General features: G+C 58.5%; 40 protein-coding genes and 2 pseudogenes (1 of these 42 only partly in view). 26 read left to right on the forward strand and 16 right to left on the reverse strand.

All coding sequences use genetic code 11. The annotated features are described in order from the left end of the window. Positions 1 to 763 precede the first annotated feature (763 nt). Positions 764 to 2,299 carry a DDE-type integrase/transposase/recombinase gene (locus ACVW16_RS24985; RefSeq protein ID WP_456701696.1) on the reverse strand — a complete coding sequence of 512 codons (1,536 nt, stop codon included), beginning with the start codon at positions 2,297 to 2,299 and terminating at the stop codon, positions 764 to 766. Between the two features lie 136 nt (positions 2,300 to 2,435). Here ACVW16_RS24985 and istA (ACVW16_RS24990) point away from each other — a divergent pair. The 3 genes and pseudogenes from istA (ACVW16_RS24990) to ACVW16_RS25000 form a co-directional block, all read left to right on the forward strand. After that, a pseudogene (gene istA / locus ACVW16_RS24990) lies at positions 2,436 to 3,742 on the forward strand (IS21 family transposase). Further along, positions 3,742 to 4,602 (forward strand): IS21-like element helper ATPase IstB, encoded by an 861-nt coding sequence (gene istB / locus ACVW16_RS24995; RefSeq protein WP_456701697.1) that lies wholly within the window; start codon positions 3,742 to 3,744, stop codon positions 4,600 to 4,602. The pseudogene istA (ACVW16_RS24990) and the gene istB (ACVW16_RS24995) overlap by 1 nt, the downstream one beginning before the upstream one ends. A 383-nt stretch (positions 4,603 to 4,985) precedes the next feature. Next, positions 4,986 to 5,159: pseudogene (locus ACVW16_RS25000) on the forward strand (IS3 family transposase); the annotation flags it as partial. A 243-nt stretch (positions 5,160 to 5,402) separates the two neighbouring features. Here ACVW16_RS25000 and ACVW16_RS25005 read toward each other — a convergent pair. Both ACVW16_RS25005 and ACVW16_RS25010 read right to left on the reverse strand, forming a co-directional pair. Further along, positions 5,403 to 6,332: a hypothetical protein gene (locus ACVW16_RS25005; protein WP_456701698.1), complete on the reverse strand. Its 930-nt coding sequence runs from the start codon at positions 6,330 to 6,332 to the stop codon at positions 5,403 to 5,405. Beyond that, positions 6,316 to 7,782 carry an Eco57I restriction-modification methylase domain-containing protein gene (locus tag ACVW16_RS25010; RefSeq protein ID WP_456701699.1) on the reverse strand — a complete coding sequence of 489 codons (1,467 nt, stop codon included), beginning with the start codon at positions 7,780 to 7,782 and terminating at the stop codon, positions 6,316 to 6,318. Before ACVW16_RS25010 ends, ACVW16_RS25005 begins: the two co-directional genes overlap by 17 nt. A 582-nt stretch (positions 7,783 to 8,364) precedes the next feature. On the opposite strand from ACVW16_RS25010, the gene ACVW16_RS25015 reads away from it, so the two are divergent. From ACVW16_RS25015 to ACVW16_RS25025, 3 genes are all read left to right on the forward strand, one after another. Then, positions 8,365 to 8,832 carry a hypothetical protein gene (locus ACVW16_RS25015; protein ID WP_456701700.1) on the forward strand — a complete coding sequence of 156 codons (468 nt, stop codon included), beginning with the start codon at positions 8,365 to 8,367 and terminating at the stop codon, positions 8,830 to 8,832. 272 nt (positions 8,833 to 9,104) lie between these two features. Beyond that, the gene (locus ACVW16_RS25020) at positions 9,105 to 9,551 is read left to right on the forward strand and encodes a bifunctional DNA primase/polymerase (protein WP_456701701.1); all 447 of its coding nucleotides are present in this window, start codon (positions 9,105 to 9,107) and stop codon (positions 9,549 to 9,551) included. Positions 9,552 to 10,485: 934 nt separating this feature from the next. Continuing rightward, positions 10,486 to 10,653, forward strand: a complete 168-nt coding sequence (locus tag ACVW16_RS25025) for a hypothetical protein (protein ID WP_456701702.1) — start codon at positions 10,486 to 10,488, stop codon at positions 10,651 to 10,653. A gap of 397 nt (positions 10,654 to 11,050) precedes the next feature. Here the strand turns inward: ACVW16_RS25025 and ACVW16_RS25030 are convergent, their stop codons facing one another. Continuing rightward, entirely contained in the window at positions 11,051 to 12,877 is a 1,827-nt protein-coding gene (locus tag ACVW16_RS25030) for an NEL-type E3 ubiquitin ligase domain-containing protein (RefSeq protein WP_456701703.1), read from the reverse strand. Between the two features lie 662 nt (positions 12,878 to 13,539). On the opposite strand from ACVW16_RS25030, the gene nopM reads away from it, so the two are divergent. The 4 genes from nopM to istB (ACVW16_RS25050) all read left to right on the forward strand — a co-directional run bounded on the left by nopM (position 13,540) and on the right by istB (ACVW16_RS25050) (position 21,840). After that, the gene (nopM, locus tag ACVW16_RS25035; RefSeq protein ID WP_456701704.1) at positions 13,540 to 15,285 is read left to right on the forward strand and encodes a T3SS effector NEL-type E3 ubiquitin ligase NopM; all 1,746 of its coding nucleotides are present in this window, start codon (positions 13,540 to 13,542) and stop codon (positions 15,283 to 15,285) included. A 1,558-nt stretch (positions 15,286 to 16,843) separates the two neighbouring features. Continuing rightward, on the forward strand, positions 16,844 to 18,757 hold the full coding sequence (locus ACVW16_RS25040; protein WP_456701705.1) for a hypothetical protein: 1,914 nt from the start codon (positions 16,844 to 16,846) through the stop codon (positions 18,755 to 18,757). A gap of 795 nt (positions 18,758 to 19,552) precedes the next feature. Next, positions 19,553 to 21,085 (forward strand): IS21 family transposase, encoded by a 1,533-nt coding sequence (gene istA / locus ACVW16_RS25045; protein WP_456705175.1) that lies wholly within the window; start codon positions 19,553 to 19,555, stop codon positions 21,083 to 21,085. A gap of 11 nt (positions 21,086 to 21,096) precedes the next feature. Next, the gene (istB, locus tag ACVW16_RS25050) at positions 21,097 to 21,840 is read left to right on the forward strand and encodes an IS21-like element helper ATPase IstB (RefSeq protein WP_456763500.1); all 744 of its coding nucleotides are present in this window, start codon (positions 21,097 to 21,099) and stop codon (positions 21,838 to 21,840) included. A 297-nt stretch (positions 21,841 to 22,137) separates the two neighbouring features. On the opposite strand, the gene ACVW16_RS25055 is transcribed toward istB (ACVW16_RS25050), so the two are convergent. From ACVW16_RS25055 to ACVW16_RS25065, 3 genes are all read right to left on the reverse strand, one after another. Continuing rightward, a complete protein-coding gene (locus ACVW16_RS25055) occupies positions 22,138 to 23,922 on the reverse strand; it encodes a hypothetical protein (protein ID WP_456701706.1) in 1,785 nt (594 codons plus the stop codon). A 313-nt stretch (positions 23,923 to 24,235) separates the two neighbouring features. Then, positions 24,236 to 25,627 (reverse strand): carbohydrate porin, encoded by a 1,392-nt coding sequence (locus ACVW16_RS25060; RefSeq protein ID WP_456701707.1) that lies wholly within the window; start codon positions 25,625 to 25,627, stop codon positions 24,236 to 24,238. Positions 25,628 to 26,331: 704 nt separating this feature from the next. Beyond that, positions 26,332 to 26,652 carry a hypothetical protein gene (locus ACVW16_RS25065; RefSeq protein ID WP_456701708.1) on the reverse strand — a complete coding sequence of 107 codons (321 nt, stop codon included), beginning with the start codon at positions 26,650 to 26,652 and terminating at the stop codon, positions 26,332 to 26,334. A 73-nt stretch (positions 26,653 to 26,725) separates the two neighbouring features. Between ACVW16_RS25065 and ACVW16_RS25070 the strand changes: the two genes are divergently transcribed. Then, a complete protein-coding gene (locus tag ACVW16_RS25070) occupies positions 26,726 to 27,337 on the forward strand; it encodes a hypothetical protein (RefSeq protein ID WP_456701709.1) in 612 nt (203 codons plus the stop codon). A 363-nt stretch (positions 27,338 to 27,700) separates the two neighbouring features. On the opposite strand, the gene hemN is transcribed toward ACVW16_RS25070, so the two are convergent. Next, on the reverse strand, positions 27,701 to 29,038 hold the full coding sequence (gene hemN, locus ACVW16_RS25075; protein WP_456701710.1) for an oxygen-independent coproporphyrinogen III oxidase: 1,338 nt from the start codon (positions 29,036 to 29,038) through the stop codon (positions 27,701 to 27,703). A gap of 1,600 nt (positions 29,039 to 30,638) precedes the next feature. Further along, on the reverse strand, positions 30,639 to 31,355 hold the full coding sequence (locus ACVW16_RS25080; protein ID WP_456701711.1) for a sulfite exporter TauE/SafE family protein: 717 nt from the start codon (positions 31,353 to 31,355) through the stop codon (positions 30,639 to 30,641). Between the two features lie 1,482 nt (positions 31,356 to 32,837). Here ACVW16_RS25080 and ACVW16_RS25085 point away from each other — a divergent pair. Together ACVW16_RS25085 and ACVW16_RS25090 are read left to right on the forward strand one after the other, a co-directional pair. Then, entirely contained in the window at positions 32,838 to 33,023 is a 186-nt protein-coding gene (locus ACVW16_RS25085) for an autoinducer binding domain-containing protein (RefSeq protein WP_456701712.1), read from the forward strand. Continuing rightward, positions 32,992 to 33,315 carry a LuxR family transcriptional regulator gene (locus ACVW16_RS25090; RefSeq protein WP_456701713.1) on the forward strand — a complete coding sequence of 108 codons (324 nt, stop codon included), beginning with the start codon at positions 32,992 to 32,994 and terminating at the stop codon, positions 33,313 to 33,315. Before ACVW16_RS25085 ends, ACVW16_RS25090 begins: the two co-directional genes overlap by 32 nt. Positions 33,316 to 33,653: 338 nt before the next feature. On the opposite strand, the gene ACVW16_RS25095 is transcribed toward ACVW16_RS25090, so the two are convergent. Together ACVW16_RS25095 and ACVW16_RS25100 are read right to left on the reverse strand one after the other, a co-directional pair. Next, on the reverse strand, positions 33,654 to 34,376 hold the full coding sequence (locus ACVW16_RS25095; RefSeq protein ID WP_456701714.1) for an outer membrane protein: 723 nt from the start codon (positions 34,374 to 34,376) through the stop codon (positions 33,654 to 33,656). A 733-nt stretch (positions 34,377 to 35,109) separates the two neighbouring features. Further along, positions 35,110 to 35,355 (reverse strand): hypothetical protein, encoded by a 246-nt coding sequence (locus tag ACVW16_RS25100; RefSeq protein ID WP_456701715.1) that lies wholly within the window; start codon positions 35,353 to 35,355, stop codon positions 35,110 to 35,112. 126 nt (positions 35,356 to 35,481) lie between these two features. Here ACVW16_RS25100 and ACVW16_RS25105 point away from each other — a divergent pair, with 126 nt between their 5' ends. After that, a complete protein-coding gene (locus ACVW16_RS25105; RefSeq protein WP_456701716.1) occupies positions 35,482 to 35,676 on the forward strand; it encodes a hypothetical protein in 195 nt (64 codons plus the stop codon). Positions 35,677 to 36,037: 361 nt separating this feature from the next. On the opposite strand, the gene ACVW16_RS25110 is transcribed toward ACVW16_RS25105, so the two are convergent. The 5 genes from ACVW16_RS25110 to nodD1 form a co-directional block, all read right to left on the reverse strand. Further along, positions 36,038 to 36,400, reverse strand: coding sequence for a NolY (locus ACVW16_RS25110; protein ID WP_456701717.1), 363 nt, complete (start codon positions 36,398 to 36,400; stop codon positions 36,038 to 36,040). 1,436 nt (positions 36,401 to 37,836) lie between these two features. After that, on the reverse strand, positions 37,837 to 38,955 hold the full coding sequence (locus ACVW16_RS25115) for a branched-chain amino acid ABC transporter substrate-binding protein (RefSeq protein WP_456701718.1): 1,119 nt from the start codon (positions 38,953 to 38,955) through the stop codon (positions 37,837 to 37,839). A gap of 323 nt (positions 38,956 to 39,278) precedes the next feature. Further along, positions 39,279 to 39,992 (reverse strand): MerR family transcriptional regulator, encoded by a 714-nt coding sequence (locus ACVW16_RS25120; RefSeq protein WP_456705176.1) that lies wholly within the window; start codon positions 39,990 to 39,992, stop codon positions 39,279 to 39,281. An 874-nt stretch (positions 39,993 to 40,866) separates the two neighbouring features. Then, a complete protein-coding gene (locus tag ACVW16_RS25125; RefSeq protein ID WP_456701719.1) occupies positions 40,867 to 41,853 on the reverse strand; it encodes a LysR family transcriptional regulator in 987 nt (328 codons plus the stop codon). 548 nt (positions 41,854 to 42,401) lie between these two features. Next, complete coding sequence (gene nodD1 / locus ACVW16_RS25130) at positions 42,402 to 43,346, reverse strand: transcriptional regulator NodD1 (protein WP_456701720.1); 945 nt, start codon at positions 43,344 to 43,346, stop codon at positions 42,402 to 42,404. A gap of 813 nt (positions 43,347 to 44,159) precedes the next feature. Between nodD1 and ACVW16_RS25135 the strand changes: the two genes are divergently transcribed. The 12 genes from ACVW16_RS25135 to ACVW16_RS25190 all read left to right on the forward strand — a co-directional run. Continuing rightward, positions 44,160 to 44,792, forward strand: a complete 633-nt coding sequence (locus tag ACVW16_RS25135) for a NodA family N-acyltransferase (RefSeq protein ID WP_456701721.1) — start codon at positions 44,160 to 44,162, stop codon at positions 44,790 to 44,792. Next, the gene (gene nodB / locus ACVW16_RS25140; RefSeq protein WP_456701722.1) at positions 44,789 to 45,448 is read left to right on the forward strand and encodes a chitooligosaccharide deacetylase NodB; all 660 of its coding nucleotides are present in this window, start codon (positions 44,789 to 44,791) and stop codon (positions 45,446 to 45,448) included. The genes ACVW16_RS25135 and nodB overlap by 4 nt, the downstream gene beginning before the upstream one ends. Positions 45,449 to 45,462: 14 nt before the next feature. Continuing rightward, the gene (gene nodC / locus ACVW16_RS25145) at positions 45,463 to 46,836 is read left to right on the forward strand and encodes a chitooligosaccharide synthase NodC (protein WP_456701723.1); all 1,374 of its coding nucleotides are present in this window, start codon (positions 45,463 to 45,465) and stop codon (positions 46,834 to 46,836) included. Positions 46,837 to 46,847: 11 nt separating this feature from the next. Then, positions 46,848 to 47,480, forward strand: coding sequence for a nodulation methyltransferase NodS (gene nodS / locus ACVW16_RS25150; protein WP_456701724.1), 633 nt, complete (start codon positions 46,848 to 46,850; stop codon positions 47,478 to 47,480). A 13-nt stretch (positions 47,481 to 47,493) separates the two neighbouring features. Beyond that, a complete protein-coding gene (gene nodU / locus ACVW16_RS25155; protein WP_456701725.1) occupies positions 47,494 to 49,203 on the forward strand; it encodes a nodulation protein NodU in 1,710 nt (569 codons plus the stop codon). Position 49,204: 1 nt separating this feature from the next. Next, positions 49,205 to 50,125 carry a nodulation factor ABC transporter ATP-binding protein NodI gene (gene nodI, locus ACVW16_RS25160; RefSeq protein ID WP_456701726.1) on the forward strand — a complete coding sequence of 307 codons (921 nt, stop codon included), beginning with the start codon at positions 49,205 to 49,207 and terminating at the stop codon, positions 50,123 to 50,125. A gap of 3 nt (positions 50,126 to 50,128) precedes the next feature. Further along, positions 50,129 to 50,917: an ABC transporter permease gene (locus ACVW16_RS25165; RefSeq protein WP_456701727.1), complete on the forward strand. Its 789-nt coding sequence runs from the start codon at positions 50,129 to 50,131 to the stop codon at positions 50,915 to 50,917. Positions 50,918 to 51,118: 201 nt separating this feature from the next. Beyond that, positions 51,119 to 52,231 carry a nodulation protein NodZ gene (locus tag ACVW16_RS25170; protein ID WP_456701728.1) on the forward strand — a complete coding sequence of 371 codons (1,113 nt, stop codon included), beginning with the start codon at positions 51,119 to 51,121 and terminating at the stop codon, positions 52,229 to 52,231. A gap of 759 nt (positions 52,232 to 52,990) precedes the next feature. Then, positions 52,991 to 53,770 carry an SDR family NAD(P)-dependent oxidoreductase gene (locus ACVW16_RS25175; protein ID WP_456705177.1) on the forward strand — a complete coding sequence of 260 codons (780 nt, stop codon included), beginning with the start codon at positions 52,991 to 52,993 and terminating at the stop codon, positions 53,768 to 53,770. Positions 53,771 to 54,012: 242 nt separating this feature from the next. After that, positions 54,013 to 55,758 carry a nif-specific transcriptional activator NifA gene (gene nifA / locus ACVW16_RS25180; protein ID WP_456705178.1) on the forward strand — a complete coding sequence of 582 codons (1,746 nt, stop codon included), beginning with the start codon at positions 54,013 to 54,015 and terminating at the stop codon, positions 55,756 to 55,758. Between the two features lie 341 nt (positions 55,759 to 56,099). After that, positions 56,100 to 56,960 carry an electron transfer flavoprotein subunit beta/FixA family protein gene (locus ACVW16_RS25185; RefSeq protein WP_456763742.1) on the forward strand — a complete coding sequence of 287 codons (861 nt, stop codon included), beginning with the start codon at positions 56,100 to 56,102 and terminating at the stop codon, positions 56,958 to 56,960. Between the two features lie 433 nt (positions 56,961 to 57,393). Further along, positions 57,394 to 57,671 carry the 5' portion of a GFA family protein gene (locus tag ACVW16_RS25190; RefSeq protein ID WP_456701729.1) on the forward strand. It continues 946 nt past the right edge of the window, so only the first 278 of its 1,224 coding nucleotides appear in the window; it begins with the start codon at positions 57,394 to 57,396; the stop codon falls past the right edge of the window.

Genomic DNA, 57,671 nt, shown 5'->3' on the forward strand with positions numbered 1-57,671 from the left:
AGCGGATGTCGTGAGGCGACGGTGCGCGCTTTGTTCTTCAGCGACGCCCGTTGAACTGTTGGACGATCCGATCCACTTTGTTTTCCGTCGAGTTTCGCTTGCACTGCACGATACCCAGTCCGTCGAGTGGACGGCAAAACCGTCCACGCCAAAATCATTCGATTTCGGTGTGGCCCACCCTTCGAGCCCGGCCGGTTGAAAAAAGCGCATGCAGCGTCGTTCGAATTTGAATTTGTCCCTAACAAGCAAATGCTGCCGTAACGCGATCTCCTCCTTCGGCATTACGAAACGGGTGGGTTCATCGGCTGCTCTCTCAGTGCTGCTGCCCCTGAACTCGGAGGATTGCAAAAGACAGCCGAGGGCTCGGTACGATTAAGGCGGGTTCGAAATATCGAATTGGCAACCCCGCCAAGGTCAACTTCAGGTACAGGCTTCAGTCTCACGCGGTCGGGGGTGATGAGGATGGGGACGAGAGCGTTCTGGCTGACGATTTGCCCGCCGTAGACCTGGCTGTAGATGATACGGAAGAGGCCGAAGTGCCGCCGTCGACCGATGTTCCGGCCGACAAGCTCCCGGCGATGTCGCGCGCCATGGAAAACTGCCCCCTCATATTGCCTCAGATGACAATGTTACCGAAGCGCACCCTGGTGTTTTTCTGGATCGGCTGCCGCGAGTCGGAGCAAGCTGCTCGCGAAGCGCGCCCTACAGAGCGCCGTAGCGAGCGAGCGGCTTGCGGTGCTTCGGCGAAAGAACCTGTCAGGATTTAAATACTAAGGCACGAAGCTTGGCCCGATAGTGTGATCTCTGTGCTGCTGATGAGCTGTCGAGCGGCCTTTGATCGCCAATTCTTGACCAATCGCTGCACCGTGCGCCGCTGATGGCCGCTGAACCGACCGGGCGCATGCGCTTCCAGCCGGGAGAGAAGATCGACCGCGGACAAGTGCGGAGCCGCGGCGAGCCATTCCTCGATGATGGGAATGTAGGGGTCGAGCATCGATGGCCGACGTGGCACAGGCTTGCGCCGCACATAGCGACGACGATGAATGCCCCGCTGCTCACCCTGTTTCCAACCGTCGCCGAGCTCTCGGGCAAAGGCCGCTAAGTCGCTATGCCCCTGCGCGACAGTCATCGCTGGCTTTCCAGCCCGTTGATCGACGCGCTTACCCAGCTCATTCTGAGCGTCCCGCATTTGTGCCAGCAATGCCACCGGATCAAGCGTCCGGTAAATCTCCCGCAGCCGACCTTTGAATGCCTCATTGAGCCTCGGGTGGACCAATGCTCTTTCGTACGGCGTAGCGGGAGGAAGATAGCGCTTGATCATCTTGGCACCTTCGCGGTGCTTCTCCTTCAGCTTAAACGAGGGCTGGAAGAAATTGATGTGCAGCCGTGCCGCAGCAAACAGGCGAGCTAATGAGCGAGCGGCATCAATGCCTTCAAACCGCCCGTAGCCCACCAGGCGGCGAACGATAGCTCCGTTCTTTTGTTCAACGAATGCCTGATCGTTCTTCTTGTAGGCCCTGGAACGAGTGACTTCGACATCGTGAGAACGGCACCACGACACGACCGTGTCGTTCATGAAGGCGCTGTCGTTATCAAAATCTAGCCCCCGAATGGGCCAGGGAAATAGGTTCTGCGCCCGCTCGAGAGCTTCGATCACAAGAGCTGCTTCACGCACGACGAGCGGAAAGCATTCGGTCCACCCCGTTGCGATATCCACCATTGTTAGCGTCTGAATGAACGCGCCAGATACGGACATGCCGCCGTGCGCAACCAGATCCGCTTCGCAGTACCCCGGCGGAGGTGATCCCCAGTCATTGAATGTACGCACCGGGACTTGCCGCCGTACGGCACTAGAAAAGCCCGCCCGCCGTCGGCGCCCTCCGGCTGCTGCGATCTTTACGTCGCTCAGCAGGCGATCGATCGTCGCCGCGCTCACCTTCAAAACCTTCGACCTCTCATCGGCAGAAAGCTTCAATCTGCCGTGCCGTTCAAGTGCCGGAAGCAAAAACGGGATCATCGCGACGAGCCGCTTACTGCAGAGCCGGTCAGAGGCGTCCCAGAGCACAATCAGTGCAACGCGAATGGAAGCTCCGTAACTGCGGCCCCGTCGCCGCGGCACGGCCGATCCCGATGCCCCGTCCACCGACAGTGCTCGGATCGCGTGCTTACGATGCCATCCCGTAAGGGCACACAGCTCGTCCAGGATCCGTGCCTTCTCGAGCCGTCCGCTCGCCCGATAACGCTCCACCAGCGCTGATGTGATCTCGCGCTTTGCGCGCATGCTGATCTTCCCTGCCATACCCGCCACCGAACTGATTCGGCAGCTCCGCCCCAGACACGACAGGAAAGTTGTCCGGTAACATTTTTAGTGAGGCAATGCGCCCCTCGGCGTCATGAGGAATTGCCCCCTCCTTGGATAGCCGAGGAGAGAGTGAATGAAAGAGGAACGAATCGCGGAAAGCTCGTCGTGGATTGATCCACGGGGGCAGGTGATGAAGACGCCGGATGACGTGGCGGAGATGTTGCGCCTGGGGGCGTGCGGGTGGGGTCTGAAGCGGATTGCGCGGCAGCTGGGCTGCAGTCATCACACGGTGAAGGACTACGTGGCGGCGGGCGGGGTGAAGCCGTTCAAGTCGCCTGAGCGGCCGAAGCGTCTCGACGGCCTTGAGGGTTGGCTGCGCGAGAGGCTCATTCGGCATCGCGGCAATGCCGACGTGGTGCGCCAGGACTTGTTGGCCGAGCAAGGCGTGGCAGTCAGCCGGCGGACGCTGCAACGCGCCGTGCAGCCCTATCGTCAGGCGCTGAAGGCGGAGGCGTTGGCGACGACGCGGTTCGAGACGCCGCCAGGCCGGCAGCTGCAGATCGACTTCGGCGAGCGTCTGGTCGAGATCGGAGGGGCGAGAGTCAAGGCATTCGTGTTCGTGGCAACGCTTGGGCATTCGCGGCGGCTGCATGTGCGTGCGTTCCGGGCCGAGAGGCAAGAGCATTGGTTCGCCGGCTCGAGAGCACATTCACGACCTTCAGCGGTGTGCCGGAGGAAGTGCTGATGGATAATCCCCGGGCGCTTGTCGTGCGCCACGACGCCGTGAGCCGGTCGGTCCAATTTAACGACAAGCTCATCGCGTTCGCGAAGCATTGGGGCTTCCGTCCTCGCGCCTGCGCGCCGTATCGGGCGCGGACGAAGGGCAAGACGGAGAATGGCGTCGGTTACGTGAAGAAGAACGCGATCGCGGGGCATTCCTTCGCGAGCTGGGAGGCATTCGAGGCGCATCTGGCCGGATGGGAGCGTGAGGTGGCGAACGTGCGTATCCACGGCACGACCGGGGAGGCGCCGATTGCTCGCTTTGCGCGTGACGAGGCACATCGGTTGAAGCCGCTTAGCGGGCAACCGTCGTTCGGATCGTTGCGTGAACTGACCCGCGTCGTCGGGCACGATTGCGCCGTCGAGATCGACACGAACAGCTACTCAGTGCCGTGGCGCCTGATTGGCGAGCCCGTGGCGGTAACGATCGCGGCCGGGGAAGTGCGGATCCGCCATGGATTGCACCAAGTTGCGATCCACAAGCAATCGGATGGACGCCGGCTGCGGATCATCGACACCGCTCATCTCGATGGTGTTGCTGGTCGCAATGGCGCGGTCCGCCGGGCTGAGATCGCGGCGGCGGTGCTGGCGCCGTCCTCACCCCCCTCGTTGTTGCGCCCTCTTGCCGAATACGAAGCCGTGGTCGGAGGAAGCTTCTGATGGCACGGGCAAAGAAGATAATGGAAGCAACGGCCGATCCGCTCGATGCCATGCTGGCGCGACTGCAGCTCTCCGGTATCCGCGATCAGCTCGACACCCTGCTCGACGAGGCGGCGCGCGCGAACCTGTCGGCGCGTGAGACGCTGATCCTGCTGTGCGAGCGCGAGATCGCACGCAAGGACCATCGCCGCATAGAGATGGCGCTGAAGCTCGCACACTTCCCGGCGGTGAAGGAGCTTGCTGGCTTCGACTTCGAGGCGCAGCCGTCAATCGATCCAAAGCAGATCCGTGATCTTGCCGCATCACGTTGGATAGCCAACGGAGAAAACGTGCTGCTGCTCGGGCCGCCAGGCGTAGGTAAGACGCACTTGTCGATCGCGCTCGGGCGAGAGGCGATCCTGGCCGGATACACGGTGCAGTTCACCACGGCGACGACGCTGGTCGCTGGCCTTGCCAAGGCGCACGGCGAGCGACGCCTGGACGAGAAACTTCTCGCGCTGTCGAAGCCAAAGCTGCTCATCGTCGACGAACTCGGCTACTTGCCTCTTGAACCTGACGCGGCCCATCTGTTCTTCCAACTGGTCAGCCGGCGATACGAAACTGGCGCGATGCTGATCACGTCGAACCGCAGCGTTGCCGAATGGGGTACGGTGTTCGCCGATCCCGTGGTCGCCACCGCGATCCTTGACCGGCTCCTGCATCACAGCCACGTGCTGACGATCCGCGGCGACAGCTACCGACTTCGCGCCAAGCGCAAAAGCGGCCTCATCAAGACGCCGACCGCCGGTGACGGCCCTCCGGTCGGCTCCGCCTCCCTCCGGCCCGTCACCGGCGGAAACAACCTTCAACCGAGATCATAATCCGATGGTGGGGGCAGTTCTTCGTGACGCAAAGGGGGCAGTTCCGGAAGGCGTTTGACAGGCGACGTTGCGCGGTATTCACGGAGCGTGCTGAAGCCATTGCGTCTGATACGGGCGAGAAGGCCGGGGAGATCAGTTTGTTAAAAAAACGATGGTGCTCGACACGCTGAATGTAGATCGCAAGCGTCGGGTGCAGGCGTGATTAAAGACCTCACGGTCGCCGCGCGGCTGTTAGCTAAGCTGGTCGAAGCGGGTGAGGTCGCTAAGCCGGGAGACAACAGGCTGACAGAATATCGCCTGGCGAGGTGACAGACAGAGCCATGCCCGCATCCTCAGGAACAGTCGGACCAATCGACATCAAGCTCATCATCGTAGCGCATGCCGACAATGCCCCGATGGAGAGCTTCTTCCACACTCTCAGGACCGAGCGCGTCCATCATCGCCAGTACCAGACCCGCACAGAGGCCCAGCATGATATCCTCGCCTTCATCGAGGGTTTCTACAATCGAACCAGGCTCCATTCCGCCATCGGATATATCCCTCCGATCCAGATGGAGCTAAAGCTGCTTAATCCCGTCCACTTTTTCGGGGGAAGATCATTCCCTGGGTCGCTGCCATCATTCCGATGCTACTCTGGGCTCCACGCTCTCCGAGTAGACCCTAAACAAAATACTTAGCTAGTTCCGAAGCGGACCATGATAGCCATCCTGTATGGCACCGAGTATTCAGTTTGCATTGTGCTGCTCAGTGACGTTACTGCCGCTGAGTCCTGCACTCGCATTGGCAGATCATGAGAGCTTTCATGTATCACCTGCAACACGGGTCTCAAAGCCGATCTCGGCCTCACCACGGGATTGCAGCGCGGGCGACGAAGCGGACCACTCCAATCGGCTTGTTATGTCCTTAAGGGCTGGCGCGCTGTAAACAAAGCGCTCGTCATACCGCAGATACAAGGTCTTAAAGAACTCTTCAATCCGGAGGGAGCTGCCTGTTGGCGGAAACTCCGGCAGAAGACCGCCGACGTTTCCATGCAGCATGTCAATCATCGCGAGTGAAACAGCTTCGTATCGGCTTACATCGTCACGAATGCCGCGACGGCCGGTCAGTTCGCGCAGAGCGGCGTGAAAGCGGATTATGCCCTCAACTGGTTCTCCACCTACCCGAATTGCGATGTCATTCGCAGCAAGTTGACGCGCGGCCGGAAGACCTTCCAGAAGGGTCTTCGCAATTGCTTCCTCTTCCAATCTGTTCGCGCGGATTACGAAAAGATAGCCAAAGACAAGGGCTGGGTAAGTGATGTGGAGGTTGGTGCATTCACCAATGGTTTCCTCCATGCGGTTCGTGAGATTGCGAAAGGCGCCGGTCATGCCCTTGCAGGAGACGGCCAGCACTGGCCCGATCCCACTCTTTTCAACGACCACATCGACATTTTTGGTTTTCAAGCCGCCCAGGATTGTCGCTTCGCCGCCTTGAGCTGCGCTCGCATCGTACTCCAAAAGGAATTCGTCACGTTTTTTACGTACAACGAACGGAGGACGTGGGGTTATTTCCTCTGGACGGAAGCCTCCTTCAAGTACAAGGCGGCATGCCACGTACCAATGCAGCGGCTTTATGTGCTGTTGGCTTTGTGTTGGTCCAGAATACGTCGCGAAGTGGGTCAGCGCCTCGGCTTCGTTCTTCCACTGACACACTCGAACATCAGCATCAGTCATCTCACTGGACGGCGTCATAGTGCCTCCAGCGCTGCATCCTCTCAACCGCTTCGGCAATTACTGCGGAGGATAATAACTTTGCCTGATTGGGAGCTGACACCACAATCTGGGCTGCTTCACGCGGCTCCAACTTTAGCATTCCTCCGCCGAGAGGGTGACCTTCGAATTCGCAACTCAACTGGGTAAACGGCGTATTCCAAGTTTCGACAATGGTGGCCATGGCCGCTTTGTCTCGAACCCGGACGGCGTGCAGAGAATTGGTGCAGGTGCAGCCGGCGGCATTGCGAACGAGGCTGGCCGCACGACCCGACATGTAGCTGAGAAAGAAATCTGGGATCTGGACATCCGGTACCGCGAACCACGGGTCGCGGACACGGCATTTGTATGCTTCCCGCGCTTCGTGGCCCGCATCTGTGTCCAAGTAGCGCCGAACCGATGTCGGGAGCTTCTGGTCCTTTGAAAGCCGGAGCAGCAGCATCGGCTCATCTTGCTGCTCCCACTTTCGCACAACGGCTCGCGTCAAAGTGCCTTCAGGCAAAGCGCGGCCGTTCCGCACCGACGGATGTAGGAGGTCAGATGGAATTTGATGCCGCTCAGCCTCTGATGGTCTCAGGTGAAAGAAATCGTTTGCACCGCTCACATAGCCAATACCAACCGAAGCGACATCACCCATACGGCGCGAGCGAGGATCAAACGCAATTTCCTCATAAAGTGATCTTGCGTCAGCGTGGGCAAGGAACGGCCGCAACCGCCGGTTCCACTTGGTGCGCCATTCGGAAACAGATACACGGATCGCATTTCGAGGCGGTCTGCTGTTTGGCCTGAACTGCTCGACTGCCGAGAACAGAATTGAGGCTGTGCTCCCACCGAAGCCGTCTGCATAGAGCAGCCAACAATCCTCCGACAAATCCGGAAAGAGCTTGCCCTTTACCGCGACCACGTGAACGTGACGGAAGTTGCCGATTAGATATTCCAGCAAGGGCGCGGCGTATGGAGCATGTCCGATCTCGGCGGGGACGACGAAAGCCATTTTCCCATTCTCTTTGAGAAGGCTCGCCGTTGCGACTAAGAAGGGCGCCCAGGAGGAGGTGAGCCCCGAGAAGTTGGCGCCTAGACGCTTGCAGAGTTCAAGCGCTCGTTCGCGAGCGGCGCCTTTAAACGTCTGGTACCGAATGAAAGGCGGATTACCGGCCGCGCACTCAAATCGCTCACTGGTGTTAGCAGCCCAGGCGAATAGGTCACCCTCGTGCACCAGCGCCCACGGCGCGCGCGAGATCGCGGTGCCAATGGCAGCAGGGTCCTGCTCGATGCCCACTGAGTTGCGGTGACCCGCAATAAATCGGCCGTCACCACAAGAGGGGTCAAGAAGCCGATCCGACTGGTCGCGAACGGCCCAATTGAGCAAAGTCGCGACGACTGCCTCGGGAGTGTAGTATGCTCCCGAGATCTTTCTATGCTGCGCGTTCACCTGCTACGCCTCCGGCACCCACGAAACCGACTTTAGGTGATTCGCGAATGCGACCGAACAGGGAGGAGGCCGGGTAGGGCGTGCAATCTGCCGCGTGGCTGCCCCTGGCGAGGGGCGACTAGACCACTTTTGGGTGGCCAAGTGACATCGGCTTGCAGAAATCTGTGGATAACAGGATTGACTTGATGGATTTCCAGGATCTTTAATCGCGCCTAACGCAGGGGACATTGTGTCCGCAAAAAGCCGCCCTTAGCGGGCGGCTTTTTGTTTGGCAGTCACGTAGCCGTGCGGCATCGGCATCGCCCGCTGGGCCCCCCCCCCACCACCTAATCCGGCCACCACGAACTCGCCGCTGTTAGCGGCGGGTCGCGACACCGTTTTGGCACGTAGGACACAACTCAATGTAGCGCCTGACGCTAGCCCAAATTCAGCTCGTCACCGACATCGGCGAGGAGGCCCTCAAATCGATGCGCGTCCCGGCCGGATCGCACTTGCCTTCGGCCGCCGTGACGCATTTGCGTCCTCTTGGTATCTGCCGGTCGATGCCCTCGCTATGACGCTCAGCACCACGCTGGCGAGCGCGTGTTCAGCGACACTCTGCTCACGGTGGTAGGCGCGGCCGAAGGGGAGCTCTCGACCGACGCGCTGTTCGCGATCGTTCACCTCATTCGCGAGACTGATGACACGCGTGCTCACCTCGCATGGGGCGCCCGCGAAGCGACACCGGAAGCGATCGCAGCAACTGCTGCGCGGTCGCGAGCAAACCAGGGTTACGTTGCGGACGAGATCAATATCGTGAACGTCTCGCATTTGATCCGCACCGTCCGCATCAAGGCCGCGCGGAATAGGATCGATCTCTTTCTGCCGGCGCCAGACAGCATCGAGTTCGCCGAGATGATGCAGCCCTATGCGACGTTGGAGGGTGGCATCGTGACGCAGGAAGTGATGATGAGGCGCGACCGCGCCGCGCAGCACATCGGCGCCCAGGTGCGGGCTCTCGCAGTCGGGCGGGGTGCTGTTGGCCGTGAGGCGCGGCCGGCGGCAGCTTAAGCATTCGAAATGCAGCGGCCAGGATCGACTGTGCCTCTAACTCACTGCATCAGCCCAGACAAAACCCCCGCAGCGGCTGGCACTAATGCGGGGCGAAATGTTGCGCGTAAACAACCACAGGCCCTTTAGAAAGCAATGATTGCTAAGTCTTCTCTAGGCGAAGTCGCGACTGATCGCAACGCTCGTCGCCAATATCTCGCCGAATGGCTCGCCCAGCACGTTAGGCGACTACCAATGAGCGCGTGCGCGACCGCTGCTCTCAAATATGCGCGATGGGCTTCGAGGTTTTTCCCGCACCACCTGGGACGAAACAGTCTTACAAATCGGCTGAGCACAGCAACGGTAGGCAATGGAGCAAGACATCCGACCCCGAGGAAATCGGCCGCGATTTCCGCAGATGGCCCGAGGCCGATGTCGCTGTCGTCACTGGCACAGTGTCCGGCATCTTCGTCGTTGAAGCCGACGCCGTCCAAGGTCACGGCGTTGATGGTCTCGCCTCGATGGCTGCGCTCGAAGCCCAGCATGGACCGTGGCCCGAGACATTGATAGCGGTCAGCCCCAGCGGTTCGATCCATCGTTACTTCGCCCGCCCCGGCGCCGACTTCAAGGTCTGGAGCCGTAGCGGCAAGCTCGCGCCGGATGTGGATATCAAGCGCGACGGCGGCATGGTGACCGCGCCGCCCAGCGTCAAGCCGGCGTTGGTGAGTATCGCTAGCTGAAGATAAGCCCATCGCAAATGCGCCGGCTCGGCTGATCGAAACCGCCACCACGACAAGGCGTCGCAGAAATACGGACAAGGAATTCGTCATCGAGCGCGCCGTCTGGTGAGCAGGCGCATACAGAAGCGAACGATCCATTCGCAGCATACAGCGAGCAGGCCGTGGCGTGTGCCAGCGCCGATCTGGACCTCGATTAGGTCTAGGCGGCGTTGATGGTGATCCCGAACGACGCCAGCGTCCCTCTATGCCGCGACCAGCGGCTCTGCTGCTGGGTTCGCGATGTTCGGCAGGTGGTCGCAGAAATATCCCGACTATGATGCCGACGACACCAAACCAAATGGGAAGCTCTGAAAAAACGCCCGCCGACTGGCATCGGCGTGGGCTCCATCTTCTATCGTGCAATCAGGCGTCGCCGAGCTGGCGAGATGACTACCGCTCATCGCCTATCGGACGCTTTTCGACCGGCCACCGAGGATGCGAATGAGGCCTGCAACGTCGTTGCAGTCGCCGACCCAATCGACATCTTATGCAGCACAGCCGTTGCGCGGCTCGCTCGCCAGCGTGCGTAGGCCATGCGGGCCAACATGGTGAGCGCATGAGCATCGGCAAGAAATTGCAGGCTGCGTTGATGCGGATGCCTGATGGTCGCGTGACGCGGCAGCCCTGATCGATGCGGGCGATCTGAACATCAGCTACTCCGATGCGACCAAGCTCGAATATGCGCGCAAGGTCCGAATTGCGGCCGGACACGAGCCCCTGGTTTCCGTGTCGGGCCGCTTGGCGAGATCGAAATGCGCACAGGTCGAGGTGCGCGTTCTGATTGCGCGCGCGATCAACGAAGCGTTGAAAGAGCTTCGACCGAAACGGCGCGATGACTAACAGCGCGTCAGCTCTCGCGGCCGAATTAGAGGCGGTCGCCGCGCGTGTGCGCCAGATGGACGCTGGCGGCGATGCCATCGATCAGCTTGCAACGCTCGAACTCCTGCGCCGCGACGATCCCGCGTTTGTCAGCGGACGGGACACATCGACACTCGCGCGATGGGCGGCGGCGGCCGAGGACGAAGGCGCGCCCATCGCCATCCATCGAAAAACGAGTATTTGAGGCTCATACGCATATATGGATGACCGCAGTTCGTACAGATATGCGAGATCAAGCGGAGCAAAAGCCGTCAGATGAACGCATCGCCCGGATGAAGCGCGATCACAATGCCGATCTAGCCATTGACCTGGGAGGAAGCCCCGGGAGCCGGCCAACGCATTGCGCGCATGACAAACTTTCGTTACCAATTCTTGTGACCATTCTCGGTTGCAGATTTGGTCTCCAGAGTCTCGTCGGCCCAGAAGAGAGAATGGCTTCGTTCACTGAAGAGTGGCCTTGACAATCTCCGAGACGATCAGAGCTCTGCCTGGTAAACACCGGCGCGCTGAGACAACGATTCGGCGTAAGGACGACCTAGGAGTGACCGGGCCGGAAGCTGCTCTAATACGCAAAGGCCGCTTCATAGGATAAGGCCGTGCTCATTGAGCACTTTGTCTCTTAGAGCGCCCTTGATCTCACGGGCGAGTTCCCTACGAATTGCGGCACCCAACTCTCGCTTAGCATCGTCAACGAGGTCAGCTTCAGCCTCGGTCAACCCTTGGGCGGCGAGCTGTTGCTGCAGCCGGCTGTTGAACTCGGTTTCCATTGAAGCCATAAGCTCATCGTGTGCCGCGGCGTGGTCTTGGGGTGCGATGTGACTGACGACGTCGTCCCAAGGTTTCCAGTCCACCGCCAAATAGTCGGCGAATTCCGCCGCCTCCCTGTTTCGCACGGATGTCTCTGCGCTATCAACGTCAGCGTCGGTGACGCCCGAAACCTCAAAGAAACGCATGTTCGGGGCGACGTGTTGCAGCCCCAGCCGCTCGCGGAGCTTATTTTGATAAGCAAGAAAGACCTCAATGGGGTCGATGTCTTCGACGTTGTTGCCCGAGCTTAGCGAGGCAACCTTCTCGCGCGCAATCCCCTCCAGCGCGTCCAGGCGGAACATGACCCGGCCAAGATTGACGAGATCGGGAAGCCGAGCCTTCTTGTCATAAGCGCCGTTCTCGACGTCTGCGATGAGGCGTGCGGTCTGCATGCCGTTCCAGGTCAAAGTTCTGCGATCCTCGCAGCTCTCGTTGGCGTCCAGGGCTAATTGGAAGTAGCGCTTACGCAATTCCGGGTTTTGCGCCACCTGGCGCAGATCATTGGCCAGCGACTGCCGGAATTCTTCGTTGCCAGAGTTCACGGAGTCGAACAGGTTGCCAATGAAGAGCGCGTACTCTCGGGCGCCCGGCTCTTCAGCAACGCTCTGCCAAGCGGCCAGCACCTCTCGGTCACCCTCCTGTGGATTACCCCGGAGCCAGTTTGCGACCGTTTCAATGAGAGCATCGGCCTGTTCATCGTCTGTCTCGGACAATTCACTTTCATCATTGCGCGAATGGTAGACGGTCGGACCGGCATAGCCCTCGGAGCGTAAGGCAGTATCCAGATTTGAGAGCACCTGCTCGGGCAGAGGATTGTCGGTCAAAACTATGCTGCCAGAGGCGGCAAATTGCGTCAGCAGATCATCCGGTAGGCTCGTCATTTGGTTTTGGCCGACGTCGAGCAAATCCAGCGAAATAGGGAGGTGCCGCGGCAGGCGCGTCAGTTGATTTTCGCTGACGTCGAGAAACTGGAGAGTGGCTGGAAGGTCCTCCGGTAGATTCGTCAACTGATTGTGGCTGGCGCGGAGAAATTCCAACGAAGCGGGGAGCAGCTCGGGCAGTTCCTGCAACTGATTGTGGTCGAGGTAGAGAAGCTCGAGCTCAGCAGGTAGGACTCCAGGCAAGCTCCTCAGTCGGTTGAAGCTCGCGTCGAGCCCTCTGAGCTCGGTCGGAAGTTCGGGCAGGGTTGTCAGCTGATTGCCCCTAACGTCCAGACGCCGGAGCGAAGCAGGGAGGCTATCGGGCAGAGTGGTCAACCGGTTGAAGGGCACATCAAGCGCAACGATAGCGCTCGGAAGTCTTGGCAGGCTGGTAAGGCACAGCGATCCAAGATCCAGTGTACTGGTCTCACCGAGAGTATTCACTCGGCGCACTGCTTCTTCCCGATCCTCGAGCGGGCCTACCTCCGGTTCAGCAGCCCAATTCTCAAGCAACTCGCCTTCATCCTCAGCCTGGGCAGAATCTCCGGAGCTTTCTGCGCGGACTGTCGCGAGGGCGCTCCACTGCGCCGCCGCCGCTCCGTTTTCCCCACCCTCCTGTCCGGAAGATGCAGAAAGAATGCCACCGCCGCGCTGAATCTGTCCTGCCTCAAAAGGATCCATCTCACCCTCCTTACGAAACTGAGTAGACACAAGCCCGTGGTGACATGCTCTAGGACCTAAGACAGTTAGCTTTCGATAAGCTGACAGACCATCACCGCAAGTGGCACCGATGGCACGAAGCTGGCATGACCCTGAGCGCATGATTTGATCGGCCAATCCCCGACCGTAAGATATTTTCCGCTGACACGTTTCTGCGCACAAGCACGCAGTAGTGGCTCAAGTATAACGACCGCGCCGGGCGGCGGTGCCTTTCGCCAATTGCCTGCGAAGCAAGAGCGCACGCTGTCCAACGTCTGCCTCGGTCCTCTCTCGTGCCAAGACAATCGCTGCCGTGCTGGTATTCGCCGTTGGTGGCGAGCCCAACAATCTGGGTCTTTGCAGCGACACCGTCAGCTGACCGACAGGTGGGCCTGCTAAGGGCGGAGGCTTGCCAGCGTTGACGGTTCTCCGGACTTATCTGGCCGGACGAGATGGCAGACCGCGGGCAGCAGTATCGATCTATTGCCCAGGTTGGGCTCGTATCGGCCTTTGTCGAAGAGATGCTGGACGGCAGTCGCGGCCCACGCACACAGGCCTTCGAATCATCATTTGCTCTGCCGACTTAGCTGCTTCGCGGCCTCGGGAAGCGGAGGTGTACTTTAGCTCTGACGATGGAGAGATTGATGGACACAGGACACGCACAGCGGAGCGGGGCTTCCTCCCGGGACGCATTTGAAGAGGTGGAGCAGGAAAGCTACCTCGGCGGCTTCAATCGTGCCGTCGCGAATTTGGTCGAATCCTTGACAGGGTATCGGACCCCAGCCTGCGCGCGCGCACAGATCCTGGACAATTGGGTTGCCGAAGAAGGGCAGGGCGAAGCCGAGAATAGGCGACAGGGGCGCAGGCGAATCAGGAATTCGGATAATACAGGCTCGCGCTCGCTGGATTTGTCCTCGCTTACGCTGACCGCTCTACCCGCCGCCCTTCCGCCCAGGCTGCGGGAACTGCGCGCCAGACACAACGAGCTAAGCAGCCTGCCCGCCATGTTCCCACCCGGTCTCCAGCATCTTCTCATTAGCCATAATCGCTTGACCAGTTTGCCGGACAATCTTCCGGCGACCCTCTCTGAGCTGGAGGTTGCTGACAACGCCTTGACCAGTCTGCCTGCAAACCTTCCGGCCGGGCTCCAGATCCTGAACGCGAACGACAACCGGCTCACTAGCCTGCCGGACGCTCTTCCGAGCGGGCTCACATCGCTTGCGGTCAGTAGCAATCAGCTGACCGAGCTGCCCGACTCCCTCCCTTCGTGGCTCATTGAAATCAATGTCAGCGGCAATCAATTGACCAACCTGCCCGACCCACTTCCGAGCACGCTCCAATCACTCAATGTCAGCGGTAACCGGCTAACCAGCCTGCCCGAAGGTCTTTTAGATGCTCTTGTGCCGAATAATAGCCTCTACTACCCGCATCTTGAGAGCTTCGAGCTCGCCGATAACGCGCTGCCTGACCACGTCCTCGCTCATCTTGCGGCGGCTGAAGGGCCTCCGCAGCTTGCGCAGCAATCCCTGCATGAGGCTGCCGCACACTGGCTCACAGACGACCCGGCCGCGCTGGCCGAATGGCAGAACTTTGCCGATGAGCCGGGCGCCCAGGACTATGCCCAGTTCCTAGATCGGCTACGAGGCACTGTGAACTACGGCAATGACCAGTTTCGGCAGGCAGTGGCTGACAATCTGCGGCAAGCGGCCGCCAATTCGACATTGCGCGAGCAGTTCTTTGGGCAGGCTTCCGAGGCGAACACGAGCTGCGAGGATCGCGTCACCCTGCACTGGAATGGTATGCAGACCGCCCGCATCAACGCCGAGGTCAAGGACGGGGTCTATGACGATCGGCTTCGTGATCTGATCCAGCGCGGCCGCGTCGCCTTCCGCTTGGAGGCTTTGGACGAGATCGCGCGCGCCAGGATCGACTCGCTCACCAGCGGCAACCCGAACGTAGACGAGATCGAAGTCTACCTGGCCTATCAACATCGGCTGCGCGAGCCGCTCGAGCTCAGTCATCTCGCCCCTGACATGCGCTTCCTGGAGGTCTCTCACGTCAGCGAGGGCGATGCGACGGAGGCGCTTGACCTGGTCCGGGAACGGGAGGCAAGCGAGTTCACCGACTACATGGCCAGCAGCTGGCAACCCTGGGAGACGGTGCTGGAGCGCATCGCTCCGGACGAACATGCAGCGATGGGAGACCGAGTGCTCGAAGCCATGGGCGAAGTGTTTCAAACCCGCTTGGATCAGCGACTGGCCGAGCATGATCTTCTAGGCGATCCAGATGCCGAGCGGGTGCTCGGAGCCCAAGTCCGAAACGAGATCGCTGGTGAGATCAAAGGCGAGGTCATGCACCGTGTGCTCGCAGAGCGTGGCCTCGAGCTATGAGGCTCCGTACCGCCGCAGAGAAATTTATCATTGCTCTGCGGCGGTACAAAAAGATCGATCGTGAAGCTAGCCGATCGCTCTCAAAGGTGCTTTTGCACCTTCGAAAGCGGCTGCCGTCGATCGAGGCCTTTCTGTCTTGTCGAGCGATAAAAGGTCCTGCGCGCGAGGCAACGGCATAGCTGCGTGCGGTCGAAAACCTTTGGGACGAAAACTTCGTCGGTCAAAAAGTTGTCGAGGAGAGCAAGGCAAGTAGCGGCGAATCATTAGTTACGGGCGCTACCGCAGCCGCCAGCTCGGTTTGACGAGGAAGCTAGCTGTTCGCCAGGTCTATTTGACGCGTGCTTCCCGCGAGCTCCATTTTGGCAAGCAAGCTGTGGAGTTCAAGCATGCACTGCGCTGGCAGCTTACGACCGCCAAGCCGTCGTGCAGGTGATGTCGTGCGTGCGCTCGCGCGGGTTGGTCCCAAGACTGCACAAGAAGCCTTGGGCCCCTCAGTCAAAGATTGAGCCCCATCGAAGTGAGCGAATTGAAGTGTGCCGGATGTTCATTGCCGAGTGGGCTTGGCATGCCCGTAAGCGAACTGCGCGCTGAGCAAACTGTGAACCTTTCTGATCACAAGAGGCGCTCGGCGTTGTTGCTGTGAGTCAGGACGGCCTGCACATCTTCTCGAAGAACATTTTCAGGTCGTTCTAATGGGCGCTCGCCGGCCACTGGGGCTGAACCTCCCTTTCGAAGCAGGACCTATGGAACACCAGCGAAGACAATTCGGTCTCTCAGGACGTCAGTCAAGAAAACGTGGAACACCAAGGCACGAGAGCGCTCCCAGTTGCGTCAAGCAAAGACCTTGCGAATCATCAATGCGCGCCTGCAGCAGGCTCACTGCCAAAGTTAATGCCAAGGGCGACAAGATCTCGTCACCTATGATCGACTCGAGACTGGTACCCGCTCAGGCGACCCATTGTCAGATCGGTCGTCAATTTCGTCGGCTCAAGCCGAGGGCTGGCGAAGAGGTGCGGCAAAACTGGATGGACTCCATCCTTCGTCAGGCGGCTTCGGATGCGACGCCTTTGCGTGCAGCAATATCCTGATCTCGTCAGCTGTTCGAAAGGTTGCGGCTATAACAATCGAGAATCTGACGCTTGCAGAACGAGCTGCTATTGGGCCGTAATCCACGCCGTACGATTGCTGCAGGGGTCTATGCAAACATGAGGAGAGCAGGATGGATCCGGTCGACCCATTCTTCGATTCAGGAGCCTGGATGCGCGAGTACGCCGCCCTTCAGGGGCGGGCTGGCCAGCGAGCAGGCAGCCCAAGCGTGCAGGGTGACTTTGAAGGGCGGCTGCAGGATCTGAAACTCCATCGGTCTGATGAAGGGAACTCAACTTCGCCTAATCGGTCCCCCGCAGCAGGTGGTCGAGCAGTCCGGCGGGGCGACTTCGGCGGTTCGATGCGGGTGCCGCCGCACTCCGCTTTTAGGGAGAGTGCGCTAGGCGGTACGCGTCGGAGCGTAGACATTCCCAACTGTCAGCTTCCAACTTCGGCACAACCGCAGTCTAGATTGCGAGACGATCTGTTCAGCAGCTCACGCTACAGCTTTCCGGACGCAGTGTCTGCCGCCTCGGCCAAGAGCGAAAAAAGTCGCGGGTTATGGTCACGCTTCAAGTCGGGAATCGGCAACGTCCTCGGCGGAAGTGGGAACGAAAAATTATCGCGCGACGCTGGCCAATCTGACGTCTTTTCGACGAATGTGCGAATTGATTATGCAAGGCAGCCGGGCCGGACGCGCGGGGTCTCTGCCGAGGACAAGGAGCTTATTGAAGATTTCAGAAACAAGGCGGCGGGTAATCTCAGCGACGGGACCATCAAGAATGCGGCAGCCGATTTGCGCCATTTGAGCGCGCGACTGAGCGACGCCGGCAGGCCCTCGATCGCCGATCGAATTCGCCGGGAATTGGAAAACGCGCAGCTGGAAAATCCCGATGTGGAAAACCACCAGCTTGAAGCTGAGCTCGATGAGGACGTGGACACCTACGCAAAGGACCGCGGCAGGCGCATCAAGGCGGCCCTGAAGAAGCTTCGTGAAGTCGGCGCCGGAAACACCCTGGCGGCGGATGTCCGCCGGCTGGCTCCTCATGCTGACGACGCAACCCTCATCGGCATGTGGGCGGCTGCGGAAAAGGCGACACACAGGATCGACCCAAAGACGATCGACAGGCAAACCCGCCGCATGTTCAGGCTGAGTGAGTGGCTGCAGACCAATGACAGGCCGCCGATCGCCGGTCGGCTGTCCACTCCTGGTCTCGCCCAGGATGTGGAGGCGTACAAGCGCCAAACGGAGGACAGCAAGATTAGCGCTGATCTGGTCAGGCTCGGCCGTTACCAGCAAATCCTTGAGGCGAACAGGGCACTTGGATTGCCGCCTCCTCAGGATCCGGGTCATCCTGCTGCGGAAGCTGCTCGGCAGGCCCGCTCGCCACGGGAGCTTCCCGCAACGCCCGCCACGCCGAGCGCGGGAGCTTGGGAATGGCTTGGAGAGCAAATGCATGGATCTGGTTCATCGATGCCGGCGCCGCAAAGCGGATGGCAGGCCGGCTCGTCCCAGCAGCTTCCCGCAACGCCGGCCACGCCGAGCGCGGGATCCTGGGATTGGCTCGGCGAGCAAATCCATGGTCCTGTGTCACCGCTTCCAGCGCCGCCCTGGGCCGCCCACGCTGATCTGCCAGTCGAACTTCCTGCGACTCCAGCCACCCCAAGCCAAGGCGCATGGGCCTGGCTTGGGCAGCAGATGCAAGAGCCCGCATCGTCGTCGTCAGTTCGGCCCCAATCGTCGAACATCTACGGCGGTCTCGGCTCCTTCGTTGATCTGGATCCACCTACAGCCCACGACTTGCGTGACGATGCGCGCTCTGCGCCAGCACCTGAATTTGCACCCGCCTCGTCGTTCGCAGGATGGCCGGGAGCGGCTCCGGAATTGCGGGACATTGGAGCGATCGTGGGCACCAACTGGCGCCACGGCTCCCAGCCGGCTTCAGACGTGTTGATCGATGTCTTGGGCAATATCAATTTGCTGCCAAATCAGTTCGGGCCAACTCAATTTGCGATCAATGGAGAGCGCTATTCGGCGACCTTTGGACCAGGCGGTCGCAGGGATGTCCGCCTGGTTCATCACCCGCGCGCCGGTGGGATGAACGAGGCCGGGTCATCCCGGCCGCAGCATCGTCCACCGCCAATCGCAAGCGCAAGGCAAACCGTGGAAGGTGTTGTCGATCTTGGCCATCTTATCCGGGGCGGCTGGGAGCATAGGGAGCGGTTCTTGCCGCCTTACCTCGTACGCGTTTTGGAAGGCGAGCGCATCATGCCGCAGCCCGGGCGGCCGACCTATTTCCAGATCCGCGGAGTGCCTTATAGGGGCGAGTTGGTGGAAAGCGAAGGGCGCCAGCGCGTTCGCGTCTATCCCGAACAACCTCGGTGAACAAGTATTCCAAATGCTCCGCCGGCGGCTCGCCCGAGGCGTTCTTCGCGCGTCGCTTGACCGGCCATGCACCCAATTTATGCAGATCGCAGAGTTGGGGCGGGAATACACGCCTGATTTCGAGCGCGATGTTGGCTCAGTGCGGATTCCGACGAAGTCGCCTCAAGCGAGCGCGGCGCGGACCCGATCGAGTCAAACAACCCATTCAAAACGGAAGTTTGGGTACAGGGTAAGCTGCCCTGCAAGATCCGCATCGGGCGAGTCAACATCCGGCAGGCGTCTAGTTGCATGACGATCGGTCCCACGCACGCGGCGTTTGCCTCATGGTGCCGCTTTATCATTGGCTCGCCGTGCCGTGTTCGTGGTGCTGAAACAGGAGCGCGTCGGCCCGCTCGCTGCGCCATGATTTAAGTCGGCGCCCAAGCCTTCTCATAAAAATTATCAAAATACCGCACTTGAATGGCCGGTACTCACGTCAGCTGGTACCATCACGTTTGCTGATACCGCACAAGGAGGAGCGAGCACGCCTGTCTCCAGGATTCCCCCAATTATCCCTGCGAACAGCCTATCGCCTAAATCGATGTGCCCTTTTTGCGGATTCCGATCGATGTCGCCCAGGATTCCGAGATGATCTCGCCCACCATTCCGATTTGAAGTCGCCCACCCGTTCCGAGATGATGTCGCCCACCATTCCGGGATGATGTCGCCCGGGTGACGAGACCTCTTCTGGCTCCCATAGGGTCAACCTTTCGGCTTTGCGAAGGGGGACCCTGGATGCCGACGGAGAGGCTTGCGATGCGCCGTGTGCGCGATGTGATCAGGATGAAGGCGGCTGGGCTGCCGAGCCGCGAGATTGCTCGGCGGATGGGCGCGGCGCCCTCAACAGTGCGGCTGACTATCCGGCGGTTCGAGGCCGCAGGCCTGAGCTGGCCGTTGCCCGACGAACTCACGGACGCGGCCTTGGAGGCCCGCCTGTTCGCCAAGACCGGCAACGGTAACCGGCAGGGTCATCGCCGCATCGCCGAGCCCGACTGGGCGGCGGTGCACCGCGAACTCAAGCGCAAGCACGTGACGCTGTCGATCCTGTGGGAGGAGTACATCGGCGCCGAGCCCGGCGGATACCGGTACTCGCGCTTCTGCGAGCTTTACCGCGCCTGGGAGGGACGCCTGTCGGTGACGATGCGCCAGGCGCACGCGGCCGGCGACAAGCTGTTCGTCGACTACGCGGGCGACGGCGTGCCGGTGGTGGTCGACCGCCTCACCGGCGAGCGGAGGACGGCGCAGATCTTCGTCGCCGTGCTCGGCGCCTCGAGCTTCACCTACGCGCAGGCGACGTGGACCCAGGGGCTCGCCGACTGGATCAGCGCCCATGTTGGCGCCTTCGCGGTGATCGGCGGCGTCCCGGCGCTCTTGGTGCCTGACAACACCAAAGTCGCAGTCATCAAGGCGAGCCTCTACGACCCGCAGATCAATCGCACCTATGCGGAGATGGCCGCGCATTACGGCACGGCCGTCTTGCCGGCGCGACCTCGCAAGCCGCGCGACAAGGCCAAGGTCGAGCAGGCCGTCCTCATCATCGAGCGCTGGCTGCTCGGCCGCCTGCGCCACCGCGTCTTCTACAGCCTCTCCGAGGTCAACGCAGCGATCGGCGAGTTGCTCACCAGGCTCAACGAGGAGCGGCCGATCCGGCGGCTCGGCGTGACGCGCCGCCGGCTGCTCGAGGAGATCGACCGGCCGGCGCTCAAGCCGTTGCCGGCGAGCCCCTACGTGCTCGCCGAGTGGCGGATCCGCCGCGTCAGCCTCGACTACCACGTCGAGGTGGAGAAGCATTATTACAGCGTTCCGCATCGCTTCGCGCGTGCCGAGGTCGAGGTGCGGTTCACCGCCCGCACCGTCGAGATCTTCCACAAGGGCGAGCGGATTACCGCGCATCAGCGCATGAGTGGCAATCACAAGCACACCACCGTGCCGGAGCACATGGCCTCCAGCCATCGGCGCTACGCCGGCTGGACTATCGGGCGTATCCGTCAGGACGCCGCCGCGATCGGGCCGGCAACCAGCGCATTGTGCGACCTCATTCTCGACGAGCGCTCGCACCCCGAACAAGGCTTCCGCGCCTGCCTCGGCATCCTCAGGCTCGCCGCCTCCTATGGGCGCGAACGGCTGGACGCGGCGGCTGCGCGGGCGATCGACATCGGCGCGCGCACCTATGGCTCGGTCAAGTCGATCCTCGCCAACAATCTCGATCGGCGTCCCGCTCACCAGCGCTCCGCGGACGATGCGCCGATCCTGCATGCCAACATCCGCGGACCGCGCTACTACAACTAGGAGACCGTCCCTTGCTCACCCATCCGACCCTCGACCGCCTCAACGCCCTCGGCCTCCACGGCATGGCCAAGGCCTTCGCCGACATCGAAGCCGCCGGTGAGGCTGGCAGCCTCGGTCACGCCGAATGGCTTGCTCTGCTGCTCGAACGTGAAGCCTCGCTGCGGCACGACAAACGGCTCGCCACTCGCCTGCGCTACGCCAAGCTGCGCCAGCAGGCATGCGTCGAGGACATCGACTACCGCACCCCGCGCGGTCTCGACCGCCCGCTGTTCGCCAAGCTTGTCGAGGGCCGTTGGATCGACGACCACGTCAATCTCCTGATCTGCGGCCCGGCAGGCGTCGGCAAGAGTTGGCTCGCCTCGGCGCTCGGCCACAAGGCCTGTCGCGACAATCGCTCCGTGCTCTATCAGCGCGTCCCGCGCCTGTTCGACGATCTGGCGCTCGCCCGCGGCGACGGTCGTCACCCACGCCTGCTGCGCGGCCTTGGCCGTGTCGATCTGCTGATCCTCGATGATTGGGGGCTCGAGCCGCTCGATGCCGGCGCCCGTCACGACCTCCTGGAAATTCTCGAAGATCGCTACGGTCATCGCTCCACCATCGTCACCAGCCAGCTCCCCGTGGACCAGTGGCATCTGCTCATTGGAGATCCCACCTATGCCGACGCCGTGCTCGATCGCCTGGTCCACAATGCCCATCGGCTCGACCTCAGCGGTGAGAGCCTGCGCCGAACCCGGCAATCCGCCCGAAAGACCTGAGCGCTGTGGACATGCCGCTGCGCTTGGACAACGCAACCGCGTTGCCCACATGCCCACAGCAACCGCAGAAGAAGAAAAAAGGTTGAAGTCGCGATTCCAGATTGACCGCGCGGCTTGACCGATGCCAGAGAACCAGCCGGCCAGAACGCCTCGCCGCTGGGCGAGATCAAATCGGAAAGGTGGGCGACATCGTCTCGGAATCCACGGGCGACTTCATATCGGTACGCCTGGGCGACTTCGTCGGAATCCGCACCCTTTTCGAACGCGGACGTCATTCCCTTCCTAAAGCTCCGTTAATTATTCATCATCAAGCAGTCGCCGAAGCTCCCCTGGAGAAAGCCCCTCCGGCTCGAAAGTAAATTCTTCTGGATCAATGGAGACCGGAGGAGAGGAGTGATCGTCCCGTAATCCGTGAAGTGCGTCGTGCAACTCCTTTTCCAGTTGCCGCAGCTCTTCTGGAGGGACGGAGGCTGGCAATTGGCTGGGTGCATCATCGCGAAGGTCGGCCTGAGGGAGCTGCTCCGAACTGAGTGCGACTCGCTCATGGATGAAAGCCGAGGTGGCGGGTTGATCATCACGCCCCTCGGTAAGCTCCTGTGTGTCTTCATCCTCGAGCAGTCGCCGAAACTCCGCGGGAGAGAACTGGTCCAGATCAATGACAAGCGCTTCTGGATCAAAGGAAAACGAGGGGGGAGGAGGATCCTCCGATTGCCGGAGCAGCTCGTTACGCAACTCCGTTTCCAGCTGCTGAAGCTCTTCAGAAGGCGGGGAAACTGGGGAGGGGATGGCATGGTCATCAAGCTGGTCTCGCAGGTGCCCAAGCTGCTCCTGACGAAGCTGCTCTGGATCGACTGCGACCTGTCCTTCGAGGAGAGCCGGGAGAGGTTGATTGTCGTGTCCCTCGTGATGCTCTTCTTGCCGGTTGGCTTCGTACGACGCGTGGTGCTGCGCAGGGGTGCTGTCGATGCGTGTCAGGTGTGCCAGTAAACCGGCTTCGGGATTGATGCGCGTCACGTTCTGGAGGGAAGGATTGAGCTTAGCGCGACGCCCTGGACGCACGATGGGCATGATGGCCCCCGTCGACCGAAAGGTCCGCAGATGCTCTAATGCTCTAACGAGACTGTTACTATCAGAGGCACCGCTGAACTCGCGCACGTCACTGCCATCGCTCAGCGATTTGCCGCCCAGCCGAGCAACAATGCTTGGTTTGCTTTTTGCGAAGAGCCAACGGCTATAGCCAAGAAGTGAACCTGCATGCTGCTTCGCCGTACTGGCCGCCGCGCCACTCTCAATAAGCGCTTTCTCAAGTCTGAAGATATCGGCAGCATCTTCGGGGTAAAGAGGCCGCTTGTCCCATCGTCCCCGAATTATGACGCCCGTTGAGGCGACCGGCATTGCTCCGCCACTTTCTCCTGAAGCGGCGCTTGCGCTCGGTTTCCGATATACCTGAACTTCTTGCGGATCGTTCAGCGTCCTTTGTCTTTTAGCTGCTCTCGATTGAGCTGTGTCATCTTCATAATTGACGGGGACCTCCTCGCTAGCCAGAAGATTGCTCCGGGCACGTGGATCCATCGCCTCGTCCGGGAATTGCTGGGCATGCTCAGATGCGTCCTTAGCTGAGGGGAGCGCGCGCGGTCGCCCACGAGAAACTAAATGACCGGAATCATGATAGGCTCGAAGGACGCTTATGCCTGTCTTCATGAGGGCGTCCTTCGGAAAGTAAGTATCTCGGTGATTAAGCAGGGATTGGTGGTCCTTTAGATCAGTTGTTTGGCCACGGGCGCGGAAATCATCCGCGAGTCGACAAAGTGCCTGAGTATAGAGCCTGACCGTGTTCGTTTGTGGGTTCTTCTCATCTACATATCGAGCAATCGCCTTGTCGATCAGGTCCCGGTCCTCTGTAGATAGATGGGGATAGGAGCTTTCACCGGCGACAGGAGCGGGTTCGACCTGCTTTGCCTCAGCCAGGTGCTGCTCAAAGCGATCTTTTCCAAACTGGCTCGTCTGCGGCTCTTGCGAGACTGCGTGCTGCACCTGCGACCAATCTGGCAAGTTAAATGCGTCATATTCTTGCGGGTCCACGCTAACCTCACCTCTAGGATCACCTGAACAGGTCTGCCTAGTCGGGTAAGCTTTCGAGAACCTGACGTGACCATGATTCCGCGCGGAGCGTTGTTCGCGGTGGCCAACCGCGGAAATGACGCGTTTGGAACCAGGCTCTTCTAGAACACTGCCTCGGCCTTCCTAGGATCTATCTCTTTTCCATAGGTTCTTATAGCTGGCGGACCCTAACAGGCTGGTCTGGCACAGATGCAGTTGGTCCCTTCACAATATCGCGAAGCCTCAATTCCCATGCAGCACGTGATGGTTGAATCAAAATGACCGTTTGCGATGATCAGAAGAATATCAACGTAGATACCAACAGATTGAGGGCGTGTTCAGTTTGGGGCGTGTGGGTGATGCTTGTGGGGTTATGAACGTATGATAGTCCCACACCGGCATATATTCCTGGAGCAAGATGGGCCGTATATGTTGCGGTAATTGCTGTGGTATCGCGATGCGCAAGCCGGCCTCCAGCCAAGGCTACATCCACCGCAAATTTGCTCCAGCTCGTGTTGCTAGCAACGAGCGCAATCAGATCGCTGGATCGACTGTCAAATGCGCCCCTCGCGTAAAGGCGAAGCTCATAATACCGGCTGATTCTATTCAGGTCCGCCGGAGCTCCCATAATGGAGAAGCCGCCGTAGATGCCTCGAGATGGGGTCCCATCTGCGTCGTTTTGCCAGAACTGCCTGTCCGCAGCGATGTAGTGAAAGTTATTCCCGTCTTCACTCCGCCGCGAGGGATCCGTCAAACTTGTGTACCGGCTGCTGTTGAAACCAACGCCCGCCCGCAGCCATGTGTCCGGTACGCCGGAAGCTGCCTTGCTCTTGTAGCCGGCTTCATCAACGAGAAGAATGCCCGCATGGGGCGTGCTCCAGTTCAAGCCCGTGGGATTTTCCGTTATCTGCACATAGGGACCATCTGGGCTAATCGAGCGCTGGACGGAGACCTTGTTGTATAAGCGGGGGTCAAAATTGTACTTCAGGTTGACCGCAGGCGTCGGTGCGGCATTGGTGCTCATGCCTGCCTGTAACAAGGCGGCCATGTTCGATCCTGTAATCCCTCCGAACAGGGTGCCGGCGAATTCATTTTGGTTTCTGAGGTAGCCAAGTTTTAGCTCTACGGTCCTGTCGAAGAAAGTCTGATAGTAGGCGAGCGTGTTGAGACCAACTCGATCTGGACCCGGGCGATCCCACGTCGAGTATTGCTGCTCGACCCCTAGGACGATCTGTCCGTCGGAAATGCCAAATCGGCTGAGATCGTAGGTCACTATCATAAAGTTTGCCGACGCGAAGGTCGGATTCTGGCCCATGTAAAGCTGGTTTGCGATAGTGCTTCTGGCGGCATTCGGCAGCAGGTTGTTTGCAAAGCTGTTCTGTGTCCAGCCGATGTAGCCGATTCCGACATCTGCAAGCGCCGATCTGACGCCGCCTTTGTCTTGATCGATCGTGTCCGCAGGGCCAGGTATGTTGAACCACAGTCCTTTTTCACGCAGATTATCGTACCTTGCAAAGTCGATGGTCGTTTGCGTGCTTGTCTGGGTAGGCCTGTCCGCATTAGCGCGCTTTTCGAAGGGCACACCGGAACTTGGTGCTGGCGCCGGGACAGGAGAGCTGATTTCCCGGTCGACCCGGAACTTTTCAACGTGGTCAGAAGCCTCTCGTCGTCTGCTGGCCTGATCCACTGGGTGGTTACTGGCATCAACCCCGCTCGCTCTTTGTGCAAGTACGGAATTGTTGAACAGACAAGCCGTCACCGAAACTGCGATAGCAAGCCCACGTTGGTTTCGCCTTCGTTCTAAATTGAAAGAATGTGCGGCCGCCGCGGAGCATCTCGGTGGCAAAGTCGTCTCAAGAAAGCAGTCAGGCACAGCGTACGTCGGTTCCATCTCTGCCAGCCATGAATAGATCGCGGCGAGGCCTGACTGGCCAAGAGTAAACCTCTTAGCGCTTTCGCGTCCGAGGGCTCGCAAGACGCGGTAGATCTCGATTTTTCCAATCAGAGCCGCTCACGCTTTGCAAAGCTGTTAGCTCGGGGGGGCATGGACCAGGATCGCAACCGTGCTTATGGCGCCGGTGGGCCGAGAGCGCGCCGCGAGCGTTGGCTTGTCAATGCTAACAACGAGCGCGAGGCTGTCACGGGCACAAAAGGCTTGCGAATGTCCATTTGCTCCCCCTGGCTCAGGCGCGATTTTGGCGGCGAGGCCAGGCTTTACAAAGCACCTCATTGGTAATTGTCGCGGAACACGATACAGTCGCCAAGCTGGCGGAGCAGCCGTCGAAGTTGCGCATCCGGCAATCCCAGCTGTCTGGCCTGCCGGCCAGGCGGCCGGAGCGATCGGGAATAGAGCAGCTTTCGCGACTACCTGCGAGCAAGTTGCTGGCTCTCTCAGTGCCGGTGTTGCGGCAAAATCTGTGTTGCATCCGATTTCTCGACGTGCGCGCGTTCGTTGGTCACGCTTGCCATGTATCCGTCGCCTCGAACAACCCGCCGAAATTGGTAGTTGAACAGTAACGATGATAGCTGGTCCAATCTGACATTGCGGCTCAGCCGCTCACCCGTGGCGGCTATTTTGATGTGCCGGATGAAGTTGCTGATGTCGTCAAGGCGCAAGGCGAGGCTGAGCAATCTGCCGGGTTCTTCGTCTGAATGATAAGAAAACGCTGCGCCATCAACCTGCGAGACCCAATCTTCGAGGGATGAGCGCAAACTGCGCCGTTGCCTAAAAGGGGTAAAATGAAAGCAGGAGCAGCCGGCCAGGAGTTCGCCAAGATTTCTTATTGTGGACGCTGGCAGCTCATTGAGCGCTTCTGAATCGCAGGCCGTTGATCGTCAAAGAAACCTGCTGGAATCGGATGTTGAGCGAGGAACAATGGATGTGAGTGATCCAGCTGCGCCTTCGGACTTGCGGCCGCTCTTGCACAGTCCGTCAAGACGAAATCTCGCAGTGTTTTTTGTGCTGCCGGTTCTCCTCGCTTGCTCGTGTGCTTCGGGAGCTTGGCTTTGGATTAACCTTGAGCAGTTCGGTGAGACGCCGGAAGTCCAGGATGTCGCTTCAACGATGAGTTCGCCCCCAGGGGACAGGCCTCTCCTGTCGGAGATGAGGTGGGCACAACAGAAAGCTGACGATGAGATCGTGATACTCAACCGCCAGTTCGATGCGCTGCGTGAGGACTTGAAAGGAATCCTGGATCAGATCAGCATGTTAGCCTCGCGAATAGATTCGCTGCAAAGTTCAACACCTCTGCCTCCTGCTGCTCCTGTGCCGCCTTTGCCGAAAGCCCGCGCTGTTTCAAGCGGCACCACGAAAGGCTTCGGCCGGCCCAAACCAGAAGGGCCTGTTTCTGTCGGAGGAGCGCCAGTGGTCGCAGGACCGAAGAAAGACGAGCCGTGAGGTCGAGACCGCTGCAGGCGTACCCGCTTCCAGCTGCCCCCGAGGAGGGCCATGCTTCGCAAAGCTGCGCCGATCGCAAATAGCGAAAGCTGAGGTGGTGCCGGCGTATCGTGTCGGAGTTTGATCACGATAGAGATCCTCTGCCGTAGCGGGCAGAGCCTTCCTCGAGGGTAGACCGCAGCGCCCCCATGCACTTCGTTTTCAATCGGCTCTCCTCTCATCAGCTCTCGCCAGTTTCGAGGCCATACCTGAAAGCCTCGTCATACCGCGCATCCTCGAGATCTGGCCTGTCTGCCCGGACGCGCTTGTTGGATCTCTCCATCGCAAGTAGCGTTTTGGATGTAGTCTGCTTACATGCGTGGCTTAGGTAATAGGAATACGATCGAGACAAGTGTCGAATGCGGCAGCAACTGCACGAATGACAAACCTATGCTCCTGCTTGACCCGAATAAATCCATCTTCAATGTCCACGATCCCATCTTTGGCAAGCATGCCTAGGCGGCCTGCAGAATCGAGGAGGAAAGCCGGATCAAATTCGTGAGCAGCGCAGATCGCTGGTATGTCGGCCTGCAAATCGCACATCAGACGCTCTATAATCGCGGCGCGAAGGCGATCTTCTGCGGACAGACAGTAGCCTTTTGAAGTGGCCAGGCGGCCGGCCTGAATGTGTTCCTGATACGAAGTGGTCGACATCTCGTTCTGAACGTAACCCTCACGCAAACGGCCGATGGCGGACGGACCTAAGCCGATCACCGTCTTGCAAGTGTCAGCCGAATAACCGAGGGAGTTGCGGCGCAGTCGACCAGCTTTCTGCGCCAGCGCGAGCTCGTCGCCGGGTAGAGCGAAATGGTCGAGCCCGATCTGGTGGTAGCCGGCCGAGACCAGCGTATCTGCGATGGCCGCGGCTTGCTCAGCGCGGGCAATATTATCCGGCAGCGCCGTCTCGTCGATGTGGCGTTGACGTTTCATATAGGAGGGGACGTGAGCGTAGCCAAAGACCGCAAGCCGGTCTGGCCGCATTGCCAGTACTGTCCGCGCGGAGGCTACGCAGGACCGCACCGTCTGATGCGGTAGCCCGAAGAGAAGGTCGAAATTGATGCGTCTAATCCCATGCTGGCGTAGACTGGCGACGAGGGAAGCCGTCACCTCCTCGCTCTGCACGCGGTTGACAGACCTTTGAACCACGGGATCGAAGCTTTGCACGCCGATGCTCGCGCGGCTGACCCCGGCCGCTTGTAACGTTTCGACCATCTCGGCCGTGAGTCGACGCGGATCGATTTCTATGGCAATGGTAGTTGTATTGTTGAACTGAAAACGGTGGCGTAGGAGTTCCATCAAGGCGAGAAAATCGCAAGGTGCAACGGTGGTCGGCGTCCCACCGCCGAAATGCACATCGCTCACCGGCAAAGCGCTCGGCACTTGCTCTGCGACCAAGCCTATCTCGTCCCACAGTGCTGCCAAATAGTTGCGAAGCGGTCGCTTGCTGCGCGCAAGGCTGGTAGGGAAGCCGCAATACCAACAAATAGAGCGACAGAACGGAACGTGGATGTAGAGCGATACAGGGTCGTCGGGCAGCAGCCGAGACAGCCATGTTGCACAAGTGTCAGCGCCAACTATCGCGGAAAAGTCCCGGGCGGCCGGGTAGATCGTATACCAGGGCAGGCGAGCATCGCAATACTTGTTCAAAAGAGAGGTCTGCAAGTCCTAACTTTCCCATGCTCAGGTAAGCACAAAGCTGACAGATCCTCTCTCCAATGTCTTTGCGTTATGTCAAACGGGCGTCGTGGGCCGAACCAGAACTTCGCAACGTTGCGATGCCTAAGTGTCGGCAGAAGCGTTCGATGGACGTGAGGATGTCGTCTGGGGATTCGGTCCACTTGAATCGCAAGGGATTGGCATTGTGATAACTGATGAAGTCCAGAATGCCCGTGCGCACGGCCTGGGACTCTGCGATAGACGCCAAGCCGCATCTTCTTGTCGGTGATGAGCGCGAGGAAGCGCTCAACCGGAGTGAGCCAGGACAAACTGGTCGGTAGGAGCTCAATATGCGAACACAGCCGTTTCGCGAGCCAGCTGCGGATCAGTGGGGCGTTGTGTGGCGAGTCGTCAATGAGGAGATGGACATTGCGTCCGCGCGGGATGGCGGCCTCGATCGCGTCGAGGGACTTGGCGAATTTGCGGCACGGTAGCGGGAATAGCATTTGCCGATGACCTTGTCCGTTGCAATGTCGAGCGCCGCGAAGAGCGAGTCGTCAGACGCTTCAGGCCCGTCAGCTTTTCATCAGCAGTCACGCGTAGCAGGTAATCTCTGCTATTTGAGTTTCCTAAAAAGGATGAGGCCGCCTCGAAATGTTGTTGATTGCCGGCAGTCCCGCACAATTATCGCTTGGACCGATGTGCTGGCGCACGAGTCGTTGAGCGTAGACTTGCCTTCAGAATAGCCAGGTGGCACGAGCAACGCTCGCAGCGTTTTCGTGACATCGCCAGTCGCCGTGGTCGGCTCCCGACCGTCGAACGCGCGCCTCCTTTTGAGGCGGACGTGATATGGATGATAATCTCCATGAGAGTGCGAGTAGCGTCACAGTACAACGTGACGCAACGTGCGATTCAAGTCCTTTGGCACAGCGCACGAAGATAAGTTTGATCCAGTATCGAACACACAAGCCTCAATTCTGCCACGCTAGTTGTTTCATTGCCGCAAGCATCATCACGGATGTACTGATGATGTTGGGGCGACCCCAGCGCACTTTCCGTCCACGGCGAAGTGCGTCGGGGCGCTTTCGTTAGGCGGCGGCGTCTCGTTCCTGCCCGATGCGGTTCACACACCCGCAACGACTGTGAACGTCTTGCTAATTGCAAGAGGAGACCGTCCCGAATGTCTTCAGAGGCGAGACTATCTGCGATATTCGATTCTGCTTCACAGCTGGGTTGTTTTCGTTCTGACATTGCCTTTGTAGGCATCGCTCGCTGCCACGTTACGTGGCTCAACAAAGCTCATGATGTCGGGTGACTTGAGGTTGAGGCTATTTGACGCGCTATTCCGAGGCGAAGCATCCTTCGGCTCTGCACACGGCCAGCGAAGCGCTCATTACTCGAAAGCCTGCAGCCGAAATCGCTGAGGTGAAAGGCGCCCTCAAGTTGTAACCTCTTTCCAAGAACAGATTTTCGTGATCGCGTGAGTCAGTTTTCGGAGCTAGGAAAGACACTCGGACCAGACCCCGCTGCGGCCTCCATCATCGTGCCTGCCGATCTGACCGCGCAGGACCTGCTGCCAATCGCACTAAAGATAGAGTTGAGACTTTCAAGCAAAAACCAACTGGACGCCGGCAATGAGCAGAACCGTCACGAGAATAAAGTTGATTCCTGTCGCGTCCAGCCATTTCAGGCTGATTATCGTTCCAGCGACTGCCCCCGCCAACGCTGAGATCGCGTAAATGGCCAAATCTGGCGAGGGAAATTGCCCGGCGAAAAGGGCTCCGACGAAACCCACTGTGGAATTGGCCAAAATAAAGGGCGGTGATAGCGCCACGGTCTGCTTCGGTGACGCCCAATTCAGTGCGATGAGCAGCGGGGCGAGGAACACTCCGCCTCCCACCCCAGTCAGCCCGGAAACGAGGCCTAAGACCGCGCCAATGCTCACGCTCGCCCGCAGCGGAGTTTCGCGAGCGCGGCCAGCAGCTCGTCCCCGCTGCGTGATCATCGCTGCGCTCGCCAGAAGAAGAATGAGCCCCGTCAATGTTCTGTACATATGCTCACCGAGCACAATTAAGCCGCCGACGAGGGACGTCGGCATCGAGGAAAAGAGAAGCGGGCGCAGGATTGCCCACTCAACGACCTTGTTGCGGTTGAGGAGCCAAGTAGAATAAGTCGCGACAACAATGTTGAGACCAAGTGCCGTCGGGCGCATCTCTGTCGATGACATCCCAAACCATGCCATTAGGGAGAGGAACGCAGTGCCACCAGCCTGGCCAACGCTCGCATAGAGCAGTGAGATGATCGCGATGAGCAGAGAAGCCATGCTTCACCGATCTTGGCGGTGATTTTCGTCCTTTTCCATCAAGCTCATCATAATTCCTCCTTTAGGTGCGGCCGAGTTGTATTTGGCTCGAGGGATCCAGGCGAACTTCGCCGACACGCGCGGCTGGAACTGCAGTTGGTTCAAGTTCCTGGACGAGTGCCATGTGTGGATCGGCCCATCAATTGCCGACGTTGGCACTTGACCAGGCCGTAATGGGATTGCGTTAAGGTCCTAAAAAGGCGGGGCTTGAGGCGGCCGGCCGCAGTGAGCTGCCGAGGTGAAGTGCGGTGTAGCTCGCTTGCTGTCGCATTCCCTCGCAATGTCATGAATGCTTCGAGGTACCTACGTTGTACCCAACCGTCCGCGTTCGGAGCGAGTTCTGCGACGCCTGATTTTAGCAAGCTGATAGTTGGTATGGCATTTGCTGGTGCGTCTGGCCCGGGTCATCTCCCTGCTGGAGAAGCGCATGCACAGTGTCCTCTGCATCAAGCAGATCCCGCGTGTACGAGTAGCTCTCGTTGCGCCTGTAGCATGGCCCGCTTCTGAGCGTTCGGCTTTTTCGCGCCTGCCACGCCGGGCGGACCCAATGAGACGCCGTACAATGATGCGAAAAAGATGTCTTGTGCCTTGGCTATTCCGTGTTGCTCATCGATCGCGTTCGCGTCGCCGCCACAGGGCGGTGGATGAGCGAACGCCATGGTGATTCGCAATATAGGTAAAAAAGATGGCGTTCCTGTTGTCATCGTCTAGAAGCAAGGTCTTGATACGGACAAGGGGCGGGTCGAGTCCCGCATCGCCATGCGCATGCTCTACCTTACCTATATCGCGCGATTTTCGAGCACAGGATCTTCTCGTGCCATTCAAGACTACACGAGCCTCATCCGAGCACGATTAAATTCTATCCTCATGCGAGCTAAACAGGGCCTCGGGTCTTGCGGTTAGTACTGCTTGGTCCTTGTTCCAGGCGCAGTCCGCAGCCTCCCACGTTCTATCATTGCCGCATGAGTAAGGTGGGCGCATCGCTTAGTCCTCATCGACGGCAAACCTCAACAAAACGGGCGGCAGACGATGATCTCCGATTTTGTCTGTTCGCTATCGGCGACCTGGACCGATCACTTCATCGCTCGCCTCGAAGCAGGGATGATGGCGATATCTCGGCTCCCTGACCATGCGATCAGGCAAGCGCCGGCAGCAGAGCGCCGAGTGCGGCGAATGGCGTCTGAATCTGGCGAGCGATCGCACTTCGACCTCTTCAGCTTCACCGAGTGCACGAACCAGACGCATTCCCTCAGGGCGCCGTTCGAGTTACTTGTGCGCTGTGCCGGCAAGGAAGGGTTCACTGAAGTCGGCCTACGGCGCTCTCAACGTCGTCCAGGCAATCGGGCTAGAGGACTGTCCACCTCCGATATGGCTGTGAAGTGGCCGCCACCGCTAATTTAAGCGCAAGTACCACACTATCGTCCAGTGGTCCGGCGGACGCCGATGCTTTCGCGACCGTTTTTGTGGGATCACGTCGCCGAACACCATCAACTTCAACCGGATGAGAGACGCGTCCTGGAGGAGGCGAGAGAGGCGGGCCTGAAGCATGGCATGAGCGTGCCTGCCGTTGTTTGGCCCGTTGGGTCGGATATCTGTGGTGTCGTTTGCATGGGACTTCGACGATGCTGATCCTCAGGGAGCGCATCGGGCATCTGAACACGCTCGCCTGTCTGATTCACGCGCCTACAGCGAGATCGCTCGTCCTCGCAGTACCTTTTGCGAGAAGAAAGTGACGCTCTCGAAGCGGGAGCTCAGTTGTATGCGGTGGGTCGCTGAGGGAAAATCGTCCTGGGAAATTGGGATGATCCTAGGAATCCGCGAGAATACAGTCAATTTTCCTGTCAAGAACACGATGCCAAAACTGGGTGCTGACAGCCGGATTCAAGCAATCGCCATGGCTATTCGCCTTGATGTTCTTTGAATTCGATTGAGCGACGATCGCTGACCGGCACATCTTTGCCTTCCGGCTTCAGGCGAGTTGAGCATCGTCACGAACTCGCAGATACAGTGCTCTTGGACAAGTCGGCTATCTCGCGCTGACCGAGGTTCTTGGACTTTCGTAAAGCCGATGGGCAGTGGAACGGGCGCAGCGATTTGCCTCACGAGTTGGGCGTGACGGCCTCACTCTATCTCGCGGGCGACCATTTGCTCAAATAAGCTCGCAGCTGTGGCTCTGGAACTGGGGCCGGAGAGGAGCACTTGAGGAAAGAACCCCGACCGCGGGTCGGGGTCCCGATTCATGCAAGTGCGTGGGGATCTTTATCGGGCAAACGGCGCGCCAAACTTGTAGTTAAGCCGAGCCGTGATGAGGTCGACGTCCTGATGCACGCGATCGGTGCCAAGTGCCGCTGGGAAGCTGATGTTGCTGCGCTGCATGAACAAGTGGTTATACTCGACGCCAGCTGACCAGTTCGGCGTGAGGCTGACTTCGGCGCCGGCGCCCAGCACGCCTCCCCAACGCACATCATCGTTTTTGCCACCCGCACTGGTTGTCGCCGAGTTGACCTGATAGGTGTTGCTGGTCACCGCAGCACCGCCCTTGCCGTACACTAGCACAGAGTTGAATGCGTATCCGATATGGCCGGTGAGTAGACCGAATGCATCTGTCGTGGTGCCAATGGTGTTTGCCGGGAAGGCGGTGCTAACATTGGAGCCTTTGAAGTCCGCCCAGTTGCCCTGACCTTCGATGCCATAGACCATGTTGAAGATGTGCCAACGATAGCCGATCTGGCCGCCAAAGGTGCCGCCAGCCGAATCATGACAGCCTTCGGAAGTGACGCCATTGAAATCCCAGCAATTGCGGCTCGTTCCCCAGCCACCATTGACGCCGACATAGTAGCCGGACCAATCGATGACTGGGGCTGCGACCGCCACCGGTGCCGCCTTGACCTTGTTAGGCTGCTCGGCCAAGTCCGCGCCGAATGAGGGAGCGGCCGCACCAAGTGCGCCGATGCTGGCAGTCAGAACTAGAATCTTTTTCATTGCAGTGTCGTTTCCTTTCGGTGCCCCCAGCGGCGTGCGTTTAACAACATGAACGCGAATTGCTGTAACTGCCGCACAACATGTCTTGGAAAGAAATGTGCGCAATCGCACGCCACGTCAGGTTGCGCGGCGCGCAACTCGCCGCTGCTCCGCTCCTAACGCGACGCTGTGGCTCGGCAGCGATCGCGTCGAGGCTTCGTCGCATAGGATCGTTAACCATGATCTGCGAGGCAGAGCGGCGGTGTCTGGCTCCATCTGTCGCAAGGGACGCCAACAGGCCGCGCCTAAAATGCCGGCCCGATGCGCGCCAACGCGATGCTTCGGGCAACACGGTCATGCTATCGCTCTTAATCGGAGCTGCGCGATGCCGACCGACCGCGCGCGCAATCGCCGGGTCGGGAAAGCCATTGCGGCTAGATATTGCTCTTTTAGTTGCGCAAAGTTGTGCCGAGCTCAGGGGTAGGAGAGAAAACGGTGATCGGTTTCCTGACGCCAGCGAATACCAGTGCGGCCGGCGCCTCTCATCGTCGACCCGGCCTGGTGTTCAGCTTACGGGTCTCGAGTCGGCAGATGAGGTGCAGAGGTAATAGCTTTTCGGGAACGTTCTCATCAACGAAGATGCACATGAGGAGAGCAAAGTTTGCTCGAACGCGCGCTGACCCGGTTGTTCTATCGCATTGCGCCTCTGAATGCGATGACATCAAATCGTCTCGACGCTAAAGGTGAAAGCGCCTCATTTCTGGCTCGACGGCGCCAATTCAGCCCGCAAGTTGCGTATCGCGTCGTTTGCCAGATTTAGAGTATTCCGTTCGCCGTTTTTTACCGAACATTCGAGGTAAGTGCGCAGCCGGCTATAAAGGACGGCCCTGAGATTATGTGCTAACAAGGGATCCGTCTCAACAAAGCTCCATGCCTTGTCCAATGCGGCGCTCACGACGGCGTCTGGCACCTGCGCGTGCTGGGAAAAGATCTGATCCATCTCAAACATTCCTCGACATCTTGAAACAGAGAAAGCTGACATTATGCAGCGTGCGTCAGCAAGCAGGGCGTCAGCCCGGCAGACTTTCTATCGAGCTGCTCTCGATGCTTTATGGAGAGCATATAGATGCTTGTTGAAAGTCCGATGACCGAAGGTCGCATCGCCGCGCCGAAATCGGACGAATTCGGAAAAATAGATAATCAAAATGCGGGTCATTGTTCATTGGTTGCCGGAGTGGTCCTGTTGGTCGGCATCGGTCAAAAATCACGAGATGTAGCTGCTCTTCATGCCGGAGCATCGGCACCAAACAGTCGCGATTGAAGCCGAGCAATGCGAAAATGGACAGGGCTGGTCATTTCTCGCGCTGCAGCCAAGAAGCGTCCAAACACATTGGCGCTGGTGATATCCGCTGCGGGATCATGTAAGCGTGTTCTGGATCCGCCGTGTCGGCTTTCTGACATAACTAAATGACCCATCGACGTTTTACTCACCCAGCCTATGCTTCTGCCCTGTGTGTGTGGCGCTTGTTCCAGGTCAGTCGCCTACACAGGGAGCGCGATGCAAGGGCAAATGCGATGCTCTCGAGAGGGCTCTTTGCCACTCGCGAAAGAAGCGGTGGCCGTTCGCTTCCGGGCTCAAAACAGAGCGAGCGGAGGGGAAGCCGGCACATTCGTAATAAACCTCAGTCCACTGCTGCACGTGAAAAAATGAGCTTGGCGATCGTCATTCGATTGGCGGAGGTTCGTAGCGCTTCCGGCAAAGCCGCCACAGTTTGATCAAAAAGGCGTCCCAAAACCCGGAGCTCCTCGGGGTAGTAGACACCGCGGTCTCGCGACAGTCGCATTTGTCCGCCGCCGGATCTGGCATCGCCAAGCTGGACGAGCTCCAGCTCCGCCGCAATCATTTGACTTATGAGCGCATTGAGCAGTCGGATCGCTTCAAGCTCGTCGCCTTCTTCGCGCATGAGTCCCGCCACGATGTCGAGTTGCAGATCGATCCGATCCTCGAGATGCTGTATGCGTGAATTGGAAGGGTCAAGTTCCACGGTATTTCTCCAAAGTAGTGAATGCAACGCAGGCTGACTAAAGGTATCGTTTTGCGTACGCCAAACGGCGGAAGCTCCGCTGGACAAATGAATGCTGCACGGCAGGTGTGCCGGTTTTCTAGAAAGGGGGCGCATAAGTGCCGCCAACGATCCAGGGGAAAACGAAAACTGTTGATGGCTAGCGATTTGAACGTATTGCGAGCCATCCAGCGCGCTCCGCAACAGCAGTGACTCCGTTCGGGGCCATGCAGCCGATTGTGACGCTTTGGCCGCAGGCCGCGATGACGGTGTCGGATAGCTGACGCTACCGGCCTGGTCGGAGCGAAAAGTCCAGCCCGCACCGGTGCAGAGGGCAGTTCAGCTGCCCAAGCTCTATGCTGCAGAGCATTTACCATTGCCGAACAGTTTGCCTGAGAGCTGACTTCGCGGAGCCATCAAGTATCATGCCAAAGGGATGGCCACGATGTTAGAGATTGCGCGGCTGGCTAAGATCGGACCTCGCACTGCATTCGCCCCCACATGTCTCGCTGCCAGGCGATGCTCGACGCAGCCGCGATAGACGTGAGCTGGACTGCGACCAAGCTGAAAAGGATCCATTAACACGCGACATTCGTGAGCTGTGCCTTCCGTAAGCCGGCGGCCGACTTATGCGGTGTTAGGCTCGAACTAGTAAAATCGAAAGTGTTGATGGAATGCATCCAGTTCGTTGATAGCGCAGCTATCTCAACTGCCTTGATGGGAAACCGGTCAATGGGTGTTTCCGGCTGTCTAGCCTTGGCAAGCATAAGAGATATCGGCAGATTGCTGATCCGCTGTTGGCGGGCCATGAGTGAGAGGGCAAGAGATAGCAGCGAATCGTTTTGACGAATCCCGAACTCTGAGTAGTCCCAGACCGAAGTGGGAGACGAGCAATCTCGGCAACTTCTATCCGGCAGCCCGGCTGCTCCCACTACCCTGGTATAGGCTAGGTAGTCTGTCCGACTGCGTCATACCGTCCCTCTCTCACTCGATCGTGGATCACAGCTTATGATCGAGAAAAGAGAATACGTGGATACTGAATCTGACAGCAAGCGCCGATTGCATCCAGCTAAGCCCGTGCTTGACCATAAACATGTGAGCTTCGCTCTTCCTATCTTGAACCTGGAATCACTCGGCCGCAGAACGATCATGTATTCAAACCCGTAGAAGGACATGGCCACCTTCAGAGACCCTATGACTGGGCGGATCACGCAAAGGGGGCTGCTATTTGTCTATCATCGGACGTAGCACCTCTGTCTGGTCAGGGCTGGGTAGCTCTGCGAGTGCGGCAGCGAGCGCGAAAAATGCTCCGAGAGCGACGAGTATAAAGCAGCCAGCGAGTATCGCTGCGAAGACCTTCTGAGAGCGTTTTGTCATTCGCGAGATGTCTCGCTTCGGGCGCCGGCTTTGCATGAGAATCAGTGCTCCTTGACCCGTTCAACATGGCCGTTGCGCCATCGATAAACGAAGAATCCAGAGGCCGAGTTGTCGCCCTTTTTATCGAACCGGACCTGCCCAACTACAGTATCGATCGGCCGTGAACGGAGCGCGCTGGCGACGCGCGCAGCGTCGAAGGAGCCGCTCCGGTTCACCGCTTCTGCCCAGGCTTGCACAGCTGCATAGGCGTATAGCGTGTAGCCTTCAACGGACAGGCCGGAAGCTTTGAGACTGGCGGCCACTGCGGCCGCGTTGGCATCCCCAGCGGGGTCAGCCATGAAGGTAAACAATGTGCCATTCCCAGCGCTGCCGGTGATGGCCCAGAACTCGGAGCTCATTAGCGGATCGTTGGCCATGACTATGAAGTTTGCGTTTGCTTCCGACGCCTGGCGTGCGAACAATCCAATTTCAGTGTGGTAGCCGCCGATATAGGCGACGCGCACCCGATCCTTCTTCATTCTTGAAACCAACGCTCTGAAGTCCTTTTCACCGGCAATATAGCTTTGCCGGCTGACTTGTCGCCCGAACCGATGAAGCTGGGCTTCGACCACGTCGGCAATACCCTTGCCAGCCGTGCTCTTGTCATCGAGCACCGCGATGCTCTCGTTGGGGTGGTTCGCCTGAATGTAGTCGGCGGCAACGATTCCCTGTCGGTCGTCGCGGCCGCAGATCCGAAAGACAGTTTCGAGCCCGCGCTCCGTCAACAGAGAACTTGATGAGCCTGGTGATACCTGAACGATGCCTGCTTCGGCATAGACGTCGGAGGCCGGGATCGATGAAGCGGAACAAAAATGGCCAACCACCAACAGAACCCGCTCTGTTGCGAGCTTATTCGCGACTGCGACAGCTTGCCTTGGGTCGCAGGCGTCGTCAACGACACTCAGTACGACCTTGGCATGGTCGGGAAGTAGGGCCGAAGCATTTATGGCCTCGACTGCCGCAGCCGCCCCATCGCGCATTTGCGCGCCGAACGTTGCGCTGCTTCCAGTCATTGGGCCGGCCACCGCAATCTTTATTTCAGAGCCGCGCGCGAAGGGAGAGGCAAACGCGCAGAAGAGAAGCGCTGCTCTCGCAATAGAGGCGGGCCGCATATTTGACATTCCGATGGTCACCTAAAGTAAAACCGCATGTACTTGTGACCAGACGCCCCTGGTCGAGGTCGCTTGCCGAGGCAAACGTTCGTTAGTTCGACGAACCCCCATCGGCGATAAGGTTCTACAATCTGACGTTACGTGCGGATCAAGCCCGTTGAGAAGAGCAGTGGATGCTTCGGGGCGCGGATCGTTGGACAGAGTCCAACCTGTCTGTTTTATCCGCTAAATCCCATAGCCGCATCAAAGAACGCGGGCGTCAATCCCGCGTATTTAAACCTACACTAGGTGAATGATGGAAGCGTGCGCTGCTGCCAATGCTCGTGAATGCATCAGTACGGCTGATCTTCCAAGCCGCCTAGGGCGAGATCGAGATATTGCATCAGGCAGGGATCCCAGCCAGCCAGGCTGCGGGGCGCGCTTAATCGTGAGAGTACTTTCAGGATCATAGAGACACGTGAATCGGCGCCGGCGATTTCGCTGATCAGCAAGCGTGCAGCACCCGCGACAGCCTTTGCGCGCTCGCCGCAAGGATGTTCGCCTCCATCCATGCATGCGCGAAGGTCGTCACGGATTCGACGCCAGCGGTCCTCGCGCTCCGCAGCAAGATTGCAGGCGCATCGCGGCGGATCATCACGCGTCTCCGCCCGCGACATCGCATTGAGGGTCGCAGGCAGCTCATCCACACTTACCTTCGCGTCGCCGTCGATGGTCATGTTGCGCAAACGGTCGCGCAACAGAGTGGCTCGCGCAACTTGGAGCTCTATGCGCTCTAGATGCTTGCGCAGGAGGTCCGTAAGTGAGGTCGTGCCCTCCATAGCTTTACGGATCTCGACCAGCGAGAAACCAAGCTCACGCAGCGCACGGATTTGGTGAACCCGTTGCAGGCTTTCTCGGTCATACATCCGGTGACCACCGTCGGTTCGCTCCGTGGCTGCCAAGAGCCCAGTGTGCTCATAATGGTGCAGCGTGCGTACCGTTACTCCGGTCGCATCTGCAAGTTCGCCAATGCGCCATCGACGCCGTCTTGGTGCAGGTCTGTTCATGTTGTTCAATTTCAAAGCCTACAACCTGACGTCACGTGTGATTCAAGCGGCTTTGTAAGCTCCAGCTAAATCGTCTTCCATTCCAGACCGCGAGTGGTGACTATCCTTAAGATGGCAGCCGATCAACCTCGGGGGAAAGGGTAATGAACAAGTTCATCAGGCGCGCCAATTGAGCATCGCCAGCGGCCGTACGCTCCAAGATGAGTTTGGCGATAGCTGTGCGGTTGTCTTGACTACGCATCGATGGGGGAAGCGCGTTGACGGCGTGGTCGTAAACGCGTCCAAGGGCCGAGAGCTCTTCCGGATCGAAGACTCTGCTGCAAAGATTCAACGTTCAACTCCTCTTTTGTTTGCATCAAGCGCAGCGCGCGTCGTCAAGACGTTTGGCTGCGATAGGGCCAAAAGAAGACATAGGTGCGGCATTCAGTCGTGAATGTCGCGATGTCCTGCACCGTGATGCGACAGGGCCACACGGTGCCGGACACTTGCTTCGACAGCGGGGCGGCTCCCAGCCATATGCATGCTCGAGGGCCGCGGTGCTCACAACGCAATTTAGCAGGCTCAGAAGAAGCTGGTCGGATCCGTTCATCGGAAGCAGTTGCTGACCTGGACAGTTGACGACGTGAGATCGGTGCATGTCCTACTTCTTTTGGCAGGTGCGTCCCGCGGCCGGGTGTGTAACGCTCAGCGTGGATGCATTGCTCAGCTGCATCTTCAAACTACGGCGACACTGTGCAGGTTGGAGGAGCTAACGCGACCGTACGAAAGGCGAAAGATTGCCTCAAGGGTCGTCCGCTGCGAGGGTCTCTATTGGTGGGCAATGAGAGCTAACCATGGGAGAAGTCTGTGTGGTCTCAGCTGGCGCGGAACGTCTTCACGACGCCGGCGAGACAGATCGTACATGCCCCGCGGCGCGCGATTCTTGGCAAGTGCTAACAGGGGGCTCTTGTGCTGTTGCCATGCGGGTGGCCTCCTGCAGGAAGATTTCCCGCAGCCACAGGCTTTCCGGGTCACTGTTGTGAAGCGCGGGCCATTGGACCGCCTCAGTGAAGGCCGGGAGTTGATGCGCAAGCTCGACGATCTTAAGTGGCATCGTGCTTTGGAAGTGCCGAGCGAGGCCCAGTGGCATCGTGCCGATGCGGTTCGTCCCAAGCAAGAGCGGCGGCATCAGGCTGAAGCTCTGCACGAGAATGTCGATGCGCCGGGAGGAGCCGGGATCGATGAAGAAGGATTGCTCAACTGCGGTCGGGGGCACGCCTTCGTTCTTAACTGCAACGTGGCCCATGGACATATAGCGATCGGATGTAAGCCGGCATTGCAATTCCTTATTCGCCCCGCAGCCTACGCAGACGAGTCTCTCATCGAATAGCGCTGCTCTGGGGTGCGCGCTCGACAACAACAAGTCCGGCAGTATGACAAAATCGAGCTCACCCCGGCGGAGTAGCTCCTCGTGCTGATCGGTCGGCGCCACCAGTTCGAAGCTGACGGCCGGGGCCTCTCGCGTGACGCGCTCCACGACATTTCGGAAGAATACAATTGTTATAGAATCAGAAAGGGCAATCCTGAATCTGCGGTTCAGTCGGGCTGGGTCGAACGCGTCTCGCGCAATGATTGAAAGTTCAATGTGCATTAGAGCGTCCCGCACCGGAGCGCCCAGCCGTTCCGCGCGGGAGGTCAAGACAAGCTCGCGGCCCCTCATTCCAAACAAATCATCATCGAAGTACGAGCGTAACCGCGCCACGGCTGCGCTCATAGCCGGTTGGCTGAGATGGAGTTTTCGAGCCGCCGAGGTTAGGTTGCGCTCCGTTATTAGAGCATCCAGCGCGACGAGAAGATTTAGATCTAGACCTTTGAAACGCATCTCTTCCTCTCCGGGACAAACGTCTTTGCGGCACAAAAGCGCGGGCTGGCAGCTGCGTCTTGAGCAATCGTCTCGGCTCGCGCGAATGGACGTCGGCGCATCCGGTATCGCGAAAGAAGCTCGCGAAGTGATCGCTAGAATAGAGAGCAGCCGGTCAGCAGCGGCGGGAGAGGATCAGGAGCCTCCAAGCTGATTGATCTCACCGGCTCCGGCTAACCACGCAGCGGAGCTCGCTGACGCAAGGTCAACCCGGCCGCCGATGGCGCGGTGAGCTCGCCAAACCGCCCCGTCGACAGCTGCGCCTTGCAGCGCCACTCAGGATCGTGATCCTACAATCTGACGCAATGTGCGATTCAAGCTATTTTATTAGCCAAGAAAAACATCTGCACTGGAGAGATGTTCTTTGTTCTTCCCGCGACAGTGCAGCCGAAATGCAGCTCAGGTGCATCAAAACCATTTCTGGAGTTCATCGCTTTGCACCTGGGAGCGCCCTCGCGACCAACCGCCGCAGTCGTTCTTGGATGTTCAGAGTGCGGCGGACGATAATTCTAACACCGCCTGCGAGTTGGAGGTTTCTGCTCCCCAGATGACATGTTGGATGCCTCATCGAGCAATATCCGTCGCATCCAGATGCTCGCAGGATCGGTATTGTGGAACGAGGGCCACTGCAGGGCCTCTGTGAAGGTGGGTAGAGGGAGAGGCGGTTCGATGATCCGCAGTGGCATCCGCTTTTCAAAGTATCTGGCCAGGCGGAAGGGCATCGTGCCGATACGGCTCGTGCCTAATAATATAGGCGGAATCAGGCTAAAGCCTTGCACGACGACCTCTATTCGTCGTCTGACACCGTGCTCAAGCAAAAACCATTCTTCAAGGTTCGGTCTTAGTGCCCGCCCGAACTTGGCAGTCACGTGTCCCATCGAGATGTATGTTTCAAACGTAAGCTGCCGGGATAGCTGCTTGTTCGCGCGGCATCCCACGCATACGAGGGTCTCGTCGAACAGCGTCGCCTTAGGATGCGCGCTCGACATGAACAGTTCCGGCAGGATCAGAAAGTCAACCTCGCCCCGCCGGAGCAGCTCATCCGGTTCATCGGAAAATGGCAGCAGTTCGAAGCGCACGGCGGGAGCTTCTTGTGCCATGCGGTCGACGATTCTGCGGAAAAACACGATAGTCATGAAATCCGAGAGAATGACCCTGAAGCGCCGACTGGACTGAGTCGGGTCGAACGCGTCTCGCGAAATGATGGAGAGTTGGATGTGCAGCAGGGCCTCGCGAACCGGGCCTGCAAGCGACTCCGCACCAGGTGTCGGGACGAGTTCTCGACCTTTCATAGTGAATAGTTCATCGCGGAAATAGGTGCGCAGCCGTGCGACAGCAGCGCTCATAGCGGGTTGGCTCAGGTTAATTTTGCGAGCCGCCGCTGTGAGATTGCGCTCCGTCATCACGGCGTCGAGCGCAACGAGAAGATTTAGATCGAGTCCCTTGAACCGCATGTCGTAAGTCTATCCATCGTGTGGATGTGTTGTATCGAAACAATCGATTTTACCAAACTGCGGGAGATTGGATAGCAAACTGAAGTTTGGAAAAATAATTAGGCCCACCGCGATGCTCCTTGATCGTTCACGTGCGCTCGCTGAAAGTCTTCCGGATGGGAGAGCGAATGGCGTCATCCGTTTTGAGGATGCCTATAGGTGCGCGGCGTTGCTTCTTTTCGGTGCTAGGCCCGCTCGATCGGGCTCGAAGCAAGTCCCGATAAACCTTGGTATGCGGATTTCAACCGTTCCCATATTTGATGTTTACTCGCGTACAATTGAGAGCGCTTCAGCCTCGTTCTACTGTCGAGAAATAGCGGCAGAGCAGTTTGCGAATGCCAAGCTTTGCAGGCCCGTTTCAAACCGCCTGCTTGTCCAGCGTATTCGGGGCGTCTTGAAGATGTTTAAGAAACAGTTTGGTCCGATGCCGCTCAGATGCGCCATCGATGAGGGCCCGCGCCTAAATGGCTTGCCGCAAGACCACAATATGCCGGATTGCGCCGCGAGGGGAGGGAGAAGAGCTCTCTGGCGCAAACAGGATCTGGCTTGTCCAATCGCCTCGAAGGCATCTTCCGACATATCGCGCGCATGGCACATCCGCCGGATCAAATGTGCGGACAAAGCCATGGCTCCGCTGCATGCAACGCGAGGCGTGCGAGCGCAGAACCGCGGTGCCGAACTCAGACACAGCATGGCGGCGCGTTCCAGTATTCATCGTGGTTCAGCGGGTAACGAGGCCTTGTGACCATCTCAACTGTTACAAGGAAGCTTGCCATGAACATTGCGGTATCTCCGACTGCGGAGGGTGCCTCTGCGCGCGCTCAGGTACAGTGGCGGCGTCGGTGGGAAAGCGAACTGGGGCTTACCGAGCACGCCGAGCTCGCTGAGTTCTTCCGCAAGAGTTACGGCCCGACAGGTGCGTTCAATGCGCAGCCGTTTCAGGGGAGCCGAAGTTGGGCCGGCGCAAGACCCGAGGTTCGTGTAGTTGGTTACGACGCGCGCGGGATAGCAGCACACGTCGGGCTACTACGACGCTTCATCAAAGTTGGCGGAGCCGATCTCCTTGTGGCCGAACTGGGATTGTATGCGGTCCGTCCGGATCTCGAGGGGCTCGGAATAAGCCACGCAATGCGCGTGATGTATCCAATACTGCACGAGCTGGGCGTTCCGTTTGGCTTTGGCACGGTTCGACCGGCGCTCGAGAAACATATGACGCGACTGGTCCAAAGGCAGGGGTTCGCCACTCTTATGAATGGCATCCGCGTGCTCTCCACGCTGCCTGACGTCTATCCCAATTTGTCGCCGACCCGCATGGAAGACGTGATCGTGGTGGTGTTTCCAGTTGGTCGCTCGATCACTGAGTGGCCGGCCGGGACGGTGATTGATCGGAACGGGCCTGAGTTGTGACAGAGCGTTCCTCCCCATCTGTTGTCCGCTGCGACTACGCTGACGCGAGCGGAAATCCGGCTGTCTACTTGACCTTTGACGACGGGCCGAACCCATTTTGTACGCCTTCGGTGCTCGACGTGCTGGCGCAACATCGGGTCCCGGCGACGTTCTTCGTCATCGGCACGTATGCGATCGAGCATCCTGAGCTGGTCCGACGAGTGGTTGCGGAAGGGCACGAGATTGGCAACCATACGATGACGCATCCTGATCTATCCAGATGCGGCCCTACGGAGCTTCACGATGAAGTGCTGAGCGCGAGCGAGGCGATCCGTCTGGTGTGCCCGCACGCCTCGCCCCGGCTTATGCGAGCACCTTACGGAATATGGACGCAGGAGGTGCTCGCAAAGACAGCAAGCGCCGGCCTCACAGCTCTGCACTGGTCGGTCGATCCGAGAGATTGGTCCCGCCCTGGGGTCGAGACAATCGTGAATTCAGTCCTAGCGAACGTTCGCCCGGGTGCAATTGTGCTCCTGCATGACGGATATCCTCCCACTGACGAGCGTCTGGGCGCGGATACCACGCTGCGCGATCAGACCACGATGGCGCTGGCTTTTCTAATTCCGGCACTACAACGGCGCGGGTTTGCAATCCGTCCACTCCCTCAACTCCACTGAAAAAACGACACCCAATGGACCTGCTTGCGACGACCAGTGCTGCCGCCGTTTCATCATATGCGCTACTCTCGACTGTCTATAAGAGTCTACAAGCGCTTTATGCCCAACCGGCGATGAGCTCATCGCAACGAGACAACTTGAGACAAGCCGAGGTGTTCCTTCCTACTGTTGACGTCATCGTGCCGTGCTTCAACGAGGATCCAGACACCCTCGCCGAATGTCTGGACTCGATCGCCTGTCAAGACTACGCCGGAAAGATGCAGGTCTATGTGGTCGATGACGGGTCTGCAAACCGCGACGCTGTCGGGCCCGTGCACCAGATGTATGCCAACGATCCGAGATTCAGTATCATTTTGCTGCCAAACAACGTAGGAAAGCGCAAGGCGCAGATAGCTGCAATACGTAGCTCATCCGGTGATCTGGTTCTCAACGTCGACTCCGATACGATCCTTGCTGCTGACGTCGTCACAAAGCTCGTATTGAAGATGCATGATCCGGACATTGGTGCGGCCATGGGTCAGCTGATCGCCAGCAATCGCAACCAGACCTGGCTGACCAAGCTGATCGATATGGAATATTGGCTCGCGTGCAACGAAGAGCGTGCGGCGCAGGCGCGCTTCGGTGCCGTCATGTGCTGCTGCGGCCCATGTGCCATGTATCGGCGATCCGCACTCAACTTGCTACTTGACCAATACGAAGCGCAATTCTTTCGTGGGAAGCCGAGCGACTTCGGCGAGGACCGCCATCTAACGATACTCATGCTGAAGGCGGGGTTTCGCACCGAATACACCCCGGACGCAATAGCAGCTACGGTCGTCCCCCACAGTCTTCGGCCGTATCTACGACAGCAACTGCGCTGGGCGCGCAGTACCTTTCGGGACACGTTTCTTGCGCTGCGCTTGCTGCCAGAGCTCGATGGCTATTTGACGCTAGACGTTGTCGGGCAAAATATCGGCCCAATCCTCCTCGCCATTTCATCACTTGCGGCGCTCGCACAGCTTCTGATCGGCGGCTCGATACCCTGGTGGACGGGATTGACGATTGCAGCGATGACCATGGTCCGGTGCAGCGTCGCAGCGCTGCGTGCGCGCGAATTGCGGTTTATCGCATTCTCTCTTCACACACCCATCAACATCTTTCTCTTACTTCCCTTGAAGGCCTATGCGCTTTGTACATTGAGCAATAGCGATTGGCTATCGCGGAAAGTAAGCAATGTGCCGGTGGATGACGAAACGCAGCGTGTCCTTCACCCGAACGTCGGAAGAGGTGCGGCCAATGCGGGGGGGAGCCCCGCGCCCCTCCATAAGGCGGGTTTGCCGCATCGTCCATCGAGCGTGGTGGCGACGGAGAGTGTTTCCTGTCGCGATCATTCGACGGCCTTCAAATAGGTGCCCGGCTCATGACTCTGGACGCATACCATCACTTGTTAGAGCGAGAGTTTGCCGCCGACGACCCATGGAGCCTCGACAGTAGTTCGTTCGAACAAGCGCGATACGCAGAAATGCTCCGGATGTTGCGTTGCAATGGAGCAGGTGCTTCGTCTGCTCTCGAAGTAGGATGTGCGGCCGGCGCATTCACAGAGATGCTGGCACCGTTATGCGTGCGGCTTACCGTGTTGGATGTCATGCCGCAGGCGATTGAAAGAGCCCGACTGCGGACCAGTAAGTGGTCACATATAACTTGGGTGACCTGCGGCATTCAGCGGTTCTCGACCAATGAGCAGTTTGATCTAATCGTGGTAGCCGAGGTTCTTTATTATCTCAAGGACGTGGCCGAGATGCAGGCGGCGATTCGCAACATGGTGAGAATGCTTGCGCCAGGTGGCACTCTGATTTTCGGGTCTGCACGTGATGAAATATGTCAACGTTGGGGGCATGCTGCTGGTGCGGAAACAGTGATTGCTCTCTTCAACGAGAGCCTATCAGAGCTCGACCGTCTAAACTGCCATAGCGGGTCGGCCAACGAAGACTGCTTGATTGTCCGGTTTCGGAAGCCGGACGGCTCGTCAGAACAATCACACGTCGGTCATTAGGCCAGGAGAGCGTATGCGCATTTGCGGAATCAAGTTGACACATGATGGGGCAATTGCCGTCATCGAGAATGGTCGCCTTCTTTTTTGCATGGAGCAAGAGAAGCGCGGCAACAGTCCACGCTATCAGTCCGTCGACAATCTCGACGCAGTTCTGCACGCGTTGGCGGAGCATGGCCTGGACCCGTGCGATATTGATCAGTTCGTCATTGACGGCTGGGACGGCGAGAAAGAATCGCAGTTCCAAGTCCTAAGCGGAGCGGTGCCGGTCGCGCTGAAAGGGGCGCCATATGTCGAGCGTCATGCTGAGGGCCTTCTCGATTCTGTCGACGGCTTTGGCCTCATGCTCGGAGGCAAAGAGTTTCCATATAAAAGCTACCCGCATGTCACGGGCCATGTCGCGTCAGCATATAGCACCAGTCTCTTTGCAGTCGCGGGAAAGCCTGCGTTCTGTCTGGTTTGGGATGGCTGTATCTTTCCACGTCTTTACTATGTCGAACCTGGCGGGGCGCGGCTCATCGCAGCGTTGTTTCCGATGATTGGACACGCCTATGCTGCCGCGGGCCTTCACTTCGGGCCATACCGGCAGCCGAACCGCTCCAGTTGGGATCTAGGTATTGCCGGCAAGCTGATGGCCTACATCGCGCTTGGCTCGGTCGACGAGAGCATCGTGGACGTGTTTCAGGAGCTTTATGAAACATGCTTGGCTGGCAACACGGAGCAGGCTCGCCGCTACCGTGAAGACATCAACAATGCGGAATCGTCTCTTGCTGCTATGCACGAGTTCTTCGAGGCAAGCGCATTGCGCCTGACGGCTAAGCGAGCGGAGGATGTCCTTGCCTCGTTTCATGTTTTTCTGGAGCGTCTTCTTGTTAGGGAAATGTCGCTGGTTTTGCTCAGATATTCGTCACTCCCCGGAGCGCGAAATCTATGTATCGCCGGAGGTTGCGGTCTCAATATCAAATGGAACAGCGCGCTTCGCGCGAGCGGATTGTTCGATGATGTCTGGGTGCCGCCATTTCCGAATGACAGCGGCTCGGCAATCGGCGCGGCGTGCGGCGCTATGGCAGCGCAAGATGGCTTCGGGCCGTTGGAATGGTCTGTTTACAGTGGTCCGGCGCTGCGGGAGAGCGAGATTCCACCGGACTGGGAAGCGGCGCCCTGCAGCTTGCGTGAACTTGCGTCGATTCTTGCAGACAATAAGCCCGTCATCTTTCTTACCGGGTGTGCCGAGCTTGGACCGCGGGCCCTGGGTGGTAGAAGCATTGTAGCAGCTCCGACGTGCCCGGAAATGAAGGATCATCTCAACGACATAAAACTTCGCGAGCACTTCCGACCGGTGGCGCCGATCTGTCTGGAAGATCGCGCGGCGGAGATCTTTAACCCGGGTACGCCAGATCCTTACATGCTGTTTGATCACCAGACCCGGGCAAATTGGCGCGACAGGATCCCCGCCGTGGTCCATCTTGACGGTTCGGCGCGGCTGCAGACGATCTCGCGCAACTCACCTCATAAAGTTGCCGCGCTTCTCGTCGAGTTTGAGCAGCTCACGGGCATTCCGCTGCTCTGCAACACGAGCGCCAACCTCCACGGACGGGGCTTCTTTCCGGACGCTGCAGCGGCCTGCAAATGGGGGCGTGTCGAGCATGTTTGGTGCGAGGGCATGCTCTGGAGCAAAACGGTCGTCAAGAAGCCATCGTGCACGGAACGGCTTCTGCCAGCCTAAGATGAACATGTCCACTGTGGCAATCGACCTTGCCGGCCTGAAAAAGTCATTTGGCGACAAGCTCATCGTCAATGACCTGTCATTCTCGGTCGCGCGCGGAGAGTGCTTCGGACTGCTTGGGCCAAATGGAGCTGGCAAGAGTACGATCGTACGAATGCTCCTCGGCATGATTTCGCCCGACGTTGGCACGATTACGCTCCTCGATGAGCCTGTGCCTTCGCGCGCTCGTGCGGCGCGTGTGCGGGTCGGCGTAGTGCCGCAGTTCGATAACCTTGAATCGGAATTCACAGTCCGAGAGAATTTGCTGGTGTTTGGCCGCTATTTCGGCATGAGCACTCGCAAGATCGCGGCGGTCGTGCCCTCTCTGCTCGAGTTCGCGCGCCTTGAAACCAAAGCAGACGTGCGCGTCTCCGAGTTGTCTGGCGGCATGAAGCGGCGGCTGACGCTGGCGCGTGCTCTGATTAATGATCCGCATCTACTCGTCATGGACGAGCCGACAACTGGTCTGGACCCCCATGCGCGCCACCTGATCTGGGAGCGCCTACGTGTCCTGCTTGCGCGCGGCAAGACCATCCTCCTGACCACCCACTTCATGGAAGAAGCCGAACGGCTATGCGATCGACTATGCGTGCTTGAGAGTGGCTGCAAAATAGCCGAAGGCAAACCACACGCTTTGATCGACGAGCATATTGGCTGCAACGTGATCGAGATTTATGGCGGTGACGTACATCAACTTCGAGAGCTGATCAGGCCTTATGCGAAACACATCGAAGTCAGCGGCGAGACACTTTTTTGTTACGTGCGCTATCCGGAGCAAGTCCGTGCGCATCTGAGCGGGCGGTCGGACCTTCGCGTTCTGCAGCGCCCCCCGAATCTGGAAGACGTGTTTTTGCGGTTGACCGGGCGCGAGATGGAGAAATAAGCAATGGATGATGCTTATGCGTCGGTAATGCCGGCTAACGCGTACAACTGGATCGCGGTATGGCGTCGAAATTTTTTGGCATGGAGGAAAGTAGCGCTTGCATCGCTGCTCGGCAATCTCGCTGACCCAATAACCAATCTGCTTGGTCTCGGCTTTGGTCTCGGCCTCATCGTGGGACGAGTTGAGGGGACTTCGTACATTGCGTTTTTGGCGGCGGGTATGGTCGCAATCAGCGCGATGACATCCGCAACCTTTGAAACCCTATATGCGGCCTTTGCTCGCATGGATGCCAAGCGTACCTGGGAGGCAATCCTGTTCACGCAGCTCACGCTTGGCGATATCGTTTTAGGAGAGTTGGTGTGGGCGGCAACTAAGTCCGTACTAGCGGGGACAGCAATCGGGATTGTCGCTGCCACGCTTGGCTATGCATCCTGGTCGTCGATTCTCTTTACGATACCAACAATTGCCCTTACGGGCCTCGTCTTCGGCAGCCTTGCAATGGTCGTCATATCTCTTGCCCCAACTTACGACTACTTCGTATTTTACCACTCGCTCCTCCTCACGCCCATGGTGTTTCTGTGTGGCGCGGTCTTTCCGACGAGCCAGCTGCCCGATTCATTTCGTAACTTCGCCGGCGTCTTGCCGCTCTCACATTCGATCGGCCTCATTCGCCCAATGATGCTGGAGCACAGCGTTGGCGACGTTCTGCTGCATGTCAGCGCGCTTTGCTTGTATGCGGTATTGCCCTTCCTCGTATCGACACTATTGTTTCGGCGGCGCCTGCTGCGATGATGTGGGAGCATCGAAATTGATGCCGCGTCACGGTGGGTTCTCCAACAACCCGCGAGACGATGAACATGGCCATGCCCATGCGTACAGGTAGCCGCCAAAGCCATCGAATGCGCAGGTGAGCCAGGTATTCCGACGAAATGGCCGTCGGTGAAGAGAACACGCAAATGTTTAGAGACGCAGTACATCAGGGACAGCGCCGCTATGAAGTTCTACCAACGCAGCTCGCCGGTATCGCGATCACAGGAGCTGACCTTGGGAGAGAAGATGGTCGACCTGTCTGTATCGATATCTGCTGTCCAACCAAGAGGGCAGGAAAAGGCAATCAAGATGGCTAGTGGTTCGATCAATGATCGGTTCGTAGTGTCCCGACGACGCACTGGGCTCGGTGACTGTCTGTGGTCACTGGCGGCGGCCTGGCGGTTTGCAAAGCAGACAAGACGTACCCTGGTAATCGATTGGCGGGGGTCTTGTTATCTTGACGAACCATTCGCCAATGCCTTTCCAGTCTTCTTCGAACCGGTTGAAGACATCGCCGGCGTGCGCGTCATTTGCGACGACGACCTCAATCGACGTTCGTTTCCGGGGCCATTCTTTCCGGCATGGTGGAATAAGCCATCTATCGATTGCGTCTATCGCCCGGACGAGCAGATCTTTCGAGAACGTGACGAACTCGATCAACTGTTCCAAAGCAAGAGAGATAGTGACGCTACCACGGTGGTGTGTGACGCCTGTCTCATGTGGCGTTGCGATCAGGAGGCGGAGCGAGAGATCTTTCGCAGTATCAAGCCGCGACCTGAAATCCGGGCCCGGATTGATGCGATCTACCGCGAGCACTTCGAGCCATACAGCGTAATCGGTATTCATGTCCGTCATGGCAATGGCGAGGATATTATGGGGCATGCTCCTTACTGGGCAGACACGGAGCGCGCGCTGCGGCAGGTTTGCATTGCCATCGATAAGGCCAAGGCTTTACCGCACGCAAAACCTGTGAGAGCGTTCCTGTGTACGGATAGCGCGATCGTCCTTGAGCAGATTTCAAAGGCATTTCCGGATGTTTTTGCGATCCCAAAACAGTTCCAGGCACCCCAGGCCGGCCCATTGCACAACGCCGCACTCGGAGCCGAGGGTGGCTTTTCTGCCCTGACTGAGATGTATCTCCTGGCGCGCTGCGACACAGTGATCAGGTTTCCCCCAACGAGCGCCTTCACGCGCTATGCCCGTCTCTTTGCTCCGCGCGTTATAGAATTCGATTTGAACGATCGGAGCGAGTTGATCCTGATTGAAGACAACGCGCAAGAGCTCGCGGCGCCATGAAGGGCATAACCCGCCTCATAGACCTGATCGCTGCTCTTTGTATCCAGAAGTACTGGCAGTTCTTGTACGTACGGAAATCGTCTGGCCAACGTGATGCTGTTGCCGCGAAATGGGCGCACAGAGCAAAACGGACGGGGGGCCAGACGCCGTTCACTGAGACGTAACATCGCAATAGCGGTCCCAGCTTGTTGCGCAGCGCAAAATAGACGGAACAGTTTGCTTCGCTTCGAGCGGAAAATCCATACGTTGCTCATGGCGGATCAACACATAGGACGCCATTTCGGGGGAACGAGCGCGTATAGGATAACACAGTTGGCTCAGAGCAGGGCCCGACAATTCAAAATTGATCGCCGATAATCTAACGTGCGAGGCTGGTGCGTCAGCTTTGGAGGTGTTCCGAAAGACCCTGCCCCGATATCCGGTGCGATCTTGAGGTCGGCGAGAGGCATCGGCCCGCCGCTTTCGATTGCGCGATCACGAAGGCAAACGCGGCTCGCTGCCTTGTCATGAAGCAGCGAGCGGCCCCGCAAGCTTACGTGCCGGATTGGACATTGCTGTCACAAAGCGTACCCGCCGCTGTCTTGCATCTGCCAAGTATTCCATGCGCGCGACATTAGGACGCAAAACAGGGGGGATTTACGTGCACCGCAATGGCGCAAATCCTGCTACCCGTTCGCTGGCGTAACAGTAGAGGGCGCGCTTGTGAGTCTCGATCTGCCAAATGAAAATCTGATCAGAGACCTGCCGTCCGGAACACAACTGGGTTGCCCCGTTCGGGCCGACAAAGCGCATCCTGATGGCAGACAACAGAAGACGATGTTGCTCACCGGCTCGTCGCGCGGAATTGGGCATGCCACCGCCAAGCTCTTCTCGGACGCGGGCTGGCGCATCATTTCTTGCGCGCGTCAACCTTTTGATGGTGAGCGATGCCCCTGGGAGGCGGGGAACGACGATCATCTTCAGATCGACCTTAGCGATCATCGAATGCTTCCGCGCGCGATCACCGAGATCAGGGGACGCTTGGCCGGTGCGCCTTTGCACGCGTTGGTGAATAACGCCGGTGTCTCGCCGAAAACGCCAACTGGCGATCGGATGACCTCATTGAGTACGTCAACCGAAACATGGATGAGGGTATTTCATCTTAATCTGGTGGCTCCGATCCTGCTGGCGCAGGGTTTGTTTGACGAGCTAAGAGCCGCGTCAGGATCAATCGTGAATGTGACTTCAATCGCAGGCTCGCGCGTGCACCCGTTCGCCGGAAGTGCCTATGCGACGTCGAAAGCGGCGCTTGCGAGCCTCACGCGCGAGCTGGCTCATGATTACGCGCCGTATGGTATCCGCGTGAATGCGATCGCTCCCGGCGAAATCAAGACCAACATGCTGTCCCCAGACACGGAAGCTCGTCTCGTGCCAAGTATCCCGCTGCGCAGAGTGGGGACGCCCGATGAAGTTGCAAAGGTCATCTTCTTTCTGTGCTCGGATGCGGCGAGTTATGTCACGGGGGCCGAGGTGCCGATAAATGGCGGGCAGCACCTGTGAAGCGGCCACCTTGGTGATGTGGCTGAATTAAGCTGCGGCGCGCTCATGTTCTCCGCACCCACAAATCCGCAAAAAGTGAAACGAAGGCGCACCGGAAGTTTACCGTCGTGCCACGAAAAGATGTCACTGTTCTATGTCATCTCGTCAACACTTGGCGCTAGATCGAGAGTGACATGCAAAACTTAGCTCGCCAATCCGAACATGGCTCCATGGAGGATAATCAAAACAACGGAGACCGGCTCATGCTGCATATCCCTGCCTCAAGCGAAAGACCCGCCTCGCAAGCGGAGCCGGTGCGTAACGCCCCAGGGGAGCTGTCGCACGAGAGCGCGTTGAGCGGCCTCTTTGAAATATCCAAAATACTCAACGCTACCTGTCGCCTCGAAGTCACGTTAGCCAACGTCGTTGGCTTACTGCAATCGTTTGTGCAGATGCGGCACGGCATCGTCTCGCTATTTAGCGATGAAGGGCCGGAAATTCGAGTTGGTACCGGCTGGAGCGACGGCGACCAACCTTACCGGGCTTGCCTGCCGCGGAATGCATTGAACCAGATCGTAGCGACAGACAGACCTCTTATCGTCGAGAACGTAGCCGCCGCGCCAGCCTTCAGCGCCGCCGACCGGGAGGTTCTCGGTGCCTCAGACAATATGCCCATCTCGTTCATCGGGGTTCCCATTCACATTGGTGCGAGAGTTGTTGGTACGTTGACGATAGATCGTATCCAGAACGATGGCTCAAGGCTTCGTCTGGAGTACGATGCCTGGCTGCTCGCAATGGTCGCCAACCTGGTGGGGCAAGCAGTGAAGCTACATCGCTTCTTGGCCAGGGATCGCGAAGCGCCGTTAGTGGAGAAAGACCAGGGCGAGAAGCAGAGAGTTGAGCTTGGGTCGCCCAGTCGCGAGCGCAAGAAGCTTCACGCTCACGGGATCATTGGCGACAGCGCCGCGCTAAGCGGACTGCTCGAGAAGATCGCGGTTGTGGCCAAATCGAACAGCACGGTTTTGCTACGTGGCGAATCCGGCACTGGCAAGGAGCTCGTTGCCAAGGCCATTCACGAGTCATCGTCTCGCGCTAAGCGACCGTTCGTTAAACTGAATTGCGCGGCGCTTCCGGAGACGGTCCTCGAATCGGAATTGTTTGGCCATGAGAAAGGTGCCTTTACCGGTGCGATCAGTTCGCGCAAGGGGCGCTTCGAGCTGGCTGATAAAGGGACACTGTTTCTTGACGAGATCGGCGAGATCTCGGCGTCGTTCCAGGCGAAGCTGCTGCGAGTTCTGCAAGAACAGGAGTTCGAGCGCGTCGGCAGCAATCATACGATTAAGGTCGACGTTCGAGTTATCGCCGCGACCAACAAGAACCTGGAAGAAGCCGTGGCAAGGAGCGAGTTCCGTGCTGACCTCTACTATCGCATTAGCGTGGTTCCCTTGTTGTTGCCGCCGCTGCGCGAAAGACGCAGCGATATTCCGCTGCTCGCTAGAGAGTTCCTCAGAAAATTCAATAGCGAGAACGGCCGTACGCTCACCCTCGAGGCCGGTGCGATTGACGTACTGATGAACTGCGCCTTTCCGGGAAATGTCCGCGAGCTCGAAAACTGCATTGAGCGAACGGCGACACTGTGTGACGGATCATCGATTGTGGGAAGTGACTTTGCATGTCGCCGAGGGGAGTGTCTTTCCACCATGCTCTGGAAAAGTACATCCAATGACAAGACGGGACAACTGGCACCCATTCAAGCGATGCCTGCGAAGCCCGTCATTCCGCTAGATCAAACGACCGTTCCGCCGCAATCGGTTAGCGAGCCGACCGCGCTCGCTCCAGCCGGCACAGCTCTCGTTGGTGGTGCGAGGATGGCGGATCGGGAGCGAGTCATTGCGGCGATGGAAAAATCTGGCTGGGTGCAGGCCAAGGCAGCGCGCCTACTCGGACTAACCCCGCGGCAAATCGGCTATGCGCTGAGGAAATACGGGATCGAGATAAAGCGGTTCTGAACGCCCACATCGGCTGAAACTGCGACTACCAAAGCAGATGGGTAAAAACAGCCCAGGTTGGGAAATACACGGCTTCTGAAGAAAGCTGGCAGGCCCGAGGAAGGCGTTGCGCGCCGTGCACACTGGGGGCCTAGCGGCAGTGGTTGTCGGTCCCCTTTTCGCGTCCCCTGGCTGGCGACTCGTACGAAAAAGGACTGTCCGAACCTGACTTGTCTCGGTAGCGGTTTAGAGCGGGCACCACCCAGCTTAAAGCATTGCGACCGCGTGCCGATTTAAAAGAGGCGGTGATGGTACAACACTTGCTGCTCTCGTCGCGGCTATCGCCACTTTGGGAGTACACCGTGCACAATGTCGTCTGCATCAAGCAGGTTCCGGACTCGGCGCAAATCCGTGTTCACCCCGTAACCAATACAATCATGCGTCAGGGAGTACCGACCATCATCAATCCTTATGATCTTTTCGCGCTCGAGGCAGCGCTCGAGCTGCGCGACAGGTCCGGCGGCGAAATAACCGTGCTCACCATGGGACCACCATCGGCAGAAGAGTCCTTGCGAAAGGCGCTGACTTTTGGTGCCGATCGCGCCATCCTACTCACCGATCGCTGGTTTGCCGGCTCCGACACGCTGGCCACAACGTATGCACTTGCAACCGCAATCCGGAAGATTGGCAAGGAATATGGCCCGACAAACCTCATCTTCACGGGAAAGCAAACCATCGACGGCGATACTGCGCAGGTTGGGCCCGGCATTGCAAAGCGACTGGGCGTAGTGCAGCTGACGTACGTTGCCAAGATCAAATCGTTGGACCTCGCCGCTGGAACAATTGAAGCCGAACGACGCGCCGAGGGCGGTGTTCAGATATTGCAGACCAAATTGCCGTGTCTCGTCACTATGCTCGAGGCGACGAATCAGATTCGGCGCGGCGCGATGACGGATGCATTGCGTGCCGCGCGTGCCCAGATTGTAAAATGGAGCGCGCAAGATGCCGGTATCGAAGACATCTCTAAATGCGGCCTCAAGGGCTCGCCGACGGTCGTCAAGCGTGTGTTCGCCCCCTCCGCCCGGGGTGAGAGGGCGGCGCTGGTTGAGGCTGCCGAGCAACCGGCGCAGGCGTTGATAGAGGCGATTTTCACGCATCAACCGAAGCTCGAAACCGATCTGGCGACACTTGCTCGCGAAGCTCGATCAGTAGCTTCCATGTGAGGAGAGTTAAAGACGATCGAAAGCATCTATCAACGACGCACATGTGTCGAGCGGCGCGCGCGACATGTAGCGGCGCATTCTACCAGTATGCGCAGGCCGAGTTACCGCCAAGATCCAGTTGCTTGGATTGCCGCACTCGTGCACGCGACATCAGCTGCAAGAAGGAGCGCGCAGTAAAATGTCCATGACAAGCGGCGAGCATTTGCGACACTGGTCCGCAGGTGGACCAGAATCAGCCATGATTCTCATTGTTTCACTGCTGACAGCTTTTACTTCGATGCGCAGGAGCAGGGTTAAGCATGCCAGATCTACCATCGCGAACGCCACCACGAAGCGGTTAAGCTCTAGGCAACGCATTGCCAGGCCCTAAACAGTCGGCCGGGACGAACTTGTTTCGTCAAAGGACCGTTCGCTTCTCATCCGCAGAGGTCAAATGACAACTCAAGAATCTCGATCTGTACCGGCGCAGGCTCCGAGGATATCCTGCGAGTATTTGACTGAGCGCGCGCGAGCCGTCTTCGGCCCACATCCATTCGCTGCGCAGATGTCGGAGGATCAGGTCGCCGGACTGCTGCCTGAATACCTTGCGATGTCACAGGCATTCCCGTACCTGCAGGCGGGATCGCAAAGGGAGCTCATATTCGATGCAATGCGTCACAATCGAGATATCACGAGGGATGTCGAACTGACCAGCGTGGTCGGGAATTTCAT

The sequence above is a fragment of the Bradyrhizobium sp. USDA 4474 genome (assembly GCF_054057515.1).

Bases quoted from the DNA above. Each gene is read 5' to 3' on its own strand.
- nifA (WP_456705178.1), top strand. From the start codon at position 54,013: ATGCTGCATATCCCTGCCTCAAGCGAAAGACCCGCCTCGCAAGCGGAG.
- ACVW16_RS25100 (WP_456701715.1), bottom strand. From the start codon at position 35,355: ATGGATCAGATCTTTTCCCAGCACGCGCAGGTGCCAGACGCCGTCGTG.
- nodI (WP_456701726.1), top strand. From the start codon at position 49,205: ATGAACATGTCCACTGTGGCAATCGACCTTGCCGGCCTGAAAAAGTCA.
- ACVW16_RS25170 (WP_456701728.1), top strand. From the start codon at position 51,119: ATGAAGTTCTACCAACGCAGCTCGCCGGTATCGCGATCACAGGAGCTG.
- nodC (WP_456701723.1), top strand. From the start codon at position 45,463: ATGGACCTGCTTGCGACGACCAGTGCTGCCGCCGTTTCATCATATGCG.
- ACVW16_RS25005 (WP_456701698.1), bottom strand. From the start codon at position 6,332: ATGACGCCGTCCAGTGAGATGACTGATGCTGATGTTCGAGTGTGTCAG.
- nopM (WP_456701704.1), top strand. From the start codon at position 13,540: ATGGACACAGGACACGCACAGCGGAGCGGGGCTTCCTCCCGGGACGCA.
- ACVW16_RS25080 (WP_456701711.1), bottom strand. From the start codon at position 31,355: ATGGCTTCTCTGCTCATCGCGATCATCTCACTGCTCTATGCGAGCGTT.
- ACVW16_RS25025 (WP_456701702.1), top strand. From the start codon at position 10,486: ATGGACGCTGGCGGCGATGCCATCGATCAGCTTGCAACGCTCGAACTC.
- ACVW16_RS25020 (WP_456701701.1), top strand. From the start codon at position 9,105: ATGGGCTTCGAGGTTTTTCCCGCACCACCTGGGACGAAACAGTCTTAC.
- ACVW16_RS25030 (WP_456701703.1), bottom strand. From the start codon at position 12,877: ATGGATCCTTTTGAGGCAGGACAGATTCAGCGCGGCGGTGGCATTCTT.
- ACVW16_RS25115 (WP_456701718.1), bottom strand. From the start codon at position 38,955: ATGTCAAATATGCGGCCCGCCTCTATTGCGAGAGCAGCGCTTCTCTTC.
- ACVW16_RS25105 (WP_456701716.1), top strand. From the start codon at position 35,482: ATGCTTGTTGAAAGTCCGATGACCGAAGGTCGCATCGCCGCGCCGAAA.
- nodS (WP_456701724.1), top strand. From the start codon at position 46,848: ATGACTCTGGACGCATACCATCACTTGTTAGAGCGAGAGTTTGCCGCC.
- ACVW16_RS25165 (WP_456701727.1), top strand. From the start codon at position 50,129: ATGGATGATGCTTATGCGTCGGTAATGCCGGCTAACGCGTACAACTGG.
- ACVW16_RS24985 (WP_456701696.1), bottom strand. From the start codon at position 2,299: ATGGCAGGGAAGATCAGCATGCGCGCAAAGCGCGAGATCACATCAGCG.
- ACVW16_RS25085 (WP_456701712.1), top strand. From the start codon at position 32,838: ATGCTTTCGCGACCGTTTTTGTGGGATCACGTCGCCGAACACCATCAA.
- ACVW16_RS25125 (WP_456701719.1), bottom strand. From the start codon at position 41,853: ATGCGTTTCAAAGGTCTAGATCTAAATCTTCTCGTCGCGCTGGATGCT.
- nodD1 (WP_456701720.1), bottom strand. From the start codon at position 43,346: ATGCGGTTCAAGGGACTCGATCTAAATCTTCTCGTTGCGCTCGACGCC.
- nodU (WP_456701725.1), top strand. From the start codon at position 47,494: ATGCGCATTTGCGGAATCAAGTTGACACATGATGGGGCAATTGCCGTC.
- ACVW16_RS25095 (WP_456701714.1), bottom strand. From the start codon at position 34,376: ATGAAAAAGATTCTAGTTCTGACTGCCAGCATCGGCGCACTTGGTGCG.
- ACVW16_RS25135 (WP_456701721.1), top strand. From the start codon at position 44,160: ATGAACATTGCGGTATCTCCGACTGCGGAGGGTGCCTCTGCGCGCGCT.
- istB (WP_456701697.1), top strand. From the start codon at position 3,742: ATGGCACGGGCAAAGAAGATAATGGAAGCAACGGCCGATCCGCTCGAT.
- ACVW16_RS25120 (WP_456705176.1), bottom strand. From the start codon at position 39,992: ATGAACAGACCTGCACCAAGACGGCGTCGATGGCGCATTGGCGAACTT.
- istA (WP_456705175.1), top strand. From the start codon at position 19,553: ATGCGCCGTGTGCGCGATGTGATCAGGATGAAGGCGGCTGGGCTGCCG.